Origin of the sequence: Modestobacter sp. VKM Ac-2986, assembly GCF_026967795.1 — a bacterium.
GTDB lineage: Bacteria > Actinomycetota > Actinomycetes > Mycobacteriales > Geodermatophilaceae > Modestobacter.
Genome location: NZ_JAPVBH010000007.1, coordinates 228477 through 285255, shown reverse-complemented (window position 1 = coordinate 285255; position 56779 = coordinate 228477). Strand labels below are relative to the sequence as shown.

Genomic DNA, 56779 nt, shown 5'->3' with positions numbered 1-56779 from the left:
GCCGGCGCCGGCGAGCAGCCAGTTCAGCAGCGTCTCGCCCACGGTGATGTCCGGGACGCCGGCGAACATGGCCGCCGGCAGGAAGAACATGTTGGCCACGACGTGGTCGAACCCCATGGCCACGAACGCCATGATCGGGAAGAAGATCACGATGACCTTCCCGGCCACGTTCTTGGTGGCCACCGACATCCAGACGGCCAGGCAGACCAGCCAGTTGCAGCCCATGCCGCGCAGGAACGTCTGCCACGGCGACTCGTTGAGCGCCTTGCCCTGGGCGATCCCGGCCAGCCGGTCGTAGACCAGCCCGGCGGTGCCCGGGGAGTCCGGGCCGCCGATCACGCCGGTCTGCACGGCGAGGAAGAAGGCGACGAACAGCGCGCCGATGAGGTTGCCGATCAGCACCAGCACGAGGTTGCGGGCGACCGAGCCCAGGCCGATCTTGCGGTTCATCGCCGCCAGCGGCACGAACATCATGTTGCCCGTGGCCAGGTCGGAGCCGGCGATGAGCACCAGCACCAGGCCGAGGGTGAACGCGCCACCGAGGAACAGCGTCGGCAGCGTGCCCCAGGTGGCGGGGTCGAGGCCGGAGGAGACGGTCATGGCCACCAGCCCGCCGAAGGCGATGTAGGCGCCGGCCAGGAACGAGCTGACCAGCACCCGGTCCCAGCTGCGGTGGACCTTCTTGGCCCCCGTCTCGGCGGCGGCCTTCGCCATCTCCTGTGGTTCGCGGTCGGTCATGTGCTGCTCCGGGGTCTGGTCGTCGGCCGCCTCGGTCTCGGCGGCCAGGACCAGCCTCTCTCCCGGCGCGTCGCCGCGCTCGTTGGAGGGTGCAACCAAGTGTCGTGGGGGCTGGCGCGCGAGCCGCCGGGACGAGAGGCTCACCGGCATGGACCTGAGCGGGGGAGTGCAGTGAAGTACCTGGTCGTCCTGGTGCTGGTCGCAGCCGTGCTGTTCGTGGTGGTGCGCCGCGTGGGTGCCCCGGCGAAGCCGGTCACGCCGGCCCGGTCGACGCGGCCGGCCCGCCGGACCTCCGGCGACGGCGGTCCGACGGTCTGGGGCGGCGACGGCGGCGCGTCCTACGACAGCGGACCCGGGCACGGGCACGGCGGCCACGGGGGCTCGGACGGCGGCGCGGGTGGTTCGGACGGCGGGGGCGGGTCCGACGGCGGCGGTGGGGGAGGCGGCGGCAGCGACTGAGCGCCGCCCGGTCAGTCGGCGGCGCGGGCCGCGGGGCGGGCGCGCACGTGCATCCGCTCGCCCTGCGGCCCGAACAGCGCCAGGAGCTCGACCGGCGCCGGGCCGGGGTTGGTCAGCAGGTGCGGCACGTGGGTGTCGAACTCGACCACCTCGCCCGGCGTGAGCACCAGCTCCTGGCTGCCGAGCAGGAGCACGAAGCGGCCGTTGAGCACGTAGAGCCACTCGTAGCCCTCGTGGGTGCGCAGCTCGAGGTCCCCGGTCGGCAGGCCCGGCGGGATGATCATCTTGTAGGCCTGTAGTCCGCCCGGGCGCCGGGTGAGCGGCAGCATGGTCATGCCGTTGCGCTCCACCGGCTTCGGGTGCACCCGTGGGTCGGCCGACGGGGGCTCGTCGAGCAGGGAGTCCAGCGGCACCTGCAGCGCCCGGGTCAGCGGCAGCAGCAGCTCCAGGGTCGCCCGCCGCTGGCCGGACTCCAGCCGGGACAGCGTGCTGATCGAGATGCCGGTGGTCTCCGACAGCTGGGTCAAGGTGGTGTCCCGCTGCAGCCGGGCCACCCGCAGCCGCGGCCCGACCGACTGCAGGACGGCGTCGACGTCGCTCATCCACCCATTTGCCGCCACGGCAAGGGTGTTTGTCAAGCCACCGCGGACTCCATCGCCTCCGACACGGTGATGGCGGCGTTGACCAGCGCCAGGTGGGACAGCGCCTGCGGGAGGTTGCCCAGGAAGTCACCGGTCTGCGGGTCGAGCATCTCGGCCAGCAGCCCGACGTCGTTGGCGCTGCCCATCAGCTCGTCCATCAGCTCCCGCGCCTCGGTGACCCGGCCGCACAGCGTCAGCGCCGACACCATCCAGAACGAGCAGGCCACGAAGGTGCCCTCCTCCTTCTCGGCGCCGCTGAACCGGTAGAGGTGCGGGCCGTCCCCGAGCTCCTCGCGCAGTGCGTCCAGCGTGCGGCTCATCCGCTCACCGCGGTCGAAGCCGCTGATCGCGTGCAGCACGATCGAGGCGTCCAGCTGGTCGCTGCCGGGGTACCAGACGTAGGCACCGCGCTCCTCGGACCAGCAGTTGTCCTCGACCCAGTGGCGGATCCGCTCGGCCTCGCTGCGCCAACGCGAGTCGTCGCCGGGCACGTGCCCGCCCTCGGCGAGCTCGACGGCCTTGGTCAGCGCCATCCAGGCCCCCAGCTTGGAGGTCGTGTAGTGCTGCAGCTCGGGCAGTTCCCACATGCCGGAGTCCTTGCTCTGCCACCGGTCGCAGGCCAGGTCGGCGATCCCGGCCAGCAGCCGACCGGTGTGCGCGTCGAGCACGTTCCCGTTGGCCGTGTAGAGCGCCACGATGGCGAACAGGTCACCGAAGACGCCCAGCTGCAGCTGCGTGGCGGCGTCGTTGCCGATCGCGACGGGGGAGTTGCCCCGCCAGCCCGGCACGTCGCGGAACTCCGCGTCCGGCACCGGCCCGCCGTCGAGGGTGTAGACCACGCGCGGCTCGGGGCCGTGCCGGCGGATCGTGGACAGCAACCAGCTGATCGCCCCGTGCGTCTCCTCGCGCAGCCCGAACCGGAACAGCGCGGTCAGCGCGTAGGCCGAGTCGCGCACCCAGGCGTAGCGGTAGTCCCAGTTCTTCCCGCCCGCCGGGTTCTCCGGCAGCGCCGCGGTGGCCGCGGCCACCATCGACCCGCTGGAGGCGTGGATCAGCAGCTTGAGCACCAGGGTGCTGCGCCGGACCGCGGTCCCCCAGGGGCCGTCCCACTCGAAGGCGCGGCTCCACGCCGCCCAGTTGGCGATGGTGCGGTCGACGCCGGCGTCGACGGCGTCGGCCGGGGGCAGGAACAGCGGCTCGCGCTCGGTGGCGACCAGGGCCAGCAGGTGCCGGGAGTCGGGCGAGGTGGTGAAGGTGACGTCGATCCGGCGGTCGCCGTCGGCCACCTCGGCAGCGTCCAGGGTCCGGACGGCGAGGGTCAGGTCACCGACCCGCAGCACCGATCCCTGCGAGGTCTGGTGCACCCACGGGGAGACCGTGTTCAGCGCGGTGCCCGGCCGGACGGCGCCGCGCATCGTCACCGAGCCCTCCAGGCCCTCGACCCGGCGGGCGAGCTCGGACCAGGGCAGCCGGCCGGCGATGCCGCTGTTGAGCGCGTCGGTGACCCGGACCCGCCCCGAGGCGGTGGTGAACGTCGTGGTCAGCACGTTGGTGTGCGGGACGTACTCCCGTTCGACGGTGAACTGCTCGTCGGGGCACAGCTCGACGCAGCCGCCGTTCTCGGCGTCGAGGAGCGAGGCGAACACCGGCGGGGCGTCCATCTCCGGCAGCGGCAGCCAGTCGATCCGACCGTCGCGGGCGACCAGCGCGATGGTGCGACCGTCGCCGATCGCGGCGTAGGAGCGCAGGTCGGCGTAGCCGTCGGCGTCCCGCTCCTCGACCGGACCGGACCCGGCGCCGTCCGCGCCCCAGTGCAGGGCGGGACGGCGCCGGGTGGAGGGCGCGTCGCTCACGGGGTGGGCATCCCACCGTTGACGTTGAGGGTCTCGCCGGTGACGTAGCTGGACTCCTGCGAGGCGAGGAACACGTACACCGGGCCGAGCTCGGCCGGCTGCCCGGCGCGGCCCATCGGGGTCTCGCTGCCGAACTCCGGCAGCGCGTCGGTGGGCTGGCCGCCACTGGCCTGCAGCGGGGTCCAGAACGGCCCGGGGGCGACCACGTTGACCCGGATGCCCTTGGGTGCCAGCTGCTGGGCCAGCGCCTTGCTCATCGTGTTGATCGCGGCCTTGGTGGTCGCGTAGTCGACCAGCCCGGGGGAGGGCTGGTAGGCCTGGATCGAGCTGGTGTTGATGATCGTGGCGCCGGCCGGCAGGTGCGGCAGCGCCTCCTGGACGATCCAGAACAGCGCGTAGACGTTGACCTTGAACGTCGCGTCGAACTGCTCGGAGGTGACGTCGGCCAGGTCCTCGACGTAGACCTGCTTGCCGGCGACGTTGGCGATGATGTCGATCCCGCCGAGGGCGTCGAGGGCCGTGTGCACCAGCGCGCGGGCGGCGGTCTCGTCGGACAGGTCGGCCGGGGCGAGCACGGCCTTCTGCCCGGCGGCCTCGACCAGCGCGGCGACGTCCTCGGCGTCGGCCTGCTCCTCGGGGAGGTAGTTGAGCACCACGTCGGCCCCCTCGCGGGCGAACGCGATCGCGGCGGCGCGGCCGATGCCGGAGTCCGCGCCGGTGACCAGCGCCTTGCGACCGGTGAGCCGACCGCTGCCGCGGTAGGTCTCCTCGCCGTGGTCGGCGGTGACCTGGAGCTCCTCGTCCAGGCCGGTGCCCTCCTGCTGCTGCTCCGGGAAGCCCGCGGTGCGGTACTGGGTGGTCGGGTCGGTGAACGTGTACTGGTCGGCCATGCACCGGGCGTGCCCCACCCGGCCGCGCGCCACACACTCTGCTGTCCGGTGCGGGGGCGGAGGCGGCGGGCTGCGGCAGGCCCGCCGACCGACTGGTCAGCCGTTGCCGCCCCTGTCCTTGTCGGGCTTGTCGTCCCTGCCCCTGCCGTTGCCCCCGCCGTTCCCGTCCTCGTCGGGCTCGCCCTCGTCCGGCTCGTCCTCCGTCGGGGTCGGCTCGGCGGTCGGGGTCGGCTCGGCCGACGGCGTGGGTGCCGGGGGAGCGGTGGCGTAGCTGACCGTCACCGTCTCGCCTCGCGCGAGCCGCCCGGTGGGCTGCAGGTCGACGACCGTCCCCTCGGCCTCCGCCGGGTTGGGCCGCGGCTCCCGGACGACGGTGTACCCGAGGTCGACCAGTGCGGCGTCGACCTCCTCGACGGGGCGGCCCAGGTAGTCACCTGCGTCGACGGAGGCCGCGGTCGGTGTCGGGGCGGCCGAGCTGGTGCTCGGGCTGAGCCGGGGGCTGGTCGCCGTCGGGCTGGGCGTGGGCGCCGCCGACGTGGTGGTCGGCACGGCGGCCGTCGCGCCGTCGTCGGGCTGGTTGGTCAGCGCGACGGCGCCGAGGACGATCGCGACGACGGCCAGCAGTGCGAGCAGCGGGACGAGCAGCCGGCGGCGGCGTCGTGGCTCCTCCGGTGCGGCGCCCGCGCGCACGGGGGGCATCGCGCGCGTGGCCGTGGGCGGCCTGGTCCCGGCGGCGCCGGCGGCGGCCACCGCGGCGACCGACACGGTCCGGTCCGCGTCCTCGCGGTACGCGGGCAGCACCGCCGTCCGCGGGCCGTCGGTGGCGGCGCGGCCACCGCGGACGGCGTCGACGGCGTCCCGGAACGCGGCGCCGTCGCGGAACCGTCGGGCCGGGTCCTTGGCCATCGCGGTGTCGATGAGCTGCCGCACCGGGGCGGGCACGTCACCGGGCAGCGGCGCCGGGGTGTCGTGGATCTGCGCCATCAGCACCTGCACGGAGCTCTCGCCGTCGAAGGCGCGTTGCCCCGACAGGCACTCGTAGCCGACCAGGCCCAGGGCGTAGACGTCGCTGGCCGGGGTGGCGCGGGCGCCCTCGGCCTGCTCGGGGGAGAGGTAGCTGGCGGTGCCGATGACCTGGCCGACCTGGGTCAGCTGCTGGCTGGCGGCGGTGACGGCCACCCCGAAGTCGGTGACCTTGACGGTGCCGTCGTCGGCGAGCAGCAGGTTGCCCGGCTTGACGTCGCGGTGGACGACGCCGGCGGCGTGCGCGGCGGCCAGTCCGGCGGCGCTCTGCCGCAGCACGTCGAGCGTGCGCTCGGGGGTGAGCCGGCGGTCGCGGTGCAGCACGGTGGACAGCGACTCACCGCGCACCAGCTCCATGACCAGGTAGGCCAGGTGCTCGCTGCGCGGGTCGGCGGCGGGCACCTCGCCGTAGTCGAACAGCGTGGCGATGTTGGGGTGCACGAGACCGGCGGCGAGCTGGGCCTCGGACCGGAAGCGGGCGAGGAAGGTGGGGTCGCCGGTGAACTCGCTGCGCAGCACCTTGACCGCTACGTCGCGGGCCAGCACGTTGTCCCGGCCCTGCCAGACCTGGCCCATGCCACCGGTGGCGATCAGCCCGGTCAGCTCGTAACGGCCCCCGAGGAGCCGGCCGTTCGGTTCCATGCCGTTCCTCTCACCGCACGTGACTCCATGAGACCAGCAGCCCGCGACGGCGTCGACGGCGGGAGGGCGGTCAGCCGCCGGAGACCAGGGTGGCGAAGACGATGACGTTGTCGTCGTAGTCGCCGGTCTCGCTGTCGAAGCTGCCCCCGCAGGTGATCAGCCGGAGGCCGGCCGTGGGGAGGTCGCCGTAGACCTCGTCGCTGGGGAAGGCGTCCTTGTCGTGCTCCTCGACCCGGTCGACCCGGAAGGTGGCCACCGTGCCGTCGGCGCGTTCGACCACGACCTCGTCGCCGGGCAGCAGCTCGCGCAGCCCGTAGAGAGCGCCGGGCTCACCCGCCCAGTCGACGTGCCCGGCCAGGACGGCGGGGCCGAGCTCACCGGGTGTGGGGCTGCGGTCGTACCAGCCCACGGGGTACGCGCCGCGCGGCACCTCCATCGAGCCGTCGTCCTGCAGGCCCAGCTCGATGACCGCTGAGGTGACGCCCAGCGCAGGGATGCGCACGCGCACCGGCGCGCTGGCCGGCAGCTGCAGCGCCGCGGCGTCGGCGGGCTGACCGGCGACCGGCGCGGGGACCGACGCCGCGACCGGGACGTCGAGCCGCACGGGCTGGGGTCCGCCGTGCGGGACCAGGACGACGGCGGCGACGCCGGCTGCGGCGAGCACCACCGATGTGCCCGTCCAGACCCGGGTGGTGCTGGGCCGGGATGGTGCTGCGGGGCGGGAGCGGTCGTAGCGGGTGACCCGCGGGCGGCGCAGCTCGGCGAGGACGTCGTCGGCGAGCTGGAGGCCGGGGGGTACCGGCTGCGGGGGTGCCGGCTGCGGCGACGCCGGACGAGCGGCGCCGGGCAGCGGCGGGGGGTAGACGCCCGCGATGCGCACCGGACCGGCCGGTCGGACCCGAGAGTCCGGCCAGCCGGTCCGGGGTGCGCGGTGCTGCACGCGGCGCCTGTCGCGGGGTGGGAGGGCGGTCAGGCGTTGCTGCGGGAGCGGCGGGCGGCCATCGCCGCACCACCGGCGCCGGCGAACGCCAGGCCACCGAGGACGTAGGGCAGCGTGCTGCTGCTGTCCGACGAGCCGTCGCCGGCGGCGACCGCACCGGCGGGACGCGCGGCGACCTGCGGGGCCGGGGCGGCGGCGGGAGCAGCGGCGGCCGGAGCGGCAGCGGGAGCCGGGGCGGGGGCGGCAGCGGCGTCGTAGTCCTCGGTCTCGCAGGCGATGCCGTCGTTGTCGCGGTCAAGACGCTCGGGGTCGCCGGCGACGGCGTTGTAGGCGGCCTGCGCGTCAGCCTGGCTGGCGAAGTCCGGGCAGTCGCGGTCGGCGGCGGAGGCGGTGCCGGTCAGCGGGGCGGAGATGCCGGCGGCGAGGACGAGGGCGAGGGCGGTGCGGCGGATGCGCATGTCTGCTCCTGGAGGTGGGTCCGGGTGGTTGCGCCCAGCATCAGCCGGTGGTGCTCAGCAGCCGCACAGCGCGGCCGGGCGTGTTCCGATACAGATCCGGCGTCCATCTGGCAGGTGTTGTGGTTGGCCTCACGCCCTCGGTCGCCATCCGTCGGGCAGGTCACCCCGGGCAGCGGCTGACCGTCGGCTGCGCATCGGCTAGACAGTGCACATGACCGAGGTGACGAACTCCGACACTGGCTGGCTCTCCCGGGAGGAGATGGACTCCGCCCGCGAGCGGCTGCCGATCCTCTACGTCGACGCCGTGCCGGTGCGCGTGGACGACCACGGCGTGGTGACCGCGGTCGGTCTGCTGCTGCGGATCGGTGGCGACGGCCAGGTCAAGCGCGCCCTGGTCTCGGGCCGGGTGCTCTACCACGAGCGGGTCCGCTCGGCGCTGCTGCGGAACCTGGAGAAGGACCTCGGCCCGCTGGCCCTGCCGCGGGTGCCGGCCGCCCCGCAGCCGTTCACCATCGCCGAGTACTTCCCGACCCCGGGCGTCACGCCGTTCCACGACCCGCGGCAGCACGCGGTGTCGCTGGCCTACGTCGTCCCGGTCGAGGGCGACTGCGCACCGCAGCAGGACGCGCTGGAGCTCACCTGGTTCTCACCCGAGGACGCGCGCCGTCCCGAGGTGCTCGCCGAGCTCGCCAACGGCCAGGGCACGTTGCTGCTGCAGGCGCTGGCGCACCTCGGCGTCTGACCTCACAGCCGCCGGGGGTACCGACCGGGGAGCGGGCGACCGATAGCGGTTCTGCACAGAACCGAGAGGACGTCGTCTGCATGAAGGTCCGCAATCGCACCACCGGTGACCGGCTGGCCGTGCTCGCCGGGGCCCGGCTCGACGTGCTCGCCGTCGCCCCCGGAGCCCGCGCCAAGTTCGTCGCCCTGGGTGGCGTGCTGATCAGCACCGGTGGCCTGGCGGCGCTGTCCATGGCGTTCGCCCTGCACATGGCCCTGGGTGTCTGGTGGCCGGTGTCCGTCCTGGTCGGCATCGGCTGGGGGATGGTGATCGTCAACCTGGACCGGATGCTGCTGGTCGGGATGGCGCACGACTCCTCCTGGCTGCGCAACACCGCGATGGCCGTGCCCCGGATCGGCCTCGCCGTCCTGCTGGGCACCGTCATCTCCACGCCGCTGACGCTCCAGGTGTTCAGCAAGGAGATCGACACCACGATCGTCACGCTGCAGGCCGAGGCCGCCGAGCAGTTCACCGACGAGCTGGCCGCCGACGCCCGCTATGCGCCGATCCCGGTGCTGGAGCGGCAGATCGCCGAGGAGCAGGCCGTGCTCGCCGGCGGCGGCACGGCCGACCCCAACGCCGACCCCCGGGTGACCGGGGCGCAGACCGAGCGGGACGCCAAGCAGGCCGCCTACGACGCCGAGGCGGCCACCTACGCCGACCTGCAGGCAAAGGCCCAGTGCGAGCTCGACGGCACCTGCGGCTCGGGCGACGAGGGCCAGGGGGCGGCCTACTTCGGTGCCGCCGCCGCGGCCGCCGCGCAGGCCGACGTCCGCGACGCCGCCCGGGCCGAGCTGGACAGCGCCGAGCAGGCGCTGGAGCAGGCCCGCGAGTCCGCCGGGACCGACGCGGTCAGCGCCGGCGCCCGCAGCGTCGCGATCGCCCAGGCCGACCTGGCCACCCACACCGCGGAGCTGCAGCGGCTGACCTCGGCGCGGGTCGCCGAGCAGGCCGCCTTCGACGAGCAGAACGCCCAGAGCGACGGCCTGCTGGCCCGGCTCGAGGCGATGGACCGGCTGGCCGAGGACCGCCCCGCGGCCGGCACCGCCCACCTGATGCTCTTCCTGCTCTTCCTGTCCGTCGAGCTGCTGCCGGTGCTGATGAAGGTGATGCTCAACTTCTCCGAGCCCACCGCCTACGACCGGCTGGAGGAGTCCCGCGACGAGGAGGACGTCGAGGCGGAGGAGATCCGCCGCAACGGCCGCCAGCGCGCGCAGCAGGCCCGGGCCGACCTGATCGTCGCGGCCGAGACCGACCGGATGGCCCGGGAGATCCTCGACCGGGAGATCGCCGCCCGCGAGGAGGCCGAGCGGGCCGCCGAGCGGAAGGCGCGTCGCCGCGAGGCCCGCAGCCTGCGCCGGGTGCTGGGCCGGATGGTCCGCACCCCGGCTCCGGCCGCCGCTCCTGCCGCGAAGCCGGTCACGTCGCTGGAGCCCACCCTGGACACCGGTGAGCTCGAGGCCATGATGACCGCCCCGTCCGCGGTCCGGACGTTCGGGACGACGGCCAGCCGGCCGCCGGTGCCCGCGCCCCGCGTCGCCGACACCGTCGTGCTGGCCGACAACTGAGCCCCACCCCGCGTGAGGACGCCCCGTCACCCGAGAGGGTGACGGGGCGTTTGCGCGACCAGGTTGTGCACCATCTTCCTGAGGTGACGTCACTCGCCGGTCCGGACCAGGGCCGCACCGCAGACGGGCTCCTCGCGGACCTGCTCGACCGCTGGACCGGCCCGGCCCTGGGCCTGGCCCGCCGGATCGTCGCCGACGACCGGATCGCCGAGGACGTCGTCCAGGAGGCGTTCCTGGCCTACTGGCGCGACCCCGCCGCCTTCGCCGACGCCCGCGGGTCGTTCGGCTCCTGGTTCCTGTCGCTGGTGCACCACAAGGCGGTGGACGCCGTCCGGCACGAGGCCTCCCTCCGCCGGCGCACCGACGCCGACGCGGAGGACCGGGCCCGCACCGAGGAGCCCGACCTCGCCGACCGGGTCGTCGACCGGCTGGGCGACGCACGGGTGCGCCGGGCGCTGGACGACCTGCCCGCGGCGCAGCGCGAGGCGCTCGTGCTCGCCTACTGGGGCGGGTACACCCAGCGGGAGATCGCCGCGCGCACCGGCGCTCCGCTGGGCACCGTGAAGACCCGGATGCTGGCCGGCATGCGCCGGCTGCAGCAGGTCCTGGACGGCGGCGTCCTCACCGCGGTCTGAGCGGCACCCGGCATGATCGGGGCATGCCTGCCCCCGGTGTGCCGCTGCAGAAGCTCGGGTTCCTGACCATCGGCGTCTTCGACGAGGCCGACCCACGGGCCGGGCACGAGACGACGCTGCGGGTCATCGAGCTCGGCGAGCAGCTCGGCTTCGACAGTGCGTGGCTGCGGCACCGGCACCTGCAGTTCGGCATCTCCTCGCCGGTCGCCGTCCTGGCCGCGGCCACCCAGCGCACGACGCGGATCGAGCTGGGCACCGCGGTGACGCCGCTGGCGTGGGAGAACCCGCTGCGATTGGCCGAGGACCTCGCCACCGTCGACGTGCTCAGCGGCGGCCGGCTCAACCCCGGCGTCTCCGTCGGCCCGCCGATGCACTGGGACGACGTCAAGGCCGCGCTCTACCCCGACACCGCCGACGTCGAGGACTTCTCCTACGAGCGGGTCGCCCGGTTCGTGCGCTTCGTCGACGGCGCCCCCGCGTCGGGCTTCCGCGGCAAGGAGGGCGTGGTCGAGGAGTGGTCCGACCGCGTGCAGCCGCACTCGGCAGGGCTGCGGTCCCGGCTCTGGTACGGCGGGGCGTCGCTGCGCTCGGCGCAGTGGGCGGGGGAGAACGGGCTGAACTTCCTCACCTCCAGCGTGGTGAAGGCCGAGGTGACCGAGGACTTCGCCACCGAGCAGGCCGGCCAGGTGCAGGCGTTCAAGGCCGTCCACCCGGCCGGGCGGGTGTCGCAGGGGCTGGTCGTCATCCCGACCGACTCCGCGACGCCCGCACAGCGCGCCAAGTACGAGGCCTACGCCGCCGAGCGGACGCCGCGCACCCGCTCGCCGCAGGGCCCGGGCCGGCTGATGTTCGCCGCCGACCTGGTCGGCACCGCCGAGCAGATCGCCGAGCAGCTGTACGCCCACGCCGGCTTCCGCGAGGTCGAGGAGGTCGTCTTCGCGCTGCCGTTCAGCTTCGAGCCCGAGGACTACGTGCAGATCCTCACCGACATCGCCGGCAGCCTCGGCCCCGCGCTCGGCTGGACGCCCACCACCTGACGCCGCCGTCCCTCTGGGGCGAGAGCGGCCACTCCCGCCCGAAAAGGGCGAAAGTGGCCACTTTCGCCCCTCGGGAGATGCGGGTCAGTGCGCCGGGACGGGGACCCGCGGGACGGCGGTCGGACGGCGCACGGCCGCGGTGTGCGCGACCGCGGCGACCACCACGAGGGCGGCGGCGAGCGCGGGGAGCGCCAGCGCCGTGCCTGCGCCGAGGGAGTCGGTGACCAGCCCGGTGACGGCCGAGGCGACCGCCTGGCCGACGACGACCGCCGAGCCCAGCATCGTCATGGTCGTGGCCGAGCGGCCGGCCGGGCTGAGCCGGGTGCCCAGGCCGTAGAGGGTGACCAGGGTCGGCCCGATGCCGCAGCCGAGCACCGCGAGCGCGACGACCAGCGCCGGCACCGAGCGTGCGGTCGCGAACAGGACGGCGGCGGCCAGCAGCACGGCGCCGAAGGTCAGCCAGCGGGCGGGCAGGGTGAACCGGGTCGAGAGCGCCGCGGTGCCCAGGGCGAGCACGGCCGACCCGATGCCCATGACGCCGTAGAGCAGCCCGGCCCGGTCGCCGTCGCCGTCGGCGGCGAGGAAGCCGGTGAGCGAGGTCAGGGTGGCGCCGAAGAACAGCCCGACGCCCAACGTGCCCACGACCACCGTCACCAGCGGGGCCCGGAACAGCTCACCGGCGGGCGCCTGCACCGTGGTCGTGCGGGTCGCGGCGGGCTCGAGCCGCCCGGAGGGGTGCACGGCGAACCAGGTGACGAACACCAGCGTCAGCACCGCGGCGGCGGCGACGGCCAGCCAGGGGGCGAGGGCGGTGGCGAGCAGCCCGACCAGGAACGGCCCGACGACGAACACCGTCTCGTCCGCGGCCGACTCGTAGGCCATCGTGCCGTTGACCACCTTGTCCCGGCGGTCCGGGGCGACCGACCGGCGGATCAGCCCGACCAGCCGGGTGCGCGACATCGGGCTGATCTGGGGCGCGGAGACCCCGATCAGCACCGACAGTGCGAGCAGCACCGGGTCGGCCGCCGTGCTGGTCACCACGAAGGGGAAGGCACCCAGCAGGGCGGCGTTGACCAGCCCCACCGGGAGCAGCACCCGCCGCTGGCCCAGCCGGTCGACGGCCGCGCCGAGCAGCGGCCCGGCCAGCGCGGTGCCGAGGCCCGCGGCGGCGGAGTTGAGCCCGCCCAGGGTGAGCGAGCCGCGCTCGGCGACGACCAGGGTGAGCACCCCGACGGTCATCATCGCGAACGGCAGCCGGGCGATGAAGGCGAGCGGGAAGTAGGAGAGACCGGCGGAACGGACGAGCGCGTTGCCGGGTCGGCGCGTGTGGAACATGACCTCTGCGATGTGGGCTCAGGCGTGCCGCCTTGGTCCACCGGCGGAGCCGGCACAGCAGGTAGATGCACACGTTCTGTTCGGGTGTAACGCGATCGTAACCGGAGACCCTCGGGGCGGCAGGCCGACTCACCCGGCCGGGCGGCTCAGTCGGGGACGACCAGCCGCTCCCGGTGGGCGAAGACGGCGGCCTGCGTGCGGTCGCGCAGCTCCAGCTTGGTCAGCACCCGGCCCACGTGGGTCTTCACCGTCAGCTCCGAGACGGTGAGCTCGGCGGCGATCTCGGCGTTGGAGCGCCCGGTGGCCACCTGCCCGAGGACCTCCCGCTCCCGGTCGGTGAGCCGGGCCAGCCGGGGGTCGGGCCGCCGGTCGGGTGCACCGAGCTGGCCGGCGAAGGTCTCCAGCAGCCGGCGGGTCACCCGGGGCGCGACGACGGCGTCCCCGCTGGCCACCGTGCGGATCGCGGCGACCAGTCCGGCCGGCTCGGTGTTCTTCAGCAGGAACCCGCTGGCGCCGGCCTGCAGCGCGGCGAACGCGTACTCGTCCAGGTCGAAGGTGGTCAGCACGACGACCCGGCTGGGCAGCCCGGCGCCGACGATCTGCCGGGTGGCCTCGACGCCGTCCAGCACGGGCATCCGCACGTCCATCACCACGACGTCCGGGCGCAGCCGGCGGGTCAGCTCGACCGCCTCGGCGCCGTTGCCGGCCTCCCCGACCACGGTCAGGTCGTCGTGCGCGGCCAGCACCATGCCGAACCCGACGCGCAGCAGCGGCTCGTCGTCGACCAGCAGGACGGTGGTCACGGGGCGCCCACCGTGGCCGGCACCGGCAGCAGCGCCTCGACCAGCCAGCCGCCGGTGCCGCGCCCGGCCCGCACCGTGCCGCCGTGCGCGCCGAACCGCTCGCGCATGCCGACCAGCCCCTGGCCGCCGTCCTCACCGGGGGAGGTGGTGGTCGTGCCGTCGTCGCGCACCCGCACGTGCAGCCCCTCGTCGTCCCAGCTCAGGTCTACCTCGGCGTGCCGGGCGTCGGCGGCGTGCTTGCGGGTGTTGGTCAGCGCCTCCTGCACCAGCCGGTAGACGGCCAGCTGCGCGGTGGCGCTCAGCGGCGCCGGCCGGCCGGTGACGGTGAGCGTGGTGGGCAGCCCGGCGGCCCGGACCTGCTCGACGAGTGCGGGCAGCTCGGCCAGCCCGGGCGCCGGTTCCCGGGAGGCGTCGGTGCGGAAGACGCCCAGCAGCCGGTGCATCTCGGCGATCGCGCTGCGTCCGGTGTCGGCGATGGCGGCCACCGCCTCGCGGGCCTGCGGACGGCCAGCGTCGGTGGCCAGGGCGTACCCGGCGCCGTCGGCGAGGGCGGTCATGACCGAGATGTTGTGCGAGACGACGTCGTGCACCTCGCGGGCGATCCGGCTGCGCTCCTCGACGACGGCGATCCGGGCCTGCTGGTCGCGCTCCCGCTCCGCGCGGTCGGCGCGGTCGCGCAGCTGGGTCAGCAGCGCCTGCCGCGTGCGTCGGTTGCGGCCGAACAGCGCTGCGGCCACCGTCACCGCGGTGAACAGCCCGATCGGGTAGCCGCCGTCGGGCGGGCCGTCGACCGGGACGTCGAGCGGGTCGCCGAGCAGGCTGGCCAGCACGAACAGCTCGGTGACCGCCGTGGCCGCCAGCGCGGTGCGCAGGTGGCGGTGCTCGGCGACCGCGACCAGGGCGACCCACAGCGCGACGTCGGCCGGCAGCAGGTCGACGGTGTCCAGCCCGTCGGGCACCCAGTGGGCGGCCACCAGCAGCGCGGTGGCCGCGAACGCCGGCAGCGGCGCCCGGCGGCGGGCCAGCGCCGGCACCCACAGCAGCACGCTGACCACCAGCTCGACCGCGCCAGGTGCGCCGTCGCGCAGGTGGACCAGCATGCCGGTGGTCGCCACCGCGAGCACCAGCGGCAGGCCCACCTCGCCCAGCAGCTGCCCGCGACGTCGGTCCATGACCGGGATGGTGCCGCCTCGCAGCGTCCGCGTCACGCGTCCCGGCGGTGCAGCAGGACCGTCGCGGCGGCGAAGCCGACCACGAGGTACCCGATCAGCACCGCGAGGCCCGACCACGGGCCCAGGGCGTCGGCGACCGGGACGACGGAGAACACCTGGGCACCGGCCTCGCCCGGGAGCAGCCGGACCACGTCGGGACCCCAGCTGGCGGGGAGCAGCTGGCCCAGGATCGGGAGCAGGAAGACCAGCCCGAACAGCGTGGAGATGGCGCCGGCGGTGGAACGCAGCAGCCAGCCGAGCGCCATGCCGAACAGTCCGATCGCGGTGAGGTAGAGGGCCAGGCCCAGCAGCGCGCGCACGACGCCGTCCGCTCCGAGGCCGACGCCCAGGTCACCGAGCGATGCCTGCCCCACGAGGAAGGACGCCCCGCCGGCCACCAGCGAGGCGAGGAAGACGACGGCCGAGAAGACGGCGGCCTTGGCGACGACGACCGGCCAGCGCCGCGGGACGGCGGCGAAGGTGCTGCGGATCGTGCCGGTGGCGTACTCGCCGGTGACCAGCAGGACACCGAGCACGCCGATGGCGAGCTGGGCCAGCCGGTAGCCGGCCAGGCTCAACCCGACCGGGTCGGTGAACGACAGCCCGGGCGGGCCGCCGCCGTCCCCACCGGGTCCGCCCGACTCGGCGGTGCCGGTGAACAGCCAGCCGAGCAGCACCATCAGCACCAGCCCGATGGCCAGGGCGACCCAGGTCGAGCGCAGCGAGCGGAGCTTGACCCACTCACCGCGCAGCAGCCCACCGACCCCGCCGTTGGTCTGCGGGACGGTGCGGGCAGGGGTGTCGAGGACGGCGGTCATCGGTGCATCTCCTCGTCGGTGCGGTACTCCCGCTCGTCGCGGGTGAGGGTCATGAAGGCGTCCTCCAGCGAGGGCCGGACGACGGTGAGCTCGTGCACGGCGATGCCGGCGGCCAGCGCGCGGTCGCCGATCGTGGCGGCGTCCAGACCGCGGACGTCGAGCAGCCCGGTCTCCCCGCTGGTCACGGTGACGCCGTCGGCGGCCAGCAGCCCGGTGAGCTCGGTCGCCCGCGGGCTGCGCACCCGCACCGACTCCCCACCGGCGTGCTCGATGAACGCCGCGGTCGAGGAGTCCGACAGCAGCCGGCCTCGGCCGACGACGATCAGGTGCTCGGCGGTCTGCGCCATCTCGCTCATCAGGTGCGAGGACAGGAACACGGTGCGGCCCTCGGCGGCCAGTCGCCGGGTGAGCGTGCGGATCCACAGCACGCCGTCGGGGTCCAGGCCGTTGACCGGCTCGTCCAGGACGACGGTGGCCGGGTCGCCGATGAGCGCGGTGGCCACCCCGAGGCGCTGGCCCATGCCGAGGGAGAAGCCGCCCACCCGCTGGTCGGCGACCGCGGTGATGCCGGCGAGATCGAGCACCGCCTCGACCCGGCTCGCGGGCAGGCCGGCGGTGGCGGCCAGCGAGGTCAGGTGGGCGCGGGCGGTGCGCCCGGGGTGCAGGGCGCGGGCCTCCAGCAGCGCGCCGACCTCACGGAGCGGGGCCCGGTGCTCGGCGTAGCGCTTCCCGTTGACCAGCGCGGTGCCCGAGGTCGGGCGGTCAAGGCCCATGACCATCCGCATGGTCGTGGACTTCCCGGCACCGTTGGGGCCGAGGAACCCGGTCACGACACCGGGCCGCACGGTGAAGGTCAGGTCGGCGACGGCGGTCTTCTCGCCGTAGCGCTTGGCCAGGTGCTGTACCTCGATCATGCGTCGAGTCTGCTGAGCGCGGGCCCGCCGGTCGTCGTCCGCGCGGCGGCTCTTGCCCGCCCCCGCCTACGCCTCCAGGAGTACGCCGTCACATGGCTGCGCGCGGGGCGTCAGAAGTCGATGCGCATGACGACGCGGCGGGTTGTGGGCCGGCTGACCTCGGTGAAGCCGGCGGCGGTGAAGACGCTGCGGCTGCCCACGAACAGCTCGCCCCAGGTGACCTCGGCCCCGCCCTCGGTGACCATCGGGTAGCCCTCGAGCGCCCGGGCACCGCGGTCCCGGGCGAAGTCGACGGCCGCGGCGGCGAGCGCCCGGCTGACCCCGCGTCGCCGGTACCCGGCGCGGGTGACGAAGCAGGTGACCGCCCAGGCGCCCGCGTCGTCGGGGTCCTCGTCCCGGCCGGGCCAGGCGACCCGCTGGCCACGCAGCCGGGGATAAGCGGTGCGGGGCTCCACGGCGCACCAGCCGGCGGGCTCGCCGTCCAGGGAGGCGACCAGCCCGGTGGTGCTCGGGGCGGTGGGGTCGCCGCAGTGCGTGTCGGCGCGCAGGTCGGCGGCCCGCTGCTCGACCGGCACGGCGTACCAGGCCCGGCCGGGGTGCTTGAACCACTGGCACCGGCAGCGGGCGGCCTCGCCGCGGTCGCCGAAGACGGCCTGCAGGTCCGCCCAGGAGGCCTGGTTCGCCGGGACGACGGTGATCGACGAGCCCGTCAGGTCGGGTCCGGGCACGGCGGCGACCTAGCGCCGGACCCGGCTCCTGGCGGCGGCCACGCGTGCGAGCAGTGGTGACCGCGGTCGGTCGGTCGGGGAGTCGGCCGGCTGAGCGGCCGGTGGGTCGCCCGGCTCGGCGGTCAGGTGGCCGGTGTGCGGGGCGTCGTCGGAGGGCGGGCGCTGGCAGGTGGGGCAGCAGTTGTCGTCGAGGGCGGCCTCGGTGCGCAGCTTCGCCCGCAACCGGCGCATGGAGGACTCGCCGCCGTTCAGCTCGGTGAGCCAGTCGTCCAGGGCGTCGGTCGGGGTGGTGCTCATGCACCTGGTCATCGGCAGTCCGGACGGCGGGTGGGACCGGTCCCGTCGCGGAGGAGATCACCCGGACGGGGCATCCAGCTCCGGCCGCCGTCGGCCGATGCCCCCTCGATCCCTGAGTGGGACCTGAGCGAGACGGGACACAGCTGATGGGCACATCACCGCACCTGCGCGGCGGCACGACGGCCTCGGGCCGGGTGAAGGCGGTCGCCGTGCTGGCGGCCGCGGCCACCGGCTTCGGCGTCGCGGCCGCCGTCGACGCACTGGCGCTGCAGGACCTGCCGACCGCAGTCACCGCCGCGGACTTCGGCCCGGCCGGCGACGGACTGACCCGGCTGGTCGTGAGCGCGGTGTCCGACGAGCAGCTGGCCGCGCTGCAGGCCACCCCGCGGGTCGTGTCGGCGCAGCGGCTGTTCGACGGCTCGGCCCTGGTGGCCACCGAGGGCCTGGTGCCCGGTGACCTGTCCGCCGTCGTCCCGGGCGCGGAGGTGGTCGTGTCCGAGCCGGGCACCGTCGCCGCCGCGACCATCAGCGACCCGTACTGGTCGACGTACGGCTACAACCTGCTCAACACCGGCACGAACTCGCACACCAAGCCGGCGGTGGCCGGAGCCGACGTCGCCGCCCCCACGGGCTGGCAGGCCGGCACCGGCCGCGGCACGGTCGTCGCGGTCGTCGACAGCGGGATGATGGTCAACCACCCGGACCTGGCCGGTTCGCTGTGGACCAACCCGGACGAGGTGTGCGGTTCGGTCGACACCGACCGCAACGGCCTGGCCGGGGACTGCCACGGCTGGAACTTCTACGCCAACACCGCCGACGTCACCAACGGCGGCGGCGACAACAGCCACGGCACCTCGGTCGCCGGGGCCGTGGGCGCCCGGGCCGGCAACGGCACCGGGACCGCCGGCGTGGCCCCCGACGTCACGATCATGCCGCTGGTGGTCGGCTCCGGGCAGAGCGTCGACGTCTACGCCGGTGCCCAGGCGATCCGGTACGCCGCCGACAACGGCGCCGACGTCGTCAACGCCAGCTGGGGCGGCAACGGCGGGGTGCAGATCCTCACCGACGCCATCCGGTACGCCAACAGCAAGGGCGTCGTGGTCGTGGTGGCGGCCGGCAACGACGCGAACAACCGGGACGCCGTCCCGATGTACCCGGCCAGCCTGGACCTGGAGAACATGGTCACGGTGGGCGCCAGCACGCCCGGCGACACGATCGCCGGCTTCTCCGCCTACGGCGCACGCTCCGTGGACCTCTTCGCCCCCGGCGACCTGGTCTTCGCCCCGCTGAACAACGGCGGGTACTTCCTGGTCAGCGGCACCAGCATCGCCTCCCCGCAGGTGGCGGCGGCGTTCGCGCTCTACCGGGCGCAGCACCCCGACGCCACGCCCGCCCAGCTGAAGGCGAAGCTGTTCGCCGACACCCAGCCGGTGCCGGCCTTCGCCGGCCGTTCGGTCACCGGCGGGCGGCTGTCGCTGACCGCGCTGGGCAACGCCGCGGCCGAGGTGCGCTACACGTTCACCCGGATGACCGCCGAGGCCGGCGTCGTCTCCCCGCAGCTGGCCGTCAGCGGCACCGCCCCGGCCGGCGACTACGCGGTGACCCTGGGCCTGGGCCTGGAGCACGCCGGTGAGGTCATGGCGGTCGCCGACCAGGCGCTCACCCTGAACGGGACGACGCTGCGCACCGGCGAGGACGGCCAGGCCACCTTCCCCCTCGGCGGGCGCCCGAGCCTCGGCTCGCTGGTGCTCAGCCCGACCGCGGAGCTGACCGACGGCCGGTACGTGCTGCTGGCGCAGCTGCGCCGGGACGGTGTCCCGGTCGGTCGCCCGTACGCCGCGCCGCTGCTGGTGGGCGCGGCCGCCGCCACCCCGCCGCCGGCGGGCACTGCGCCGTCCACGGCGCCGTCCGCGGCCCCGACCGGCTCCCCGGCCCCGGGCGTCCCGGCGCCCACGACGGCGCCGCGGACCACCACCCCGGCGACGCCGACCACGAGCCCTCGGCCGACCGCGTCCGGCCCCGGCCCGGTCGCACCGACGGCGGGTCCCAGCCCGGTCGTGCCTCCGCCGGCCGTCCCGACCACGGGCACCGCGCCGACGTCGGCCGCGCCTCCCTCGGGCGCCCCGGCCCCGACGGGCACGCGGGCACCGGCCGCCCCGACGACGGCGGCCCCCGCCCCGTCGGTGCCGGCCGGTCCGACCAGCGCGCGGCCGACGTCCCCGACCGGTGCGCCCCAGCCCCCGGCCACGGCGGCGCCGACCCCCGGGCCGTCGGGCACCACGCCGCCCACCGCACCGACCACCGCGCCGCCGGCCGGCGGCACGGCGCCGGACACCGGTGGGGTGAAGACCTATCCGCAGGTCGGGGCGGCGAAGCTGACCTCGATCAGCCCGACCCGCGTCGACGCGGCCGGAGGCACCCGGGTGACGATCAGCGGGGGCGCCGTCCCGGCCGGGGCCCGCGTGCGGGTCGGCCTGACCGCGCCGGCGACGGTGACGAGCGCGTCGTCCAGCCAGGTGGCCTTCACGACGCCGAAGCTGGTCGCCGGCACCTACGACGTGTACGTGTTCGCCCCCGACGGCACCTCCTCGGTGCTCACCGCGGGCCTGACGTACGTGTCGTCGACCCCGGCGCCTCCCACGACGCCGGCTCCCACACCGACACCGACCACCCAGCCCAGCCCGTCGGCGACCCCGCCGGGACCGGTGGTCACGCCGGGTGGGCAGCGACTGGTGCGCTCGCCGCTGTTCGCCTCCCTCGCCCCGGCGGTGTGGAAGGTGAACTGCTCCTCGGCGTGCAGCGGCCTGGCCGTCTGACCTGAGGTCCCCGACTGTCCCCGGTGCGTGCTCGCACCGGGGGCAGTCGGCTGTCGTGGACCCGGTGGGGTGACCCTGCATCGCGACGTCGCCACGGTTGACGAGCAGACCGCCCAGTACGACATGGAGGCCACCGGGGCCTCCACCCAGGACGACATCGCTCCCTGGACCGCTGAGGTCAGGGCGAGGGCCAGGTGCGCCGCGACAGCAGGGGGACGGCGGTGCGACCGTCGCCGACGTGCATGCTGCAGTCGACGCCGTCGCGGCCGCGGAGGATCGACTCGATCGCGGCGCACCAGGCCTCGTCGTCCGGGGTGGGTGTCGGCGGCCCGGGCCGCTCCAGGCAGGTGGCCAGGTGCAGTCCCGCCTCGTCGATCCCCTCGGACTCGGCGACGACCGCGTGCAGGCCGGCGATGTTGCCGAGGGCCACCCGGTCGGGTTCGAGGGGGAGCTCCTCGACCGGGATCAGCACCTCCACCATCGTGCCGTCCGGCCGGAGCCAGGCGAGGAACAGCCTGCGCTCGGACGGCGGACCGTCGAGGTGGAGCAGGTCGCGCCACCGGGCGGTGAGCTCGGCATCGCTGGTGACCGGGACGTCGGGGCGGGGTCGGGTGCGCATGGTCGGGCACTGTGCTGCGCGTCGTCGACCTGCCGTCGGGCGTCGTCCACAGGCACGGTGGCCGTCCACCGAAGTGACGGCCACACCGTCGGCTCAGGTCACGCATTGGGCTCGGCCGGTCACGGACTGTCCGTGAGCGCGCTCTCAGCGGAACCGGTCGGTACCGGGACCTGTCCGTGGCGGTCCGCAGGCCCCACCATCCCTGCATGACGTCAGCGGAGGTGGTCGGCAGCCGGCCGTCCCGGCGCGCGCGGTCCCGGATCGTCGTCGCACTCGACGGCACGGCGGCGACCTCCGTGGAGCTGGTGCGCGCCCTGCGGGACGCCGCGCGTCAGGAGGGCTCGGTGCTCGCCTGCGCGGTGGTGGACCGCCGGGCCGACGACGTGGAGCGCGGGCTGGCCGAGGCCGCGCTGGAGGAGCAGGTGGCGCGGGCGGTCGCCGAGACCGGTGTGCGCGGCCGCATCGAGACGGCGCTGCTGGACCCGGTGGTGTTCGAGGCGCTGTGCGACACCGCCCGCGGCGGCACGCTGGTCGTCGTCCACGAGCACCGCCGCACGGCGCTGCGCCCGGCGCCGCCGCGTCCCGTCGTCCGTCCGCTCACCCGGCACGGCTGACCGCACGCGGGGACGCGGTCAGCCGGCGAGCTCGGCGGCCAGTTCGGTGAAGACCTGGCGGGTCACCTCGAGCTCGCGCCGCAGCGGGCTGAGCAGGGGTGCCAGTGGGGGCAGGTCGCGGGCGCGGCCGGCGTCCTCGAGCGTCTCGCAGAGCCGGGCCAGCGGGCCCGCACCCAGGCTGGCGGCTGCGCCGCGGAGCCGGTGGGCGGTGGCCTCGACCGCGACGGCGTCCCGGTCGCGCATGGCGTCGACGACCACGGCCAGCATCTCGGGGGACTGCTCGACGAAGAGGGTGAGCAGCCGGGCGTAGAGCTCGCGCTCGGCGTCGTCCTCGTCGTTCCACAGGCCGGTGGCGTGTTCACGGACCACCTCGCCGCGGGCGGCGGCCGAGATGTCGAGGGCGGTGTCGATCGCCTGGGTGAGGTCGGTCATCGCCACGGGCTTGGCCAGGTAGGTGGCGTCGAGCGCGGTACCGGCCTCGACGTCGCCGGGCAACGCCCGGGCGCTGAGGAAGATCACCGGCAGGTCGGCGTGCAGCGGGTCACGCCGGACGGCGGAGGCCAGGGCCAGGCCGCTGCCGCCGGGCATGAACATGTCGGTGACCAGGACCTCGGGGCTGAACACGAGCTCCATCAGCTCCTGCGCCTCGTCCATCGAGGCGGCGGCCCGGACGTGGTGCCCGGCGATCGTCAACCGGGACTCGAGCATGAGGCGCGTGACGTCCTCGTCCTCCACCACCAGCACGTTGGCCACGGTCGTCTCCTCGTTGCGCATGTCGGGGACGGCGGTCGCCATCAACTGAGCCCTCTGCACGAGTTGTCGACGTCCAGGTGGGGGAGCCGCAGGTGGTGGCCCCCGTCCTCACCCCGCCGGGTGAGGACGGGCCTCAGACCGGCGCGTGCACCGTGTGCACCAGCGCGGCGATCTGCCGCTTGACCTCGTTGAACGCCGGTGAGGTGACGTCCCGGTCGGCGAGGTCGACCGGGACGACGGCCTGCACGTGCCCGGGCACCCCGTGCGAGGCACCGCCGGTCATCACCACGACCCGGTCGGCGAGGTAGACGGCCTCCTCGATCGAGTGCGTCACGAACACGACCGTCGTCCGGGTCTCGACGTGGATCCGCTTGAGCTCGGCCTGCAGGTCGGTGCGGGTGAGCGCGTCGAGGGCGCCGAACGGCTCGTCCATGAGCAGCAGCGACGGGTCGTTGGCCAGCACCCGGGCGATCGCCACCCGCTGCTGCATGCCCCCCGACAGCTGCGCGGGGTACTTCCCGGCGAACCGGGTGAGCCCGACGGCGGCGATGAACCGGTCGGTGACCGCGGCGACCTCGGCCTTGGGGAGCTTCTTCCGGGACGGCCCGTAGGCGACGTTCTCCCGCACCGACAGCCACGGGAACAGCCCGTAGTCCTGGAAGACGACGCCGCGGTCGGGGCCGGGCCCGGTGACCGGCGTCCCGCCCACCTCGACGCTGCCGGCGGTGGGCCGCTCGAAGCCGGCCAGGATGCGCAGCAGCGTGCTCTTGCCGCAGCCGCTGGCGCCGACCACGGCGACGAACTCACCGGAGGCGATGGTCAGGTCGACATCGGCCATCGCGGCGACGCCGCCGTCGTAGGTCTTGCCCAGGCCGCTGATGCGCACGTCGGCGGTGCGGCCGGCAGTCAGGTGGTCCATCTCGGCTCCTACTTGATCAGCGGACGGTCGCGGAACAGGACGCGGAAGACGCCCATCAGCAACCGGTCGGAGAGGAACCCGGCGACGGCGATGCAGATCATCCCGACGACGATCTGGTCGGTCTGGACGACGTCGCGGGCCAGGAAGATGGTCGAGCCCAGGCCGGTCGAGACGCCGGTGGTCTCGCTGAGCACGAGGATCACCCAGGACAGGCCAAGGCCCACCCGCATGCCGTTGACGATGGCCGGTGCCGCGGCCGGCAGCACCACCCGCAGCAGCGTCCCGGCGCCGGAGGTGCCGAGCATCCGGGCGGCCTCCAGCAGCCGCTCGGGCACCTGGCGGGCGCCGCTGATCGTGCCGAGCACGATCGGGAAGAAGGCCGACAGCGTGATCAGGAAGATCGAGGCCTGGTCGCCGTAGCCGATGAGCAGGGCGACCAGCGGCACCCAGGCGGTCGCCGGGATGGGCCGGAAGAGGTTGATCATCGGGTCGAAGAGCGCGTTGATGGTGGTCGAGCGGCCCATCAGCACGCCGAGCGGGACGGCGATCGCGGTGGCCAGGGCGAAGCCGGAGAACACGCGCAGCGCGCTGGCCGGCAGGTCCTCCCAGAGCAGGCTGGAGAAGGCGTTGTCCCGGGTGCCGGCGACGTAGTTGACCAGCCCGCCGGCGACGTCGGCGGGATAGGGGAGGAAGCCCATCCGGATGCCGAAGGGCAGCTCCCATTTCCCCTCCCGGCCCAGGTGCCAGAGCAGCAGGAACAGCAGCGGTACCGGCAGCCCGAGCAGCACGGTGCGCAGCCGGCCGTTGCGCTTCGGTCTCGGCGCGGCCGGCGCCGTCGGGACGGCGGCCGACACGGGGACGGCGGTGGTGGTCATGGTGCTTCCTCCCGGCTGGGGCGGGACGCCGGCGCGGGCTGCGCCGGCGTCCCGGTGGGTCAGGCCTCGGGTGCGAACGTGGCGTCGACGAGGTCGGCGGCGGGCGGGGCGGTCTCGATGAGGCCGAGCTCGACCATCGCGCCCGCGAGCGCCTCGACCTGGTCCTGGTACTCCGTGCTCAGGTCGGCGCGCAGGAAGAAGTTCTTCAGGGCCGACTCGAGCACCGCCTGGTCACCGCCGAACTCCTTGACCATCTCCGGCAGCCACTCGTCGATGTTGTCGGTCATGTACGCGGTGGTGGCGGCGTGCGTGTCGACGACCTTCTGCACCAGTTCGGGGTCCTCGGTCACCTTCGTGCCGGTGGTGACCAGGCCGATGTTCACCTTGCCGATGGGGGTGGCGTAGGGGTCGGTGATCGAGTGGCCGCCGGCCGCGGTGGCCAGCGAGACGGCGATCTCGGTGCCGAAGAAGGCGTCGACCGAGCCGCTGTTGAAGGCCGAGGCCATCTCCGGCGGCGGGACGGCGATCAGCTCCAAGCTGGCGGGGTCGACGTCGTTCTCGGCCAGGATCAGCCGCATCGCGACCTCGGGGGCGCTGCCCTGGATGTAGCCGACCTTCTTGCCCACCAGGTCGGTCACGCTCTGGATCTCGTCGCCGCCGATGAAGCCGGAACCGCCGTCGGCCGCCGAGGCGACGATCTTGAGGTCCCGGTCCTGGGAGATGCCGGAGATGGTGGCGGTGACGCCGGTGATGGCGAAGTCGACGGTGCCGGAGGAGACCGCGTCGGTGAGCGCCGGGGTGCTGTCCAGGGTGACCACCTCGAACTCGACCCCGTCGACGGCGTGCTCCTCGTAGAGGAACGGTGCGTAGAAGTGCGGCTGGCCGCGGAGGGTGCCGACGGTGACCGTCTGGGTCTCGCCGCTGCCAGATGCGGCCGCCTCTGCATCGGAACCGCCGCAGGCGGCGAGGGAGAGGACGGCGGCGGCGACGGCGGTGCCGGCGATCGCGCGGCGGACGGTGGAGGGGCTCAACGGGACTCCTCGGAGGCGGCGGACGGCGCGCGGTGCGCCGTCGCCGTGGACTCAACGGGCTGGGTGTGCGCAGGCTGTGTCCGCTCGGTAACGAGCCCATGACGTGACCGAGGTGTGACCTGTCCGGGCGGGGCTGACCCCGCCTGCCGGGGGCGCTACGCGGCACTAATGTCCGCACGGTGACGCAGCCCTACCCTGAAGACGCCGCGACGCGGATCGCCGCCGGCTACGAGACGGCCGGTCCGTCGCTGGTGCTCGGTTCGGTGGTCCACGACGGTCAGCCGCACCCCGAGGCCCAGGTGCGCGTGCCGCTGGCGATGCTCAACCGGCACGGCCTGATCGCCGGCGCGACCGGCACGGGCAAGACGAAGACGCTGCAGCTGCTGGCCGAGCAGCTGTCGGCGGCCGGCGTCCCGGTCGTGGTCGCCGACGTGAAGGGCGACCTGAGCGGCCTGTCGGCGCCGGGCGCCGGGGGAGACCGGGTCACCCAGCGCGCGGCGAACACCGCCGACAGCTGGACGGGGTCGGCGTTCCCGACTGAGTTCCTGTCGCTGGGCGGAATCGGCCCCGGGGTGCCGGTGCGGGCGACGATGACGCAGTTCGGCCCGACGCTGCTGGCCAAGGTGCTGGACCTGAACGCGACGCAGGAGAGCTCGCTCGGGCTGGTCTTCCACTACGCCGACGGCGCGGGGCTGCCGTTGCTGGACCTCAAGGACCTCCGCTCGGTGATCAGCTGGCTGGTCAGCGACGAGGGCAAGCCGGAGCTCAAGGCGCTGGGCGGGCTGTCGGCGAGCACCGCCGGCGTGCTGCTGCGCGAGCTGATCGGACTGCAGGAGCTGGGCGGCGACGTCTTCTTCGGCGAGCCCGAGTGGGAGCCGACCGACCTGATGCGGGTCGGCGCGGACGGGCGCGGGGTGATCAGCGCTGTGGAGCTGGCCGCGGTGCAGGACCGGCCGGCGCTGTTCTCGACGTTCCTGATGTGGCTGCTGGCCGAGTTGTTCGAGGAGCTGCCCGAGGTCGGCGACGTCGACAAGCCGAAGCTGGTGTTCTTCTTCGACGAGGCACACCTGCTGTTCTCCGGTGCGAGCAAGGCGTTCCTGGAGTCGGTGACCCAGACCGTGCGGCTGATCCGGTCGAAGGGCGTCGGCATCTTCTTCGTCACGCAGAACCCGACCGACGTGCCCTCGGCGGTGCTGGGTCAGCTGGGCAACCGGGTGCAGCACGCGCTGCGCACCTTCACCCCCGAGGACGCCGACGCGCTGCGTAAGACGGTGAAGACGTTCCCGAAGTCCAAGGACTACGACATCGCCGAGATGCTGACGTCGCTGGGCATCGGCGAGGCCGCGGTGACGGTGCTGTCGGACCGCGGGACGCCGACCCCGGTCGCCTGGACGATGCTGCGCTCGCCCCGGTCGCTGATGGGCCCGGTGGAGCCGGCGGTGCTGCAGCAGGCGGTGGCGAGCTCGCCGCTGCAGGCGAAGTACGGCCAGCCGGTGGACCGGGGGTCGGCGTACGAGCGGCTGGCCGCCCGGCTCGCACCTCCCGCGCCGCCACCGGTCGAGGAGGAGCCGGCCCGGCGGGCTGAGCCGGAGCCCGAGCCGGAGGAGGAGAGCGTCGTCAAGCAGGTCCTCGGCTCGGCGGCGTTCAAGTCGTTCGCACGCTCCGCGGCGTCGTCCCTGGGCCGGGAGATCACCCGGGGCCTCTTCGGCACTCGCCGGCGCCCCCGCTGACGTGCGGGGATCGGGCTTCGGGGCGCTCACCTCGGAGCCCGCCGTCGCCGTCCGGGCCTCCCGGGCGCTTCACTGTCGGCATGGACCCCGTGCGCGACGCCCTGCTCTCGCTGCCCGTGTCGCTGGACGAGGCCCGCACGACCGTGCCCGACGAGCCCGGGCTGTACGCCGTGTGGGCCCGCTTCGGTGCGCTGCCCGGGATCTCCGGGCCGCGGCACCCGACGGCGCCGCTGCAGCTGCTCCACGTCGGCACAGCGCCCAACGGGGTCGAGGCGAGGGCGACGTTGCGCAGCCGGGTGCTGGGGGAGCACCTCCGCGGGACGACGGCGACCTCAGCGTTGCGCCGGACGCTCGCCGCGCTGCTGAGCGAGCGGCAGGGCTGGCAGAGCCGCTGGACGACGAAGCCGGTGCTGGTCAACCGGGACGAACTGGCGCTGTCGGAGTGGATGGCGGAGAAGCTCGACCTGACGTGGGCCGAGCACCCCGAGCCGTGGACGGTCGAGGCCGCGGTCGTCGCCGAGCTGGAGCCGCCGTTCAACCTGGCCGAGGACCCGGCTGACCCGCTGCACCCGGTCGTGCAGGCGGCACGCAAGCGCTGGCGGGCCGCCGCCCGGGCCTGAGCGGCCCCGCTGGGCGGAGTGCCGCCCCAGCCGCATGACCGGGGCGGCACTCGCTCAGGCGCTGACCGGCACCTCGCCGAACTCGGCGATCGGGACGTCGGCCTCGGCGGCGGCGCGGACCTCGGCCGGGGTGGGCGGCAGCCCGATGCTCGGGGCGTGGCCGCGGAAGTTCGACAGCCACCAGCGCCAGTCGGCCGGCACCAGGTCGAAGGGCGCCTCGTGGCCGAGCTCGCGGGCGGCCCAGACCGGCCAGTGCGGGTTGGACAGCGCCGGGCGCCCGATCATGGCGATGTCGATGAGCTCCTGGCGGATGACGGTGTCGGCGGTCTGCGGGACGCCGAGGTTCCAGCTGGTCGCGACCGGGATGCCCACCTCGCGGCGCACCCGGGTGGCGCGGGAGACGAAGCCGGCCGGCTCGTTGAAGAACGCCGGGTTGACCATGTCGTCGGTGTTGCCGCCCATGGACAGGTCGGCGAGGTCCAAGCCGTGTTCCTTCATCCAGCCGATGGCCTCGATGGAGTCCTCGAACTGGGTGCCGGCGGGGTGGAAGTCGTCCGAGCCCAGCCGCATGGTCAGCGGGAGCTGCTCGGGCCAGACCTCCCGGACGGCGTCGAGGGCCTCGAGCAGGAAGCGCGCCCGGTTGCGGTTGCTCCCGCCGTACTCGTCGGTGCGCTGGTTGGCGAGCGGTGAGAAGAAGCTGGCGGCGAGGTAGCCGTGCGCGAAGTGCATCTCCAGCCACTCGTAGCCGGCGTCGGCGGCGCGGCGGGCGGCGTCGGCGTAGCTGCGGTGCAGCGACTTGATCTCGTCCACGGTGAGGGCGTGCACCGGGAAGGTGTGGTCACCGCCAGCGGGGATGCTGGAGGGGCCGACGGTCTGCCAGCCGTCCGGGTGGTCCGGCGGGAGGGCCTTCCAACCGCCCCGCGCGTTGGTCTCCTTGTGCGGCGGGACCTCGCTGCCCTTGCGGCCGGTGTGGCCGAGCTGGATGCCCGCGACCCCGCCGAAGCGCTTGATGATCGAGGTGACGCGCTGGTGGCCCTCGATCTGGTCGTCGTCCCAGATGCCGGCGCAGGAGGTGGTGGTGCGGCCGTCGGGGGTGATGGCGATCTGCTCGGGGAAGACCAGCCCGAAGCCACCGGCGGCGCGGGCCCCGAGGTACATGACGTGGTAGTCGTCCATCTTGCCGTCGACCGAGCCGTACATGGTCATCGGCGACATGGCGATGCGGTTGCGCAGCGTCACGCCCTTGAGCGTTAAAGGGGAGAAGAGGTCGGGCACGGGCGGTCCTCTCGAAGTCGGTGCTCCGAGTCGACCTCCCTCTCGCTCCGCTCCGGTTACGGACGCCGGGGACGTCGGTCAACTTCTCCGCACGGTGCTGCTCGGTGAGTGTGCGAATTGGGTCCGCGGTGTTCCGATCGCACAACCGTCAAGAACAGCCGGGGCGTCGCTGCGGGAGCTGATGGGGATGCAGATGTGTTGCGACTGGTTGTGCGGTGGCGAGGTGGTCTCATCCGGCTCGGACGTCGGAAGGCCGGTCAAGCTGTTCCACCGGGTCATTCTGTAGGCCCTAGCCGCCTGCGAGCGCACCCAGCCCGGACTCACCGCGCCCGCGTATGCGGCCGTTGGCGTGCTAGTCCTGGCTGAACTCCACCCGAGCGTCTTCTCCGGCTGGGCAGGGGACCGGATCGACTGATCGCGCAAGCAGGTGGCCAAGGACCGCGCCCGATACGACGCGCGGACGTCGTGCACCCGGTCGCCGCCCGGCCCGGCGCTCGGCTGGTCGCCGTCTGCCGGACGGACTCGCGCCACGCGCCGTTGCGGCCGGACAGGCTCATGACGGCGTGAAGCACGCTGCGCAGACGCTAACGCGGGAACGGCCAAGGAAGAGAGCCCGTACGGAGGTATCAGCCCGAGCAGTCGAATTCCACGGTTGTGACGCCACTTCCACTTCCAGTCCCGATCAGGCCCTCTGCTGCATAGTGGCGGCCGCCTGGGCGGGTCCGGCCTGCTTGGACAGATTGCAGAAGCGGTGAGTCAGTGCCCCATTCGAGGGATCAGTCTTGCCGCCTTTGCTATACGCGAGCTTATGGTCCATGTGGGCATCGTCGATTGACTGAATCTTTTGCCCGCACTCGGCGCACACTGGATCGGCAGCGAAGGCGAGTTCGCGCTCTACCCTAGAGAAGGTGCGCGGCCCCTGGTCGGACCCAGCGAGGACTGAGTCGAGCATCGACTTCCAAAGGTCGAAACGACGCTCGACTCGCTTGAACTCAGAGATCGTGTGCGAGACAAGGTCAGAGAACTCGGGTTGGGACATCAGCTCAATGGCGGCTTCCCGAACGGCGTCCGCGTTCTTTACGTAAACCCCTTTGGGGTAGCGTCCCAGTCCCCATAGCTGAACGTCCATGAGCGCGCGATTGACCTTGGCATCCCACGAACCGGTCGTCCTCTTATCGGTTCCCGCGACGAATCGCCGGCATGCATGCTCGCCGAAGACCGTGCGAGCCAGCTCCACCGCCTGCTTGAAGTCGCGCTTGGCAGCCCTAAAATCTTTCTCCTTATAGGTCGACCCTAGAGACATTTGCTTGTCTAGGAACTGACCGGTCTTCTTGTCGGGGTGGGCCATGTACTGCTGGTCGCGGAAGGCCATGAACCGGAGCACGAGTTCGACGTCCACCATGCGAGGGTGTCGCCGCTTAAGCCGCAGAAGCGCTCGCCAGGCCGGGTCCTCAGCCAACTCTTTGATGAACTCGTTGTACGGGCCTCTCTGAACACAGTTGCGAAGCTCCTGGTCATTCAGGCTGATTGACCCCTCGTTCAGTCGCTGAAAAAGAGAGAACTTCACATCCGGGTCGGACTCTTTCAGAATCCGGACAACACGCAACTCATAATTGTCGAGCTTGCTCTGCAATTCGTCTGAGAGGTCTGAATACTTTTTACCTTCCAGGGTCTTGGTGACTCCGCGGAGCTGGTACTCATCCTGCATAAAGCGGAAAACCGCCATAAGGCGCTGTTGGCCGTCGATGACAACGAAGGTATTATTTTCTTCCTGCGCTAAAAACACCTGTGGCACTGGGAGATCAAGAAGGATCGACTCGATGAGTGCACTCTTCTTCTGCGACGACCAGACCTCGTAGCGCTGAAAATCCGGTTGAGTATTAAGCCGCTTCTTCGTGAACTCGATATGTAAGCTGCTGAGATTTGGCTCGCTGGCCTTTATATACATGAGTCGCGGACCACTCGGGTCCACCGTCTTGAGCGGGTCGGCATCCCCATCGCTAGCTTCGACCACGTCGTTCGAGGGTGGCATAAAGAGATGAAAGTGGTCGACGCTTGCCTGGCAAACCGGGCACTCGAAATGAACCTGATCGTCTAATGCTGTCCCGCCGAAGTCGGCCGGGGCGTAGCGGTATCCGCAGGAGTCGCAGTCGTACAAGTTGCTGATGCCTTCTTCGCTCACTTAATCCTCCGCACTAGGGTTCCTGAGCGAGACTATCGGCAGTGTGCCGAGCCAACCACCCGTCTGCGCCTGCCCTAACCCCTGATGGGGTTGACCAACGCGGTGTACCGCCAGCTTGTCGCAACGATGACCGCTACAGTGTGCCCAGCGAGCGGTAGGTGTCCTTCGCCGAGCCGGATTTGGAGCCGCGGCACCTGCTGCGGATTCGTCCTGACCGGGTCGGCGTGCTTAGTGGATTAGAGCGGACGGGACCGCCGGACCTACGGCGCTCAACAGGCAATAGGGGCGTCGCTGACGACGCAGTACTCGCTGCGGGTGGACGGGGAGTCTGCGCGCTAGCGGTTGGTGCCGCTGCCGGCTGCATTGACTCCTGCTTAGCGGTCGACGCCGCAATCCTGAGCCGAGCCGGACGCCAGGGAGCGGTGCCGGCGTGCTCGGCTCGGCGGCGTTCAGGTGAGTCGTGTGGTCGGCGCCGTCGGCGCTGGGCCGGTCCCGCAAACAGGCGAGCGGGCCATGCAGGTGGCCAAGTCGTTGGGCCCAAGCACCTCCACCTCAGGTTGCACTCCCTCGTCGCCCAAATAGCTGAGAAAAGTTACAACCGGTTGGATACAGCAGCTCGAACGCATCGAGTGCGGGGCGAAAAAGCTGCGAAAGCTTGAGCCGAAGTTTTGCTCATCCTGTTCACGACGTCATCAATGACATAGTCGAGTGTCCGACGGGCACAGAGGACCGTCGACATGGCCGGGAAGAGGTCCCGGGCCCAGGTGTGACCAACATCCACGCCTGGGCTCGGAGTCGGCTCGCAGTCTTCTCCGGCCGCCACGTGCGGAGACGGTCGCGAGCCGAGCCGGCTAGCCGCGGAGGACCGAACCGTGACGGACTCCGCGCATCAATGATCGACGGCACTTTCTCTCACAACCCGCTCGATGCGGTCCGCGACGGCCGCCGGGTCCTCGTGTTCCCAAAAGCGCAGCACCCGCCAGTCGGCCTCGGTCAGGCGTTGATCGGTCTCGCGGTCGCGTTCGACATTTCGAGCGATCTTGGGCTCCCAGTAGGCGCGGTTTGTCGCAGGCATGTGGAAGTGCTCGGGACACTGGTGCCAAAAGCAGCCGTCGAGAAAGACCGCGACTCGCCGACCGGGGAACACCATGTCCGCCGTCCGCCGCAGGCCCTTTAGCGGCCGCCGGCTCACGAAGTAGCGCAGCCCCCGGGCATGCACCAGCGAGCGGATAGCCAGCTCGAGCGCGGTGTCGCGCCCGCGGTTGGCGACCATCGTGCGCCGCGCAGACTCCGACGATGCCCACGACGGCGAAACGGGCTTGGCAGACACCTACTTATCCTCCCGCCACCGCCCCGATCAGGCCAACGCCAAGGCCTCCGTGACGGACTTAGCGACAGCCCAACCCAGGGGCGGCGGCACCGCGTTGCCGATTTGCCCGACGGCCTGATAGACGGCGGTCGGCCAGATCCAGGTGGGCGGAAAGCCCTGAATCAATGCGACGTCAGCCACGCTGAGCCGGAAGGCGCCGCTGTCGGTGGGAAAGGCACTGGCCGCCTCACGAGTGGCGGCAACACCGTTAGGCCAAAGCCCGAGGGTCGCCCACGACTTGGCGGCACTGGTCGAGTTGCAGATGCTTGTTGTGTACCGCGGTCCGGTCAGCCCGCTGCGGACCGTAGGAGCGAGGCCATCGGGGTACTCGTCCACCTGAGGCAGCCCGAGCGCCTCGCGCACGCCCATAGTCGGCGGCAGGTCGCTCTCGGGATTGTTCCACGCGTGTGTGGGGGCAGGTGCGCAGAAGGCGTCGTACGCCTTTTTGGAGCGGAAGCCGATGAAGACGACCCGCTTGCGCACCTGTGGCACGCCAAAGCTTCTCGCCTCGAGCACGACGCGGTGCACATAGTAGCGCGGCCGGGATCGCTCGAGCGGCTCGGTGATCACCTCGCGCACGTACTGAGCGAACTTCGTGCTGGCTAGCGCAGGTACGTTCTCGGCGACGAAAGCCACAGGCTGGATAGCTCGGATCGCCTTGACCGTTGCGGGCCAGCAGTCGCGGGGGTCGAGGTGGCCCTGCTGGCGCCCGGCATTACTGAACGGCTGACACGGGGGCCCTCCATGGAGGACGTCGACCTTCCCACGCCAGTCCCTCCATTGCACCCCGTGAACGTCGCCGTCGGCGCCGCCGTGGACCTCCCACTCGGGACGATTGCGCGCAAGCGTCGAAGCCGCGTGGTCGAGTATCTCGTAGCTGGCGACGTGCTCCAGCCCCGCCCGCTCGAAAGCCACGTCCAGGCCGCCGCCGCCCGAGTAGAGGCTTAGGGCGCGAAGGCCGCTCGGCTCAAGCCGGGGCATCAGGTCGCGGGTGTCCAGCGTCGGGACGTTGACCTCGTGTAGAGAGTCCAGTTCCCCGGCGGCCGCCCGCCGGGACTGCTCACGGCTGCGCTGGGCCATGCGGCGGTACCGCTCGCGCTCCCGAGCGGTCAGCGACCGCGGCTGGTGCAACGGGTGAGTCGAGGGGATGCGGCTGGGCACCAACCCCTCGACGGCTAGGTCGGTCTGCTCATCTTCCCAGGCCAGCGGCTCGTTGCTCGACACGCGCTGATGGTATGTGCCAGGTATGACAGAACGCGGGTGGTGGGGCGGTGGCGTCGCTCGCTTCGCATGGGCGGCCGGCACGCCTCGCGCAGCTAGGCGCCTACGGCTTGCAAGACGGCCTGCTCAAAGTTGTACGACCACCGGGGTCCCGTGATCTCCTGGCAGTGGTCCATCACATACCGGCGGCTAATCTTGCGGTTGTTCACGGTGCTGCCGCGAGCCAGCAGGTAGTGAGCGCGCTCGCGGACCGCCTCCAGAGCCGTCTGGCGGCTGTAGAGGCAGTCAACGGCTCGGGGGGCGCGAAGCACGTCGGCGTTTTCCAAGTAGCGATTTGGCCGGCCATTTGCGGCACTCGCGTTCCATTGGTCTTTGAGAAGGCGGCGAAGCTCATCATAGGTGTAGATGTCGTTTGGCCCCAGCAGGCGGTCCAGCATCTCTTCCCCCACCATCTCGGGAAGTCGCCGGGTCAATACAAGATCAGGCGCGAGATAGTCCTGCTCTGCCCTGTTCCAGTCGCGCATCATCACTGGAGAGCCGTACCAAAGCCGCTGCGGCACATTGTCGCGCGGGAGGAACCAGGCGAATACAAAGTGCATGAGCGACCAACGTCGAAGCTGTGCTATGCCGGTGTCGCGGCCGGTGCCGAAGTCGCCGTTGACGGGCGCGGACTTGAGCTCGAACTGCAGACGAACGGCCTCGCCGTCCACCGCGAGGTCCATGTGCGCATCCTCATCCGACCGACCGCGGTCCGGCCGCTGGTCGAGGTTAAGCACCGCGACCATCGCCCGCTCGCGCTGGTCGTCCTGATTGAAGGGGGATGTCACCCCTTGAAAGTGACAGAAAAAATCGGCGCGATGCTGCGTGACACGCGGGGAGTCGCTGGAAGGGGCCGCCTCGGCGACGTGCCTTCGCACGCCGTCGACGGTAACGACCCCCTCAGCCGCGTAGCTGACCCGTCGCTGGCCTTCTGGGGCCCAGGAGCGGGAGAGGTAGCTCAGGCGTCAGATTTCCGGATGCCTCATCTGACGGCATCTGCCGCTGGGGCTTCATAGGGCAGAGATGAGACGTTCCGGGGCTGGCCGAGTGCCGCGGCCGGCAGGCGCGTGCGGACGAACTGATGCAATGAGCTACCGACGACCGAGGTGCGCTTCCTTGCGCACGGGCAGCTGGCAGACGCCGCAGCTACCGTTCCCCACGTCCACGCTGGGCTGACTCATACCACGCGAGCTGCGTGCCAACCACACAGTTTGCCCGTCGACAGTCAGCTCCTGAGGTTGAGGTGTTCGACCCTCCGCCATGTGTGGCGTTTTCGCGGAACCGCCGGAACGTCGTTTGATCGTCTCGCCGCGAACGCGATGCGGCTGATTGAGGCGGGCTGGCAGGTGCTGCGCATCTGGGAGCACGAAGCGCCCGACCAGGCCGCCGACCGGGTGGTCGCCGCCCTGCAGGCGCCCGCGGGGCGGTGACATAAGCCGGAGCGTTCCAGGGGTTGTGCTCCCGGTCGCCAGACGCTACGGTCTGCCTCCTCTGATCGGCCACGCTCCAACTGGGGAGCCGACCCGCACGAGATTGAGGAGCACTATCATGTCTTGGCGCGACAACGAGATCGCACGCGACGCCCTGGCAGTCCAGGGCTACCTGGACGAGGAGACCGGCAACCTCCGGCAGGACCTCCTGGCCGCTCAGCTGCAGACCATCTTCACGCAGCATCCGGTTCGCGCGTCGAAGCGAGACATCCTCGACCGCAAGGCCGACTTCATCGCCAAGGGCCTGTCCAAGACCGAGGTCGTCGAGGCGGTGCTGCCTGGTTTCCTGGGCGCCACTGAGCTCAAAGACGACGAGCAGGAACTGCTTAAGAAGGACCCGAAGGAGCATCCCGACCTCGAGGAGCGGGTCCAGGCCGTCACCGACCTCGGGACTCTGCTCTGGGGCTCACTGAGCCGCACGAGTCGCGCAGGGGCGGCGCAAAAGCTCATCGTGACCAAGGGGCTGCTGCTGGTCGAAGCCAAGGTGTCCCGAGAGGGTGTTCCGGTGACCCTCAAGGCCGCGACCGACGACCACGACCTGATCATCGAGTGGTACGTGCGACCGCGCGGCGACCAGCTCGTTAAGGTCAGCGGAGGCGTCCGGGACGACTGCATGATGGTGGCACTTGCATTTGACGGCATCAGCGACCGGCTCAAGAAGGAGCTGGGCAGCAGCGTCACGACCGCGGTGAGCAACCTGATGCAGGTGGCCACGCCGGACTTCGCCGGACTGCAGGCCGGTGGCCCCGCGACTGCCAAGGCCCTCGGGCCGGGTGCCGTCAAGCGCTGACGATGACCTCCCCGAACTGGGAGGCCCTGGTGGAGGAGGGGATCCGCCTGGCCCAGGCGGATTCCCCTCCCGACCGCTGGGTCGTTGGCGACCTGTGCATCGCGGCTGTACCGCCTGGAAGCGATCGAGCCACCCGCAGCGCAGCGCAGCGACTCCTGGAGGACTTCGCCGGCCGGACCGGCCTGACGTTGGGCCTCATCAAGGACTGTCACCGGACGTCGGCCGCCTGGCCGCCAGGCAGCCGATTCCTCGACATCAGCCACGCCAAGCACTCGAAGTACGCCGCCCGACCGAACCGTGTCGACCTTCTCCTGAACGACGAGATGGACGACAACCTCTCGGGTCGGGTCCGAGACCAGGTTGCCCGCGTCGAGGAGCTGCTGACCAACAAGGACGTGCAGCAGGCGGTACTTACGCGCTCCAGGGAGCGATCCCGGCGGGTGGTCGCCGCAGCACGTGCCATCGAATCAGAGCAGCTAACCAAGGCGCGAGCGGAACTCCGGCTTCAAGAGCAACAGGCGCGCGCGGATGCGCTCGCTCCCGAACTCAACGTCCGGCTGGCCGAACGGGCCATCAAGGGCAACGTGGCGCTGTCGAGGATGGTGGTCGACCTGCTCGAGCTGAGCGGTGTGATCGATCAGCTCCCACGCACGTACCGTGACCGATTCGCGGAAAATCTCGAACAGATCCAGCGGGCGGCCCAACGGGTCCTCGATGAGCTCCACCCCGAGACCCGGTCACCTCAACCCGGATACGTCATCGACCTTGACGTCGACTGACTACTCCGGCACAGAGCACCAGCAACGGGTTGGACGACCCAGGTCTGGGCGCTGGACTACCAGCGCCCAGACCTGCGGTCACCGGCACAGCTTGACCGTGAGATGCCTCCAGTCCTTGCTGTTGAGGCGGCGCCTACGGGGAGTGGCCCGACCGCGCTTCAGGTAGCTGCTCGGGCAGCCCGGTACCCCCGGCCCGAAGTTGCTAGAGCATGACGAGTGCCCGCACCGCCACCCGGTGTGAAGACGACATCCGGATTGTCGGAACGCCAGGTGACACTCATCTCCCAACTATCCCCAGCTCCACCAGGTACTGACCAGAAGCTAGGTGAGACCACTCGTCCGGCAGGCACTCTCGGTAAGTTTGGGGACTTCGTCGTCGCCCCATCGTCGGCCAAGATCGCCGTTTTACGGCAGGCGATCGCCCTCTACAACCGCGACTATGGCCCCGGCCACGACGTCTACAAGGGTTGGCGGGACGCCTTCGTTGAGGCAGTCCCCACTCAAAACGATCAGCTACACCTGCACCGAGCCGCCGCCTTGGCGACCAAGCCCAGGCTTCAACACTATGCACACCTCATTGACGGGCTGATGCGGTGGACGGCGCGAAAAAACCTTGCGCCGCGCTATCGGGAGTCGGCCGTCTGGGGGCATCCGAGGGCCGACGTCCGCGCGCGCATCGCCGCCCTGCTCAAGGACGGATCGGACAATCGGGAGATGGCCACATACCTGAAGGAAGCCCCGCTCACCACGGACGCCGCCGAGGCCATGTTGCGCATCCTCGAGCGCACCAACCCCTCACTCGACCACGGCGTACTCGACGTCCGCCGAGCCAAGCTTCACCGACCACAACCCATCCGCAGTCAGCACTTCGACGCCTGGCTGACCGGTGAAGTCGCCATGTTCGCCACGATGCGGTCCAGGCTCGCCGCAGCGGCCTGACCCGCCTGCCGCCTTTCAAGGTACTCGCCTTGCCCTGCACCAGCAGGACGTCCGGGCTACATAGGGCAGCTAAGGGGACGCCTCGATGGCGGTTCAACCTCTTGTCGCAGGCGCGCTTATGAGGGGTGTCCGGGAGAGCGGATCCTCTGGCAGTCCCGTGGGCTTATGCCGTAGGCCCGGCGAAACCGGCGGGTGAAGTGGCTGGCGTCGAGGAAGCCGCACGCCCGCGCAGTGGCGGCGATCGACCGCCGGCGGCCGACGGGGGAGACTAGCTGTGCTCGGGCCAGCTCCAACCGCTGTCCGATCACCTCCTGTTCCAGGCTCACCCCCGCATCGCTGAAGAGCCGGTACAGCTGCCGCAGCGACACGTTGTGCGCCGCGGCGATGGTCGCGGGCGTCAGCGCCGGGTCGGTGAGGTGCTGGCCGACGTAGGTCCGCACCCGGGTCAGCAGCGTCTCCTCCCGCACCGCCCCGCGGTCCCGCACCCCACCGGCGGCCGACACGATCAGCGCCCGCACCAACTCCGCCGTCGCCGTCCCGAGGGCGAGAGCGCCGGCGTCGTCCGCGAGCTCCTCGGCCCGGCCGCACACCTCCGCCAGGTGCGTGCGCACCAGGTCGTGCAGCGGGCTGGCGCGCAGCCGCGGGACGGCACGCCGGATGACGTCCACCAGCAACGCCAGCTGCTCGTGCGGCACCATCACCGACCGCGACCCACCGCCCACCGCGCAGCCGAACGCGTACGGCGCCGTCAGGTCGACCAGCATGAGGTCCCGGCCCTGCACCAGCTGCTCGTGGCCCAGCTGCGCGTACTCGCCGCACCCGGCCGCCTGGTAGGCGATCGCGACGACGTCCGGCCCCTCCTGCTGCACGTGCCGCGGCGTGCGCACCAGCCCGAACGGCGTCGCGTCGGTGGTGAACACTGCCGTCCGGCCCAGCGGCACGAGGTGCATCCGGGCGTGCATGCGCTCGGGCGGGGTGCGCTGCTCGACGCGGCAGGGGAGGGAAGCCTCCAGCATGGCGGCGCGGAAGGCCTCGGCCCGCTCGGCGCGGGGCACGGTGCGCGTGTCCAGCAACAGCATCGGCGACTCCCGGTGGTGTCGCCGTCGAGCGTGGCAGAAGCGCAAACACCGGGGAAGCGCTTCCGGCACGCACAGACCACAGGCGTGCACGCACAGCCGATCCGGGCCCGGCGCCCGCTGCCAGGGTCCCTGCCATCCGCAGCCCCGGCAGTGAGGAGACCGCCATGACCGCCCCCGACACCATCGTCCTCATCCACGGCTTCTGGGTGACCCCGCGCAGCTGGGAGCACTGGAAGAGCCACTACGAGGCCCGCGGCTTCCGCGTGCTCACCCCCGCCTACCCGGGCTTCGAGGTGGAGGTCGAGGCGCTCAACGCCGACCCGACGCCGGTCGCCGAGGTGACGCTGCCGCAGATCGTCGACCACTACGCCGCCGTCATCAGCGAGCTCGACAGCTCGCCGATCCTCATAGGGCACTCGGCCGGCGGCGCGATCACCCAGCTGCTGCTCGACCGCGGATACGGCGCCGTCGGCGTCGCGCTCAACTCCGCGCCCACCGAGGGCGTCCGCGTTCTGCCGCTGTCGCAGCTGCGCTCGACGTGGACGGCGTTCAAGAACCCGGCCAACCGGCACCGCGCCGTCCCGCTCAGCGAGGAGCAGTGGCACTACGCGTTCACCAACACCTTCGACGACGACGAGTCGCGGCGGCTGTACCAGCGCTACGCCATCCCGGCGCCGGGCAACATCATCTGGAGCGGCGTGCTGGCCAACCTGATGCCCGGCCCGCAGGACGCCCACGTCGACTACAAGAACCCGAACCGCCCGCCGCTGCTGTTCGTCTCCGGCAGTGAGGACCACATCATGCCGCCGTCCGTGCAGTGCTCGAACGCCGCGCACTCAAGGGCGACACGGTCACCGAGGTCCGCGAGGAGGCCGGCTACCCGCACCTGCTGCCGGCCTCGCCGGGCTGGGAGCGGATCGCCGACGAAGTGTTCGACTGGGCGCTCGCCCACACGACGGGGGTGCGGCCGGTCACCGGTGCGCAGTGAGGCTCACCCACGTCGGCGGGCCCACCCTGCTCGTCGAGGTCGCCGGCTGGCGGATCCTCACCGACCCGACCTTCGACCCGCCCGGACGGCGCTACCGGTTCGGCTGGGGCACCGGCTCGCGCAAGGTCGCCGGCCCCGCGCTGCAGCCGGCCGAACTGCTCCCGGTCGACGCCGTCCTGCTCACCCACGACCACCACGCCGACAACCTGGACGACGCCGGGCGCGCGCTCCTCCCCTCGGTGCCGGTGGTCGTGACGACGGCGTCCGGCGGACGGCGGCTGGGCGCCCGCGGGCTGCGACCGGGGGAGTCGACGGTGCTCACCGCCCCGGGCGCCCGGACGTCGAGGTGACTGCCACCCCCGCGCGGCACGGTCCGCCGTTGAGCCGTCCGGTCGCCGGGGACGTCGTCGGCTTCGCGCTGCGCTGGGACGGCGGCTCGCTGTGGATCTCCGGCGACACCGTGCTGTTCCGCGGGTTGCGCGAGGTCGCCGAGCGGCTGCACGTCGACGTCGCCGTCCTGCACCTGGGCGGGGTGCGGTTCCCGGTCACCGGGCCGCTGCGGTACTCGATGACCGGCCGGCAGGCGGCCCGGCTGGCCGCGCGGCTCGACGCCCCGATCGTCGTCCCGGTGCACTTCGAGGGCTGGAGCCACTTCGTGCAGGGCCGCGCCGCGGTCGAGCGTGAGCTGGCGCGAGCACCGGACGACGTCCGGCGTCGGTTCCGCTGGCTGCCGATGGGGGAGCCGGTCGAGGTCGGGACGGCGTAGCGGTCTACGGGTGTGGCAGCCGCGGACCCGCCGGCTCGTTTGGCAGGCTGGGCCGGATCGCCCGAACCGGCGACGCCGAGGGAGGGAAGCGCGCGTGGAGCCTGTGCCACCGTCACTCTTCGACGACGACGTCGAGGCTGAACCGGACCACGTCCGGCGCATCGCCGACACCGAGCGGCCGCCGGTCCCGACGCCGGTCGAGCGGTGGACCAGCCTGTCCGCCTGCGTCCTCGACGCCGTGTGGAGCGTGGGCGCCGACCACGACAGGGTCGTCGTACCGCTGGTGCACCGGGTCCTGACGTCGGCTGCGACGGGGCCGCTGCTCGCGGACTCCCGGCCTGAGGCCGACAGCCACCCGCTGCCGCGCCTGCTCACCCGCTTCCCGGACGAGCAGGCGCTGGAAGCTGCTGCGCAGAACAGGCAGCGGACGTCGACCCGCGGCGGCGTGACCAAGGCGGACGCCGCACTGCGCTTCGCGCGGACCCTCGTCACGCACGGCGTCCTGGGGGTCGAGGACCTGCCGCGGCTGCTGGCGGACCCGGCACTGTGGTCCCGCCTCGACCGCGCGCTCAGCCGGGTCCCGGGTGAGGGGCAGCACGGAGCGCGGCGGAGCCACTTCTGGGCGCTCTGCGGTGTCGACGACCGGGATCGGACACCTCGTCCCTGAGGCTGCCCAACTCATGACGAGGGCACGATCCGGCGGCAGGGTCTGGACAGCACAGCGGCCCGTGTCCCAGGGGGACACGGGCCGCTGGATGAGCGGGACCTACTGGATAGCCCAGACCAGGGCGGTGTCGTCGAAGGAGAAGCTCTCCGATACCTCGACCTGGCCACCGGCGATCGCGGCCGGCGGCAGGTCCATGCAGACCTGGTAGGACGCCGTGCCGCCGGCGAGCAGGGTCGGGACGCTGGACGCCTCGTTCGGGACCACCGCCATGCAGCTGGTGGTGTCGTACTTGCGCGCGTCGGTCCCGACGAAGTTGGTCGAGAGGTCGAGCCACGGGTCGCCCTCATCGGTCCCGTTGTAGGTGACGGTGAGGTCGACGAGGACGTACTGGCCGGTCGGCGGCTCGTTGAACGAGTTCTCGCCAGCGATGACGTCGTTCGCGTCCTGCGTGACCGAGTCCACGGTCACCGTGTACTCGCCCAGCTCACCGGTCTGCCCGAGGGGCAGGACCGCGTCGGTGGCCGCAGGCGCGTCCGCCTCCTCGGCGACCGGCGCCTCGACCGGCGCGACCTCCGGGGCGAGGGCGTTCGGGGTCGACCCCATGGACGAGTTGAGCTCGTCGGTGACCTCGTCGATCACGGAGCTGTACAGGGCCTGCGTGACCAGGACCCCGACGATCGCGACGACCGAGAGGATGACGCCGGACAGCGCGAGGCCGAAGCCGGTCCGCTTGCCCCGGCGGGCGGAGATCAGCGCAGGGATGCCCAGGCCGAGCCCGACGACGGCGAGGACCGCGGCGACGTTGTTGATGATGGGCACCCAGCACAGGACCAGCGCGAGGATGCCGAGCACCAGCGACGCGACGGCGAGCCCGGAGCCCTTGCGCGGCGCGGGCGGCTGGGCCCCGTACTGCGGGTAGCCCGCGGGCGGCATCTCGTTCGAGTACTGACCGGGGGGAGGGCCGTAGGCGGGCTGGCCGCCGGGGATCGGCGGGGTCGTCTGGGGCTGGTACGGGTGGGACATCGTGCTCCTACGGTCACGGGCCGAGCTGACGCCGGCATCCCGGTAGGTATCGAACCTCGATCGTCCGTCTTGAGCCGAATCGGCGTGATGTATCCGATCGAGGGAGGTGGGGCACCAGTGGGATCCAGGTGTTCGGCCGATCCGCGGGTGGTCACCCGAGGCCGGTGACGTGGCAGGGTGCGGCGGGTGGACATGAGGCTCGAGCTCGTGCCGATCCCCGTGGCGGACGTCGACCGGGCCAAGGCCTTCTACGCCGACGGGCTCGGCTTCACCGTCGACCTCGACCTGCGTCCGGGCGACGGGTTCAGGTTCGTGCAGCTGACACCGCCCGGCTCGGCCTGCTCGGTCGGCTTCGGCACCGGGCTGCCGGTCTACGTGGTCCCGCCCGGTCCGGTCCGTGGGCTGCACCTCGTCGTCGCAGACATCGAGCAGGCCCGCGCCGAGCTCGTCGGCCGGGGCGTCGAGGTCAGCGAGGTCGTCGACGTCGGCGGCGGGGTGCTCTACGCCTCGCTGTCGGACCCCGACGGCAACGGCTGGGCGCACCAGCAGATCCCTGCTGACCGATCGGCGGCCCAGGGCCAGGTGTGGCGGAGGTCCGGTGCCGGAGCCGAGGACGTGACGGCATGAGCCTGCAGATGCGTGCGCTCGAGGTCGCCATGCGGCTGGCCTTCAAGCCGCGGATGGCCACCGTCGTCCGGGCCCGCAAGCGGCTCGCCGCCCCGAAGGGCAGCACCGAGCCGCCGGCCCGGCTGGCGGAACGGCACGACGTCCGCACCCGCGACGTCGACGGCTTCGAGGTGCACACAGTCCTGCCGCGCGGGCGGACGCCGCAGCGCGCCGTCCTCTACGTGCACGGCGGCTCCTACGTCAGCGCCATCGCCCCGCAGCACTGGTCGCTCATCGGCGCGCTCGCCGACGCCGGCGTCCGCGTCGAGGTGCCGCACTACGGGCTCGCCCCGCAGCACACCCACCGGGACGCGTATCCGTTCGTCACCGAGGTCCACCGCCAACTGCTAGACGACGCGGACGACGTGACGATCGCCGGTGACTCCGCCGGTGGTGGGCTCGCGCTCGGCCTGGCGCAGACGCTGCCCGACGCCCGCCTGCCGCAACCCACGCGCATCGTGCTGCTGTCCCCGTGGTTGGACCTGACGCTCGGCCACCCCGACCTCCCGGCCGTCGAGGCCCACGACCCGTGGCTGTCCAGCGTGGGGCTGCGGGTCGCGGGGGAGGCCTGGGCCGGTGGTGGCGACCCGACGCAGCCGCGGCTCAGCCCGGGCAACGGGGAGCTGGCCGGGCTCGCGCCGATCGACGTGTACGTCGGCACGCACGAGATCGGCCTGCCCGACGGTCAGCTGCTCATCGAGCGGGCCAGGGCGGCCGGCGTCCTCGGGCACGCGGAGGTCTGCGAGGGCGCCGTCCACGTCTACCCGCTGACGCCGACACCGGAGGGGCGGGCGACGACCCGGCGCATCGTGCAGCGCATCGCCGGCTGAGCCGCGGGCGCGCCGGACGGGACGGCGTGGCCGGTACGACCACAGTCCGACCGGCGTCGCCGCGTGGCCGGGACTGTCGGACCCCCGTGGCAGCGTCGCGGCGCACGGTCACGGGGGCGGTCTCAGCAGGAGGTACGGGTGGGCGAGATCGGGGTGGTCCGCGGACAGGTGTGTCCGGCGTGTGGGGTGGAGGACGCCGTCCGCTTCGTCCCTGGCATGCCGGACCCCGAGCTGGTCCGGGCCGCTGAGCGCGGACTGGTCGTGCTCAGTGGGTGCGTGGTGGTGGAAGGCCAGGCGGAGTTCCGTTGCCGGGCCTGTGCGCACGAGTGGGGGTCTCCCGACGACCCGACCACCGACGAGCAGGAGCTCGCCGACCTCGTCGGTGTCCAGTACGAGGACGTCGTCCGAGCGGTGGGCACGGGCTGGCGGCGAGCGGACGAGGCGCACAGCGGGCTGACCTGGTTCGTCAGCGGACGCCCCGCTCAGGTCGCGCTCGGGGTCGGGGGCGGGATGGTCGTGCTCGGCGCGGTCCCCGCAGGTGGGCTCCTCGACGCCGAGGACGCGGGCCGCGTGTTCAGCCGGGACGACCTGCTGTGTGCCCCGGAGTGGCTGGCGCAGGCAGCCGACGAGATCGCCCGTGCTCGCCGGCGCTCCTTCCGCTGGTGCCCCGTCTGCCGGGAGCCGCACCCGCCCGAGGAGTTCGCCGGGTACCGCGGGGTGTGCGTCGACTGCGCGGAGCGGCATCACGGTCTCGGTCGATGAGCGGGGGACGGCGGCGGGTGGACGCGCACACCGCATCGGTGGGCGGGCACCACAACCAGGCACGACGGCTGAGCTGATCTACCGCGTCGCCCTCATCCGCCCTGACGTCGCGCGGTTGGTCGGGTACGAGCGCCGTGATCCTCAGGGAGCCAGGAGGAGCCGTCCACGCGCCCTCGACGCCGGAGGATCGCGCCGCAACCCGGCGGATCGTGGCGTGCATCGCCCGACACGGAGACGTTCCACCGGCGTCGCACAGCTGACACCCGAGCAGGACGGCGCATCCCTAGCGTCCGCGGCCACGAGTCGCTGACCAGGGAGAGCGCCATGACCAGTGCCAGGAGCGGCGTCACCTACGCCGCTGCCGACGACGGCTACTTCGAGAAGCGGGGCCTCAGCCGCACCGCCGGGTTCTGGGGACTGTGGGGGATGGGCGTCGCCGCCGTCATCTCCGGTGACTTCTCCGGCTGGAACTACGGCATCGCCGGTGCGGGGTGGGGCGGGTTCGCGGTCGCCTGCGTCATCGTCACCGCGATGTACCTGGCGATGATCGCCAGCATCAGCGAGATGTCGGCCGCGATGCCGCACACCGGCGGTGCCTACTCCTTCGCCCGCGCCGCGATGGGGCCGTGGGGCGGCTTCATCACCGGCCTGGCCGAGACCATCGAGTACGTCGCCACCACCGGCGTCGTCGTCTACTTCTCCGCCACTTACGCCGACGCCATCACCGACGAGCTGTTCGGGCTGTCGATGCCCGCCTGGATCTGGTGGGTCATCCTCTACGCCGTCTTCCTGGCGGTGAACGTCTCCGGCGCCGAGCTGTCGTTCAAGGTCGCCACCGTCGTCGCCGTCCTGTCCCTCGGCGTGATCGCCGTCTTCGGCGTCATGGCGCTGTTCTCCGGGGCGCTGGACTTCGGCAGCCTCTTCGACATCGAGCCCGAGCCGGGCAACTCGACGTTCCTGCCGTTCGGCTGGTGGCAGGTCGTGCTGGCCCTGCCGTTCGCGATGTGGCTGTTCCTCGGCATCGAGGAGCTGCCGCTCACCGCCGAGGAGGCGCACACCCCGGCCCGCGACATCCCCAAGGCCGGCATGCGCGGGATGCTCACGCTCATCGCGTCCGGCGCGGTCGTCGTCGTCCTCAACCCCGCCGTCACCGGGTCCGCCGCGATCGGGGAGTCGGGGGAGCCGCTGCTCGACGGGTTCCGCGCGATCCTGCCCAACAGCGACGTCGCGGCCGTCCTGTCCGCGTTTGCGCTGATCGGGCTGCTCGCGTCGCTGCAGGGAATCATGTACGCCTACGGCCGCAATATCTACTCGCTCTCCCGCGCCGGCTACTACCCGAAGGCGCTGTCGGTCACCGGCACCCGCAAGACCCCGTGGGCGGCCCTGCTCGTCGGCGCGGTCATCGGCTTCGTCGCCCTGCTCGCCGTCCAGTTCGGCGGGGACGCCGCGGGGAGCATCGTGCTCAACATCGCCGTCTGGGGCGCGGTCATCGCCTACGTGCTGCAGATGGTCAGCTACGTCCTCCTGCGCCGGAAGTTCCCCGCCGCCGACCGCCCGTACAAGAGCCCGGTCGGCGTCCCGGGTGCGGTGTTCGCCGGGGTCATCGCGACGCTGATCTTCATCGGGGTCATGACCAACGAGGACTACCGCCCGGCGATCGTCGCGATCCTCGTCGTCTTCGTGCTCGGGCTGATCGGCTTCGCGCTCTTCGGCCGGCACCGGCTCGTGCTCAGCCCGGAGGAGGAGTACGCGATGACCGGCGGCCTGCACAGCACGACGGACGACGAGGCCGCCGAGCCGGCGCGGACGCCGATGGTCTGACGCGAGCGCCGCCGGGCGAGGGCTTGTGGTCGTCGCCCGGTGGTGCCGCGGGGGCGCGTGGGGCGGATGACTTCACGGTGCAGCCCGCCCCGCATGTCCTCGCAGGTCGACGACGTGGACCGGCACACGATGGGCCGGTTCGCAGCTCGACCAACGGGGGCCCGGCATGTCGTCACCACGTCCATCAGCCGTCGAGGAGCGCCTGGCGCTCTGGGCGGAGAAGAACCCGGCCAGCCCGGTCCGGTCGGTGGTCGACCACGCCAGGACCCTCGGCTACACGGTGGTCGCACCGGACGGGGACGCGAAGTACCTCCGCCTGGTGCTCGACACCTCCGCCGGTCGGGGGACCACCCTGTACGTCGACAACTTCGGTCTCACCGCCGCGGGTGCGTCGACGAAGGCCTCAGCGGCCGCCATGCCGGGCGCCGTCGTGCGGGCGAAGGACGTCCGGCTGCCGTTCAGCGCCACCGACCCGATGGCCGTGCTCGACTCGTTCCGCCGCGAGGCGACCGGCGTCCCGGCCGGGCCCGGGCACCAGCCGACGGTGCAGTACCCGCTGCCGCCGGTCGGCGCCAGTGCCCACACGGCGCCTGCGACCCGGCGCCCGCCGGTCGTGCTGGCCGTCATCGCCGCCGTCGTCCTGCTCCTCGTCGTCGCCGGCGCTGCCGACAGCGGGTCCTCCGGCGCCCTCATGATGCTGGGCTTCGCGGTCCTCGTGGTCGGGGTCGTCGCGGCCGTGCGCGGGGGCGCCCGCTGGGCGCACATCGCCTCCCGTCGCGCCGGCGGGGTGGTCGCCGCCGTGGGCGTCGCCGCGCTGATGGCCAGCTTGGCCACGGCTCCGGCTCCGAGTCCCGCGGTGGCCGCCGCGACGCCCAGCGCAGAGGTGACCGCGCCCGGTCTCGACACCGAGGCCGCCACGATGGCCGCCGAGGCGCGGCTGCTGCTCACGGAGACCGAGGAGGCGGCCACCGCGGCCTCCGTCGACGTCACGACCGGGCTGCTCGGCGACGCCGCGGCCCAGACCGCCGTCACGAGCGCCCAGCCGACCACGGCGCTGGCCGCGCTGGCCGCCGTCCCGGTCAAGGGCCGTGCGCCGAAGACCGGCTACGACCGCGACCAGTTCGGTGCCGCGTGGGCCGACGTCGACCGCAACGGCTGCGACACCCGCAACGACGTCCTGGCCCGCGACCTGACCGCGGAGACCTTCAAGCCGGGCACCCGCGACTGCGTCGTGCTCACCGGCCAGCTCGCCGACCCGTACTCCGGGAAGGGCATCAGCTTCGTCCGCGGCCAGGACACCAGCGCCGCCGTGCAGATCGACCACGTCGTCGCGCTGTCCAACGCCTGGCAGACCGGCGCGCAGGGCCTCGACGCCGCCCGGCGCACCGCCTTCGCCAACGACCCGCTCAACCTGCTGGCCGTCGACGGTCCGCTGAACATGCAAAAGGGCGACGGTGACGCCGCCACCTGGCTGCCGCCGGACAAGGGCTACCGCTGCGCCTACGTCGCCCGGCAGGTCGCGGTCAAGGTCAGCTATGGGCTCTGGACGACGCAGGCTGAGCACAACGCCATCGCCACCGTGCTCAGCGCCTGCCCGGACGAGCCGCTGCCCGGCGGCGTCGTCGCGGACGTGCCGGTACGGACGACGGCTGCGCCCGCCACGACCGCTGCACCGGAGCCCGTCCCGGCTGCACCCAGGTCGAGCACCCAGCCGGCGCCCGCTCCCAAGCCCGTCCCGGCCCCCGTCCCCGTTCCCGTCCCTGCGCCTGCGCCGGCCCCCGCACCCGCGCCCGCGCCTGCGCCGGCCCCCGCTCCCGCTCCCGCTCCCGAGCCCGAGCCCGAGCCCGAGCCCGAGCCCGAGCCGGCCGACGTCCAGTACGCGAACTGCGACGCCGTCCGGGCGGCCGGGGCGGCGCCCATCCGTGACGGAGACCCGGGCTGGCAAAAGAAGTTCGACGGAGACGGTGACGGGGTCGGCTGCGAGCCCAGGCGCTGACGGCCGAGCGTCCCGGGCGGAGCCGCCCGGGACGCGGAGGCGTGGTGCTGTGCGCCACATCCGGATGGGCCTCGTCCAGCGAGGTCAGCGGTCGGCGCCGCCCACGGTCGGTGACCGGTCCCTCAGAAGAGTGGCGCTGGTGCGACTGTCGGGTCTCGGATCTGTGGCAGCCGGGCCCGCGGGCCGATGATCGTCCCGTGGACAAGACGGTGGCGCCTGCGGTCGCGTCCCCGCGCGTCATGGCGAACGTCCTCAGCGTCTTCTACCTGGCCGGCGGGGTCGCCGGTCTGCTCGGCGCCTCGGGCGCGGCGGACGGCGCCGGGCGAGCCGTCCTCTTCGCACTGGCCATCACCGCGCTCCTCGCCGCTGCTGTCGTCGGCTGGTTCGGACCACGCTGGCCCCGCGACCTCTTCCACCTGCCCGTCGCGCTGGCGGCCGGGCTCATCAGCATCGCCGTGCTCGCGGCACCGGACGGCCCGACCGCCATCCTCGCCGCCGCGCTGATCACCCTCGTCTCGGTCGATGCGTGCTACTTCTTCCAGCTCCCGCTGGCCGTCACGCACCTGGCCGTGGCCCTCACCCTGGTGACCGCGGCACTGTTCGCCCGCGACGACGTCGACCCGCGCACCGCCCTGGGCGTGGACGTCATCGTCTTCGCCCTGGCCTACGTGGCCCGTGCGCTGGTCCTCCGCGCCTCCGGCGCCAGCCGTGACCCGCTGACCGGGCTGCACAACCGGCTCGGCTTCGACGAGGCGCTCGACGAGCTGATGACCGGCGTGGCCCGCACCGGCGGCCAGCTGTCCGCCGCGCTGCTGGACCTGGACCACTTCAAGCAGATCAACGACACCGCCGGGCACCAGGCCGGGGACCGCATGCTCTGCACGGTCGCCGACGTCTGGCGCGCCGAGCTGCCCGCCGACGCCGTCCTCGCCCGGCACGGTGGCGACGAGTTCTCGCTGCTGCTGCCCGGTGTGGGCGGCGACGAGGCCCTGGTTCTGGTGCGCCGGGTCAGCGCGCTGCACCCCGGTGTCGGGCTGTCCTGCGGCGTGGCCGAGCACCGGGCGGGGGAGACCGGGTCGCAGCTCATGCGTCGGGCCGACCGCGCCCTCTACGCGGCCAAGGACGGCGGCCGTGGCCGCGCTGCTCTCGACGAGGAGCACGAGCCCGGCCGCACCACGTCCCAGCAGCCGGCCGGCTCGTGAACACCTCGTGACGCCGCGTCACCTCGTCGGTGGTCTTCGTTACCGTGGCTCAGCAACCGCACAGTCGGCCCACCGGGGGTCGGCTGAGGAGCTGGGGGACACATGCACACGAGGACGACCGGCGTCATCGGCGTCGCGGCACTGGCACTGATCGTCGGCTCGGCGGCACCGGCCGCGGCCGCGCCGGGCGGGAAGCCGGTGCAGCTGACGATGTTGGCCACCACCGACCTGCACGGCCGCGTCCAGGACTGGGACTACTTCCGCAACGCCCCGTACACCGAGCGCTCGGGCGACACCACCGGTCTGGCCCGGGTCTCCTCGGCCATCGACTCGGTGCGCGCAGCGAAGGGCGAGGACAGCGTCTTCGTCGTCGACAACGGGGACTTCCTGCAGGGCACGCCGCTGACCTACCTCGCCGCCCAGCAGTCCGGCGAGGGCGAGCACCCGATGGCCGCGGCCTACGACGCGATCGGCTACGACGCCCAGGTCGTCGGCAACCACGAGTTCAACTACGGGCTGGACACCCTGGCCGACTACGTCGGCGACGTCGACCACCCGGTCCTCGGCGCCAACGTCGTCGACGCGGCGACGGGTGAGCCGTACCTGCGGCCCTACACCCTCCAGCAGATGCACGTGCCCGGCAGCAAGCCGGTCACCGTCGGCATCCTCGGCCTCACCACCCCGGGCTCCGCGATCTGGGACAAGGGCAACGTCGAGGGCCGGGTCGAGTTCCGCGACATGGTCGAGACCGCGGCGAGGTGGGTGCCGATCGTCGACGCGCAGGCCGACGTCGTCGTCGTCCTCTCCCACGCCGGCGTCGGCGGGACGTCGTCCTACGCGTCCGACACCGTCCCGACCGAGAACCCCACCGACGTCATCGCCCGCACCGTGCCCGGCATCGACGCGATGGTCGTCGGCCACACGCACCTCGACCGACCCTCGCAGGTCGTCACCAACGAGGTCACCGGTGAGGACGTGCTGCTCACCCAGCCGTACCGCTGGGGTGCCACCGTCAGCCAGGTCGACTTCTCGCTGACCAAGACCCGCGGTCAGTGGGACGTCACCTCGGCCACCGCGACCGCGCTGCGCACGAAGGACTTCCCGGAGGACCCGGAGGTCCTCGAGGTCGTCGCCGACGCGCACCAGGAGACCGTCGACTACGTCAACCAGGTCGTCGCGACCTCCACCGAGCAGCTGACCACGCTGACCAGCCGATACGAGGACACCCCGATCCTCGACTTCATCCAGCAGGTGCAGACCGAGACCGTCGACGCCGCGCTCGCCGGCACCGACCGGGCCGACCTGCCGGTGCTGTCCATCGCCGCACCGTTCAGCCGCGAGGCGGTCTTCCCGCAGGGGGACGTCACCATCCGCGACATCGCCGGGCTGTACGTCTTCGACAACACCCTCGAGGCCGTCGAGCTCAGTGGCGCGCAGGTGCGCGCCTACCTGGAGAGGTCAGCGGGCTACTTCACCCAGGTGCCGGCCACCGGCGCCGTCGACCCCGGGACGATCACCAACGCCAACGGGACCCCGGACTACAACTACGACGTGCTCTCCGGCGTCGACTACGACCTGGACGTGTCCCGGCCCGTGGGCTCCCGGGTCACCCGGCTCGAGATCGCCGGCGTGCCCGTGGCCGACGACGACCGGTTCGTCGTCGCGGTGAACAACTACCGGCGCTCGGGCGGCGGGGGCTTCCCCGCCATCTCCACCGCGCCGGTCGTCTACAACGAGCAGTTGGAGATCCGCCAGCTGCTCATCGAGTGGGCGCAGGAGCGCGGCGTCATCGACCCGGCCGACTTCTACACCGAGAACTGGCAGCTCGTCCGCAACGGTGTGCCGCTGCTCGACTGACCCGACCCGGTCCACCTCGCACCCGCGGCGCCGTCGAGCTCGTCTCGGCGGCGCTGCGGGTGCAGTACGTCAGCGGACCGTCATCGGCGGGTCCAGCGCTCGCGCCGCTGGTCCACCCACGGGTCCTGCGGCTCACCCCAGCGGGGTGGGTGAGCTCGCGGCCACGTCAGGACGGTCAAGCAGGACGGCGCCGGTGTCGACCACGGACAGGTGAACCTGCTGCGTGCACCCGAGGTCGCCACGCCCCGCGCGATGGCCGCGATGGTCGCCGCCTTCTACCTGGTCGGCGGTGTCGCGGGGCTGCTCCTCACCTGGGGCGGGCACGGGCAGGGGACGGCGCGGACGGTCATGGTCGGCATGTCGCTCAGCGCGCTGCTGTCCGCACTCGTCGTCGCACGCTGGGGCAGCCGCTGGGACCGCAACGTCTTCCACCTGCCGATCGGCTCAGCCGCCCTGCTCGTCGACATCGCCGTCCTGCTGGCCCCGGACGCCGGTACCGCGGTCGCCGCGGCCGCGCTCGTCGCCTTCACCGTCATGGACGCCGTCCTGCTGTTCACGCTCTACGTCGCCGCGGCGCACGTGCTCGTCGGGCTGGCCGGGGTCACGATCGCGCTGACCGTGCAGGGCGACGTCAGCCTGGCCACCGCGCTGGCCCTGGACTCGGTGATCGTCGCGCTGGCCGTCGCCACCCGGGTGCTCGTGCTGCGCGCCGCCGACGCCGGCCGCGACCCCCTCACCGGGCTGGCCAACCGGCGCGGGTTCGACGAGGCCCTGCAGCACCTGCTGGCCGACCTGTCTCGCAGCAGGGAGCCGCTGTCCGCGGCGCTGCTGGACCTCGACCACTTCAAGGCGATCAACGACACCCGCGGTCATGAGGCTGGTGACCAGGTGCTCCGCCGGGTCGCCGACGAGTGGACCCGTGCGCTGCCGCCCCGCGCCGTGCTGGCCCGGCACGGCGGCGACGAGTTCGCCCTGCTGCTGCCCGGGTTCGCCGGTCCGGCCGCGCTGGAGCTGCTGCGCCGGCTGTGCGCCGACCACTCCGCCGTCCGGCTGTCGGTCGGCGTCGCCGAGCGCCGCGTCGGGGACGGCGCCGCCCAGCTCATGCGCCGCGCCGACCAGGCGCTCTACGCCGCCAAGGCCGCCGGCCGTGGCCGGTGCGAGCTCGACAGCGAGGGCGTCGCGGACCCGGACCAGGAGCTGGCCCGCGACCTGGCGTCGGCGCTGGCCTTCGGCGAGCTCGCGGTGCACCTCCAGCCGATCGTCGAGCTGTGCTCCGGCACGGTCGTCGGCGTCGAGGCCCTGGCCCGCTGGACCCACTCCCGGCGCGGACCGGTCGCACCCGACGTCTTCATCGCCGTCGCCGAGCGGCACGGGCTGATCGGCGCACTCGGCGAGCAGGTGCTCACCGCCGCCTGCACCCAGCTGGCCGCCCTGCACCGCGACACCGGACGGCGGCTGCGCCTCGGCGTGAACGTCTCCGGCCTGCAACTGTCCGACCCCGGTTACCCCGCGCGGGTGGCCGCCGTCCTGGCCGAGACCGGCTGGCCGGCCGGGGAGGTCGTGCTCGAGGTGACCGAGAGCCTGCTGGAGGCCGACTCCGCGGTCGCGGTCGCCGCGTTGCACACGCTGCGCGCGCTGGGCATCCGGGTTGCCCTCGACGACTTCGGCACCGGCTACTCCTCCTTCAGCCGGCTCGACACGCTGCCGGTCGACGTCCTGAAGGTCGACTCCTCCTTCATCGCCACGACCACCAGCTCGGTGCGCCGAGCGCAGATGCTGCGCAGCATCGTCGACCTCGCCCAGGCGCTCGGGATGGACGTGGTCGCCGAGGGCGTCGAGACCGCCGAGCACGACGCACTGCTGCGCGGCATCGGCTGCACCTTCGGGCAGGGCTGGCTGTACGGCCGTCCGATGCCGCTGGCCCAGCTGGCGTCGACCCTCGCGGCGCGCCCGCTCGTCAAGGCCGGCTGAGCCGTCCGGACGACGTCGGTCGCAGACGGCGACCCGTTCGAGAACGGCTGAGTGGCCAGGCAGCCGCCGTGTTGATGCGGACGGAGCTCGTCACCAGCGCCTGCTGAGCGGGTGCAGGTGGCGCCGCCTCCGCCTACAGCGCGCCGCCGCTGACCCGGTGGCCGCAACACGGCTCTGAGCTGGTCTTTCAGCTTGTCTGCGCCCCGTCTAGGCGATAGGATCGAACACACGTTCGAACGAGGCGGGAGGGTCATGGGCGAGCTGCAGTCGGCTCTCGAGGCGCTGGCTGCCGACGACCTCACCCCGGTGTTCGGGCCGCAACTGCTCGAACGGCTGGCCCCTCTGTTGCAGGCGCACAGTGCTCTCCTCGCAGAGATCACCCGCACGGTGCGCGAGTGCGACAAGACCGGCGCCGCCGAGCACGACGGGCTCAAGACCATGCAGTCGTGGCTGCGCGGGCACGGTCGGCTGTCGCCCGCGTCGGCGTCCCGGCTGGTGGCCCACGGTCGGGCGCTTGAGCACCTGCCGGCCGTCGCAGCCGGATTCGCCACCGGCGCCCTCACCCCTGACCAGGTCGCCGTCGCGGCCCAGGTGGCCACGCCCGAGCGGCTGGCCCAGGCCGCGGCGCAGGACGTCGACGTGCGCGGGTTCGACGAGGCGCTGGCGGAGGCCGCCATCAACTCACCGGCCCGACTGCCGGAGGTCGTCGCGATCTACCTGGCAGCCCTCGACCCGGACGGCCCCGAGCCCGACCCGACCGAGGGGCGGCGGCTGTTGATCGCCAAACACGCCGACGGGAGCGTGTCCGGCCGCTTCGACCTCGATGCGGTCGGCGGCGAGAAGGTGCAGGCAGCGCTCGAGTCGATCGTGCAGGCCGCCCGGCCGAAGGGTGACACCCGCACCCGCGCCCAGCAGAACGCCGACGCGCTGGTGCAGCTGTGCGACAACCAGTTGGCCAGCGGTGACCTGCCGTTCCTGCGGTCGGAGAAGCCGCACCTCGTCGTCACCATCGGCATCGAGGACCTGCTCGACCCCAGTGCCGGGCCGCACGCCGCCGAGACCGGCTTCGGCGCCACGATCTCCGCGGCGCAGGCCCGCTGGGCGGCCTGCGACGCCAAGGTGTCGCGGATGGTGCTGGACGCCGACGGGCTGCCGCTGGACGTCGGACGGTCCAAGCGGCTGGTCCCGGCGCACATCCGTCGGGCGGTGGAACGTCGCGACCGGCACTGCGTCTTCGCCGGGTGCTCCGCGCCTACCCACTGGTGCGACGTCCACCACCAACTGGAGTGGCTGCGCGACCACGGCGACACCAGCCTGGACAACTCGGCGCTGCTCTGCGAACGCCACCACACCAAGGTCCACCACGGGTTCCGGGTCGAACGACCACCGGACGGCCGATGGCGCACCTACCGCCCCGACGGCACGGAGATCGTGATCGGTCCAGTAGTGCTGGTCTGATGCTCGCGTGCGCACTGCTCGGCTGTGGCCGGCAGTTCCTCGGTCAGCCGTCGTACGCGGGTGTCACGCTGACCGCCACCGCGCGCGGTCGTCGCCAGCCTTGGTGCTGCAGACCATCGGCGTGCCCTTGACCGTCTGACCCCGTGCGCCCTCGGTCGCGCAGAAGGCTCCTGGAGTCACCGCGCCGGCTGCGGGTGCAGGTGCGGGTGCAGGTGCGGGTGCGGGTGCCGGTGCCGGTGCCGGTGCTGACGTCGTGATGGGAGCCGGAGCCGGCGCGGGCGACGGACTCGCCTTGAGTGCTGGTGCTGGTGCTGGTGCTGGTGCGGGTGCCGGTGCCGGTGCCGGTGCCGGTGCCGGTGCGAGCTTGGGCGACGGACTCACCTTGGGTGCCGGGGCGGGAGCAGGCTTGGCTGACGAACTCGCCCTGGGTGCCGGCGTCGGCTTCGGTGCGGCCTTGGACGTGCTTGGCGCCGCCTTCGTGGTGGTGGGCGTGGCGGCAGGGGCGGTCGTCGCAGGACTGGCCTTGGCCTGCGGCGCCGGACTGGATGCAGCGGTCGGCGTCGGAGCGGGTGAGGGCGCCGGTGCCGGTGCCGGCGACGGGGTCGTCCTGGGGAGGTGCTGACTCGCCCTGGCGTCGCTCAACGGCCTCGCGGCGGTGGGCGTCGCGACGCTCGGGGAGACCAGGGCACCGACGACGAGCGCGGCCAACCCGGTCGCTGCCACTGCGCCGGCGACCTTCCGCGAGCCGATGAACGCCCACCGCGCGCGGCCGCGGATCAGTGCAGCGACGCCGATGAGCACCGCGAAGACGCCGAGGAAGGCGAGTCCGCCACCAGGTCCGCTGGTGACCGCACCGAGGACGACGAAGAGCAGTACGAAGGCGCCGACCACCCCGAAGGCCACCCACTGCCCGTCGCTCCGGCTCGGTCGAGCGCTCTCCGTGGTGGGGAGACTGCGGGTGTCATCGCTGAACTCGTGCACAGGGCCCTCCAAGGCTCGCAACGGCCGGAACGTAACCGTCCGCGGCGGTCAGGCCCAGCGTCGATGGACGGCGAGCGGCGCGTCCGCCTCACTGATCCCACGCGTCGTCCCGGGCACCACTCCCGTGCACGAGATCAGCCAGCGGGAGTGGGTCGCCCGATGCGCGCAACGCCATGCCCGGACGCCTCATGATCGGGTGCCGGCGCGGGTCGCCGAACGGAGCCAACGCGCGGCGAACAGCTCGTCGCGGGTGAGGCCAGCGGTGAGCGGAACGCTCACGCCGGAGCATGGGCGTGCGCTGAGCTGACCCCGTCCGACGGCCCGTTCCTGACTGGAGGAACGGGCCATCGTTGTCTTGACTGCCTCAGTCAGAGGTAGCCGCCGATGTCGGGGGCGCGGTCGGTGAGGTCGGCGCGCTCCTCGCGCAGCGCGTACAGCTCCGCCAGCGTCGAGGCACCGGTCGGGGCGGTCGCCGCGGCACCCAGCCACGCCTGCGCCTCCGGGTGGGTGAGCCGGGCGAACTCCACCTTGCTCAGGCAGCGGCCCGGGCGGGTGATCGCCGGGTGCAGGCTGCCGACGTCCTCGTTGGTGGTCAGCAGCACGACCACCCGCAGGCCGTGGCCGAGGATGCCGTCGCACAGGTTGAGCAGCCGGCCCAGTGACGCACCGGCGCGCAGCTTCGCGTCGGTGCGCAGGTACTCGTCGCAGTCCTCAGCCACCACCAGCCGCCACTGCTTGTCGTCGTCGTCCCCACGGTCGCCGTCGACGCCGGCGACCTCCAGCAGGTAGCCCGGGTCCTCGAACAGCCGCTCCGGGTCGGTCACGTAGTGCGTCTGGCACCAGGCCGACCACTCCCGGCTCAGCGCCCGCGCCGCCGTCG

Annotated in this window: 53 protein-coding genes and 1 pseudogene (2 of these 54 only partly in view); 27 read left to right on the top strand and 27 right to left on the bottom strand. The window is 72.6% G+C overall.

All coding sequences use genetic code 11. The features are described 5' to 3' along the window. Positions 1 to 837, bottom strand: partial view of a formate/nitrite transporter family protein gene (locus tag O2W14_RS18345; protein ID WP_269177565.1) — the 5' portion only. 108 nt of this gene lie to the left of the window's left edge; 837 of the gene's 945 nt are visible here — the first part of the coding sequence; the start codon lies at positions 835 to 837; its stop codon lies beyond the left edge, outside the window. A gap of 72 nt (positions 838 to 909) precedes the next feature. On the opposite strand from O2W14_RS18345, the gene O2W14_RS18340 reads away from it, so the two are divergent. Beyond that, entirely contained in the window at positions 910 to 1197 is a 288-nt protein-coding gene (locus O2W14_RS18340) for a hypothetical protein (RefSeq protein WP_269177564.1), read from the top strand. Positions 1198 to 1208: 11 nt separating this feature from the next. Here O2W14_RS18340 and O2W14_RS18335 read toward each other — a convergent pair whose 3' ends face one another. The 6 genes from O2W14_RS18335 to O2W14_RS18310 form a co-directional block, all read right to left on the bottom strand. Beyond that, complete coding sequence (locus tag O2W14_RS18335; protein WP_269177563.1) at positions 1209 to 1799, bottom strand: helix-turn-helix domain-containing protein; 591 nt, start codon at positions 1797 to 1799, stop codon at positions 1209 to 1211. Between the two features lie 32 nt (positions 1800 to 1831). Beyond that, entirely contained in the window at positions 1832 to 3691 is a 1860-nt protein-coding gene (locus O2W14_RS18330) for a glycoside hydrolase family 15 protein (RefSeq protein WP_269177562.1), read from the bottom strand. Continuing rightward, positions 3688 to 4581: a glucose 1-dehydrogenase gene (locus tag O2W14_RS18325; protein ID WP_269177561.1), complete on the bottom strand. Its 894-nt coding sequence runs from the start codon at positions 4579 to 4581 to the stop codon at positions 3688 to 3690. The genes O2W14_RS18330 and O2W14_RS18325 overlap by 4 nt, the downstream gene beginning before the upstream one ends. A gap of 96 nt (positions 4582 to 4677) precedes the next feature. Next, the gene (locus O2W14_RS18320) at positions 4678 to 6246 is read right to left on the bottom strand and encodes a serine/threonine protein kinase (RefSeq protein ID WP_269177560.1); all 1569 of its coding nucleotides are present in this window, start codon (positions 6244 to 6246) and stop codon (positions 4678 to 4680) included. Between the two features lie 70 nt (positions 6247 to 6316). After that, the gene (locus O2W14_RS18315) at positions 6317 to 7126 is read right to left on the bottom strand and encodes a class F sortase (RefSeq protein ID WP_269177559.1); all 810 of its coding nucleotides are present in this window, start codon (positions 7124 to 7126) and stop codon (positions 6317 to 6319) included. A gap of 89 nt (positions 7127 to 7215) precedes the next feature. Beyond that, a complete protein-coding gene (locus O2W14_RS18310) occupies positions 7216 to 7644 on the bottom strand; it encodes an excalibur calcium-binding domain-containing protein (protein WP_269177558.1) in 429 nt (142 codons plus the stop codon). A 211-nt stretch (positions 7645 to 7855) separates the two neighbouring features. On the opposite strand from O2W14_RS18310, the gene O2W14_RS18305 reads away from it, so the two are divergent. From O2W14_RS18305 to O2W14_RS18290, 4 genes are all read left to right on the top strand, one after another. After that, positions 7856 to 8386, top strand: coding sequence for an NUDIX hydrolase family protein (locus tag O2W14_RS18305; protein WP_269177557.1), 531 nt, complete (start codon positions 7856 to 7858; stop codon positions 8384 to 8386). Between the two features lie 80 nt (positions 8387 to 8466). Next, positions 8467 to 9993: a DUF4407 domain-containing protein gene (locus O2W14_RS18300; RefSeq protein WP_269177556.1), complete on the top strand. Its 1527-nt coding sequence runs from the start codon at positions 8467 to 8469 to the stop codon at positions 9991 to 9993. 83 nt (positions 9994 to 10076) lie between these two features. After that, positions 10077 to 10628 (top strand): sigma-70 family RNA polymerase sigma factor, encoded by a 552-nt coding sequence (locus O2W14_RS18295; RefSeq protein ID WP_269177555.1) that lies wholly within the window; start codon positions 10077 to 10079, stop codon positions 10626 to 10628. A gap of 23 nt (positions 10629 to 10651) precedes the next feature. Then, positions 10652 to 11665, top strand: coding sequence for an LLM class flavin-dependent oxidoreductase (locus O2W14_RS18290; protein WP_269177554.1), 1014 nt, complete (start codon positions 10652 to 10654; stop codon positions 11663 to 11665). A gap of 84 nt (positions 11666 to 11749) precedes the next feature. Here the strand turns inward: O2W14_RS18290 and O2W14_RS18285 are convergent, their stop codons facing one another. The 7 genes from O2W14_RS18285 to O2W14_RS18255 all read right to left on the bottom strand — a co-directional run bounded on the left by O2W14_RS18285 (position 11750) and on the right by O2W14_RS18255 (position 17771). Continuing rightward, entirely contained in the window at positions 11750 to 13000 is a 1251-nt protein-coding gene (locus tag O2W14_RS18285; protein ID WP_269177553.1) for an MFS transporter, read from the bottom strand. Between the two features lie 146 nt (positions 13001 to 13146). Next, the gene (locus tag O2W14_RS18280; RefSeq protein WP_269177552.1) at positions 13147 to 13803 is read right to left on the bottom strand and encodes a response regulator; all 657 of its coding nucleotides are present in this window, start codon (positions 13801 to 13803) and stop codon (positions 13147 to 13149) included. Next, on the bottom strand, positions 13800 to 14975 hold the full coding sequence (locus O2W14_RS18275) for a sensor histidine kinase (RefSeq protein WP_269177551.1): 1176 nt from the start codon (positions 14973 to 14975) through the stop codon (positions 13800 to 13802). Before O2W14_RS18275 ends, O2W14_RS18280 begins: the two co-directional genes overlap by 4 nt. A gap of 32 nt (positions 14976 to 15007) precedes the next feature. After that, positions 15008 to 15832: an ABC transporter permease subunit gene (locus O2W14_RS18270; RefSeq protein ID WP_269177550.1), complete on the bottom strand. Its 825-nt coding sequence runs from the start codon at positions 15830 to 15832 to the stop codon at positions 15008 to 15010. Next, positions 15829 to 16746, bottom strand: coding sequence for an ATP-binding cassette domain-containing protein (locus tag O2W14_RS18265; RefSeq protein WP_269177549.1), 918 nt, complete (start codon positions 16744 to 16746; stop codon positions 15829 to 15831). Before O2W14_RS18265 ends, O2W14_RS18270 begins: the two co-directional genes overlap by 4 nt. A 110-nt stretch (positions 16747 to 16856) precedes the next feature. Continuing rightward, entirely contained in the window at positions 16857 to 17474 is a 618-nt protein-coding gene (locus tag O2W14_RS18260; RefSeq protein ID WP_269177548.1) for a GNAT family N-acetyltransferase, read from the bottom strand. A 9-nt stretch (positions 17475 to 17483) separates the two neighbouring features. After that, on the bottom strand, positions 17484 to 17771 hold the full coding sequence (locus tag O2W14_RS18255) for a hypothetical protein (RefSeq protein ID WP_269177547.1): 288 nt from the start codon (positions 17769 to 17771) through the stop codon (positions 17484 to 17486). Positions 17772 to 17917: 146 nt separating this feature from the next. Between O2W14_RS18255 and O2W14_RS18250 the strand changes: the two genes are divergently transcribed. Beyond that, the gene (locus O2W14_RS18250) at positions 17918 to 20587 is read left to right on the top strand and encodes a S8 family serine peptidase (protein WP_269177546.1); all 2670 of its coding nucleotides are present in this window, start codon (positions 17918 to 17920) and stop codon (positions 20585 to 20587) included. A gap of 178 nt (positions 20588 to 20765) precedes the next feature. Here O2W14_RS18250 and O2W14_RS18245 read toward each other — a convergent pair whose 3' ends face one another. Beyond that, positions 20766 to 21206, bottom strand: a complete 441-nt coding sequence (locus O2W14_RS18245; protein ID WP_269177545.1) for a hypothetical protein — start codon at positions 21204 to 21206, stop codon at positions 20766 to 20768. 206 nt (positions 21207 to 21412) lie between these two features. Between O2W14_RS18245 and O2W14_RS18240 the strand changes: the two genes are divergently transcribed. Beyond that, positions 21413 to 21820 carry a hypothetical protein gene (locus O2W14_RS18240; protein ID WP_269177544.1) on the top strand — a complete coding sequence of 136 codons (408 nt, stop codon included), beginning with the start codon at positions 21413 to 21415 and terminating at the stop codon, positions 21818 to 21820. Positions 21821 to 21838: 18 nt separating this feature from the next. Here O2W14_RS18240 and O2W14_RS18235 read toward each other — a convergent pair whose 3' ends face one another. From O2W14_RS18235 to O2W14_RS18220, 4 genes are all read right to left on the bottom strand, one after another. After that, complete coding sequence (locus O2W14_RS18235; protein WP_269177543.1) at positions 21839 to 22615, bottom strand: Hpt domain-containing response regulator; 777 nt, start codon at positions 22613 to 22615, stop codon at positions 21839 to 21841. 91 nt (positions 22616 to 22706) lie between these two features. Beyond that, the gene (locus O2W14_RS18230; protein ID WP_269177542.1) at positions 22707 to 23492 is read right to left on the bottom strand and encodes an ABC transporter ATP-binding protein; all 786 of its coding nucleotides are present in this window, start codon (positions 23490 to 23492) and stop codon (positions 22707 to 22709) included. An 8-nt stretch (positions 23493 to 23500) separates the two neighbouring features. Beyond that, positions 23501 to 24367: an ABC transporter permease gene (locus O2W14_RS18225; RefSeq protein ID WP_269177541.1), complete on the bottom strand. Its 867-nt coding sequence runs from the start codon at positions 24365 to 24367 to the stop codon at positions 23501 to 23503. A 59-nt stretch (positions 24368 to 24426) separates the two neighbouring features. Beyond that, positions 24427 to 25398 (bottom strand): ABC transporter substrate-binding protein, encoded by a 972-nt coding sequence (locus O2W14_RS18220; protein ID WP_269177540.1) that lies wholly within the window; start codon positions 25396 to 25398, stop codon positions 24427 to 24429. Between the two features lie 179 nt (positions 25399 to 25577). Between O2W14_RS18220 and O2W14_RS18215 the strand changes: the two genes are divergently transcribed. Together O2W14_RS18215 and O2W14_RS18210 are read left to right on the top strand one after the other, a co-directional pair. Then, a complete protein-coding gene (locus O2W14_RS18215) occupies positions 25578 to 27128 on the top strand; it encodes a helicase HerA-like domain-containing protein (RefSeq protein ID WP_269177539.1) in 1551 nt (516 codons plus the stop codon). An 80-nt stretch (positions 27129 to 27208) separates the two neighbouring features. After that, positions 27209 to 27748, top strand: coding sequence for a GIY-YIG nuclease family protein (locus O2W14_RS18210; protein WP_269177538.1), 540 nt, complete (start codon positions 27209 to 27211; stop codon positions 27746 to 27748). Between the two features lie 54 nt (positions 27749 to 27802). Here O2W14_RS18210 and O2W14_RS18205 read toward each other — a convergent pair whose 3' ends face one another. The 5 genes from O2W14_RS18205 to O2W14_RS18185 form a co-directional block, all read right to left on the bottom strand. After that, on the bottom strand, positions 27803 to 29023 hold the full coding sequence (locus tag O2W14_RS18205; RefSeq protein WP_269177537.1) for an oxidoreductase: 1221 nt from the start codon (positions 29021 to 29023) through the stop codon (positions 27803 to 27805). 682 nt (positions 29024 to 29705) lie between these two features. Further along, positions 29706 to 31205, bottom strand: coding sequence for a GmrSD restriction endonuclease domain-containing protein (locus O2W14_RS18200; RefSeq protein WP_269177536.1), 1500 nt, complete (start codon positions 31203 to 31205; stop codon positions 29706 to 29708). A gap of 889 nt (positions 31206 to 32094) precedes the next feature. After that, positions 32095 to 32535, bottom strand: coding sequence for a very short patch repair endonuclease (locus O2W14_RS18195; protein ID WP_269177535.1), 441 nt, complete (start codon positions 32533 to 32535; stop codon positions 32095 to 32097). A 27-nt stretch (positions 32536 to 32562) separates the two neighbouring features. Next, positions 32563 to 33798 (bottom strand): DNA cytosine methyltransferase, encoded by a 1236-nt coding sequence (locus tag O2W14_RS18190; protein ID WP_269177534.1) that lies wholly within the window; start codon positions 33796 to 33798, stop codon positions 32563 to 32565. Between the two features lie 92 nt (positions 33799 to 33890). After that, positions 33891 to 34712, bottom strand: coding sequence for a hypothetical protein (locus O2W14_RS18185; RefSeq protein ID WP_269177533.1), 822 nt, complete (start codon positions 34710 to 34712; stop codon positions 33891 to 33893). 670 nt (positions 34713 to 35382) lie between these two features. Between O2W14_RS18185 and O2W14_RS18180 the strand changes: the two genes are divergently transcribed. The 3 genes from O2W14_RS18180 (at position 35383) to O2W14_RS18170 (ending at position 37832) form a co-directional block, all read left to right on the top strand. After that, entirely contained in the window at positions 35383 to 36114 is a 732-nt protein-coding gene (locus O2W14_RS18180; RefSeq protein WP_269177532.1) for a hypothetical protein, read from the top strand. Between the two features lie 2 nt (positions 36115 to 36116). Continuing rightward, entirely contained in the window at positions 36117 to 36893 is a 777-nt protein-coding gene (locus tag O2W14_RS18175) for a hypothetical protein (protein WP_269177531.1), read from the top strand. A 270-nt stretch (positions 36894 to 37163) separates the two neighbouring features. Then, positions 37164 to 37832: a hypothetical protein gene (locus tag O2W14_RS18170; protein ID WP_269177530.1), complete on the top strand. Its 669-nt coding sequence runs from the start codon at positions 37164 to 37166 to the stop codon at positions 37830 to 37832. A gap of 116 nt (positions 37833 to 37948) precedes the next feature. Here the strand turns inward: O2W14_RS18170 and O2W14_RS18165 are convergent, their stop codons facing one another. Continuing rightward, a complete protein-coding gene (locus O2W14_RS18165) occupies positions 37949 to 38911 on the bottom strand; it encodes a helix-turn-helix domain-containing protein (protein WP_269177529.1) in 963 nt (320 codons plus the stop codon). Positions 38912 to 39075: 164 nt separating this feature from the next. On the opposite strand from O2W14_RS18165, the pseudogene O2W14_RS20020 reads away from it, so the two are divergent. The 5 genes and pseudogenes from O2W14_RS20020 to O2W14_RS18145 form a co-directional block, all read left to right on the top strand. Beyond that, positions 39076 to 39684, top strand: a pseudogene (locus O2W14_RS20020) (alpha/beta hydrolase); the annotation flags it as partial. A gap of 44 nt (positions 39685 to 39728) precedes the next feature. Beyond that, the gene (locus O2W14_RS18160; protein WP_269177528.1) at positions 39729 to 39899 is read left to right on the top strand and encodes a hypothetical protein; all 171 of its coding nucleotides are present in this window, start codon (positions 39729 to 39731) and stop codon (positions 39897 to 39899) included. Next, entirely contained in the window at positions 39896 to 40249 is a 354-nt protein-coding gene (locus O2W14_RS18155; protein ID WP_269177527.1) for an MBL fold metallo-hydrolase, read from the top strand. The genes O2W14_RS18160 and O2W14_RS18155 overlap by 4 nt, the downstream gene beginning before the upstream one ends. Continuing rightward, positions 40246 to 40665 (top strand): MBL fold metallo-hydrolase, encoded by a 420-nt coding sequence (locus O2W14_RS18150; RefSeq protein WP_269177526.1) that lies wholly within the window; start codon positions 40246 to 40248, stop codon positions 40663 to 40665. The genes O2W14_RS18155 and O2W14_RS18150 overlap by 4 nt, the downstream gene beginning before the upstream one ends. Before the next feature lie 94 nt (positions 40666 to 40759). After that, positions 40760 to 41332, top strand: coding sequence for a hypothetical protein (locus O2W14_RS18145; RefSeq protein WP_269177525.1), 573 nt, complete (start codon positions 40760 to 40762; stop codon positions 41330 to 41332). A gap of 99 nt (positions 41333 to 41431) precedes the next feature. Here O2W14_RS18145 and O2W14_RS18140 read toward each other — a convergent pair whose 3' ends face one another. Then, positions 41432 to 42355, bottom strand: coding sequence for a DUF4190 domain-containing protein (locus O2W14_RS18140; RefSeq protein ID WP_269177524.1), 924 nt, complete (start codon positions 42353 to 42355; stop codon positions 41432 to 41434). Between the two features lie 207 nt (positions 42356 to 42562). On the opposite strand from O2W14_RS18140, the gene O2W14_RS18135 reads away from it, so the two are divergent. From O2W14_RS18135 to O2W14_RS18090, 10 genes are all read left to right on the top strand, one after another. Further along, positions 42563 to 42982: a VOC family protein gene (locus tag O2W14_RS18135; RefSeq protein WP_269177523.1), complete on the top strand. Its 420-nt coding sequence runs from the start codon at positions 42563 to 42565 to the stop codon at positions 42980 to 42982. Beyond that, positions 42979 to 43851, top strand: a complete 873-nt coding sequence (locus O2W14_RS18130) for an alpha/beta hydrolase fold domain-containing protein (RefSeq protein WP_269177522.1) — start codon at positions 42979 to 42981, stop codon at positions 43849 to 43851. The genes O2W14_RS18135 and O2W14_RS18130 overlap by 4 nt, the downstream gene beginning before the upstream one ends. A 216-nt stretch (positions 43852 to 44067) precedes the next feature. Continuing rightward, positions 44068 to 44613, top strand: coding sequence for a hypothetical protein (locus O2W14_RS18125; RefSeq protein ID WP_269177521.1), 546 nt, complete (start codon positions 44068 to 44070; stop codon positions 44611 to 44613). Positions 44614 to 44937: 324 nt separating this feature from the next. Next, positions 44938 to 46434, top strand: coding sequence for an amino acid permease (locus tag O2W14_RS18120; RefSeq protein ID WP_269177520.1), 1497 nt, complete (start codon positions 44938 to 44940; stop codon positions 46432 to 46434). A 166-nt stretch (positions 46435 to 46600) separates the two neighbouring features. Continuing rightward, entirely contained in the window at positions 46601 to 48430 is a 1830-nt protein-coding gene (locus O2W14_RS18115; RefSeq protein ID WP_269177519.1) for a GmrSD restriction endonuclease domain-containing protein, read from the top strand. A 197-nt stretch (positions 48431 to 48627) separates the two neighbouring features. After that, positions 48628 to 49632: a GGDEF domain-containing protein gene (locus O2W14_RS18110; protein WP_269177518.1), complete on the top strand. Its 1005-nt coding sequence runs from the start codon at positions 48628 to 48630 to the stop codon at positions 49630 to 49632. A gap of 102 nt (positions 49633 to 49734) precedes the next feature. Further along, positions 49735 to 51489, top strand: a complete 1755-nt coding sequence (locus O2W14_RS18105; protein WP_269177517.1) for a bifunctional metallophosphatase/5'-nucleotidase — start codon at positions 49735 to 49737, stop codon at positions 51487 to 51489. A 210-nt stretch (positions 51490 to 51699) separates the two neighbouring features. Further along, positions 51700 to 53460, top strand: a complete 1761-nt coding sequence (locus tag O2W14_RS18100; RefSeq protein WP_269177516.1) for a putative bifunctional diguanylate cyclase/phosphodiesterase — start codon at positions 51700 to 51702, stop codon at positions 53458 to 53460. A gap of 252 nt (positions 53461 to 53712) precedes the next feature. Continuing rightward, positions 53713 to 54918 (top strand): HNH endonuclease signature motif containing protein, encoded by a 1206-nt coding sequence (locus tag O2W14_RS18095; protein ID WP_269177515.1) that lies wholly within the window; start codon positions 53713 to 53715, stop codon positions 54916 to 54918. 406 nt (positions 54919 to 55324) lie between these two features. Then, complete coding sequence (locus tag O2W14_RS18090) at positions 55325 to 55540, top strand: hypothetical protein (protein WP_269177514.1); 216 nt, start codon at positions 55325 to 55327, stop codon at positions 55538 to 55540. 727 nt (positions 55541 to 56267) lie between these two features. On the opposite strand, the gene O2W14_RS18085 is transcribed toward O2W14_RS18090, so the two are convergent. Beyond that, positions 56268 to 56779, bottom strand: the 3' end of a protein-coding gene (locus O2W14_RS18085) for a DUF5925 domain-containing protein (RefSeq protein ID WP_269177513.1). The gene runs 562 nt beyond the window's last position; 512 of the gene's 1074 nt are visible here — the last part of the coding sequence; its start codon lies beyond the right edge, outside the window; the stop codon is at positions 56268 to 56270.

What these genes read in the sequence shown, in the direction of transcription:
- O2W14_RS18335 (WP_269177563.1), bottom strand. Translation starts at nt 1,799, where the DNA reads ATGAGCGACGTCGACGCCGTCCTGCAGTCGGTCGGGCCGCGGCTGCGG.
- O2W14_RS18325 (WP_269177561.1), bottom strand. Translation starts at nt 4,581, where the DNA reads ATGGCCGACCAGTACACGTTCACCGACCCGACCACCCAGTACCGCACC.
- O2W14_RS18320 (WP_269177560.1), bottom strand. Translation starts at nt 6,246, where the DNA reads ATGGAACCGAACGGCCGGCTCCTCGGGGGCCGTTACGAGCTGACCGGG.
- O2W14_RS18310 (WP_269177558.1), bottom strand. Translation starts at nt 7,644, where the DNA reads ATGCGCATCCGCCGCACCGCCCTCGCCCTCGTCCTCGCCGCCGGCATC.
- O2W14_RS18305 (WP_269177557.1), top strand. Translation starts at nt 7,856, where the DNA reads ATGACCGAGGTGACGAACTCCGACACTGGCTGGCTCTCCCGGGAGGAG.
- O2W14_RS18300 (WP_269177556.1), top strand. Translation starts at nt 8,467, where the DNA reads ATGAAGGTCCGCAATCGCACCACCGGTGACCGGCTGGCCGTGCTCGCC.
- O2W14_RS18290 (WP_269177554.1), top strand. Translation starts at nt 10,652, where the DNA reads ATGCCTGCCCCCGGTGTGCCGCTGCAGAAGCTCGGGTTCCTGACCATC.
- O2W14_RS18285 (WP_269177553.1), bottom strand. Translation starts at nt 13,000, where the DNA reads ATGTTCCACACGCGCCGACCCGGCAACGCGCTCGTCCGTTCCGCCGGT.
- O2W14_RS18275 (WP_269177551.1), bottom strand. Translation starts at nt 14,975, where the DNA reads ATGGACCGACGTCGCGGGCAGCTGCTGGGCGAGGTGGGCCTGCCGCTG.
- O2W14_RS18270 (WP_269177550.1), bottom strand. Translation starts at nt 15,832, where the DNA reads ATGACCGCCGTCCTCGACACCCCTGCCCGCACCGTCCCGCAGACCAAC.
- O2W14_RS18265 (WP_269177549.1), bottom strand. Translation starts at nt 16,746, where the DNA reads ATGATCGAGGTACAGCACCTGGCCAAGCGCTACGGCGAGAAGACCGCC.
- O2W14_RS18255 (WP_269177547.1), bottom strand. Translation starts at nt 17,771, where the DNA reads ATGAGCACCACCCCGACCGACGCCCTGGACGACTGGCTCACCGAGCTG.
- O2W14_RS18250 (WP_269177546.1), top strand. Translation starts at nt 17,918, where the DNA reads ATGGGCACATCACCGCACCTGCGCGGCGGCACGACGGCCTCGGGCCGG.
- O2W14_RS18245 (WP_269177545.1), bottom strand. Translation starts at nt 21,206, where the DNA reads ATGCGCACCCGACCCCGCCCCGACGTCCCGGTCACCAGCGATGCCGAG.
- O2W14_RS18240 (WP_269177544.1), top strand. Translation starts at nt 21,413, where the DNA reads ATGACGTCAGCGGAGGTGGTCGGCAGCCGGCCGTCCCGGCGCGCGCGG.
- O2W14_RS18235 (WP_269177543.1), bottom strand. Translation starts at nt 22,615, where the DNA reads ATGGCGACCGCCGTCCCCGACATGCGCAACGAGGAGACGACCGTGGCC.
- O2W14_RS18230 (WP_269177542.1), bottom strand. Translation starts at nt 23,492, where the DNA reads ATGGACCACCTGACTGCCGGCCGCACCGCCGACGTGCGCATCAGCGGC.
- O2W14_RS18225 (WP_269177541.1), bottom strand. Translation starts at nt 24,367, where the DNA reads ATGACCACCACCGCCGTCCCCGTGTCGGCCGCCGTCCCGACGGCGCCG.
- O2W14_RS18210 (WP_269177538.1), top strand. Translation starts at nt 27,209, where the DNA reads ATGGACCCCGTGCGCGACGCCCTGCTCTCGCTGCCCGTGTCGCTGGAC.
- O2W14_RS18180 (WP_269177532.1), top strand. Translation starts at nt 35,383, where the DNA reads ATGTCTTGGCGCGACAACGAGATCGCACGCGACGCCCTGGCAGTCCAG.
- O2W14_RS18175 (WP_269177531.1), top strand. Translation starts at nt 36,117, where the DNA reads ATGACCTCCCCGAACTGGGAGGCCCTGGTGGAGGAGGGGATCCGCCTG.
- O2W14_RS18165 (WP_269177529.1), bottom strand. Translation starts at nt 38,911, where the DNA reads ATGCTGTTGCTGGACACGCGCACCGTGCCCCGCGCCGAGCGGGCCGAG.
- O2W14_RS18140 (WP_269177524.1), bottom strand. Translation starts at nt 42,355, where the DNA reads ATGTCCCACCCGTACCAGCCCCAGACGACCCCGCCGATCCCCGGCGGC.
- O2W14_RS18130 (WP_269177522.1), top strand. Translation starts at nt 42,979, where the DNA reads ATGAGCCTGCAGATGCGTGCGCTCGAGGTCGCCATGCGGCTGGCCTTC.
- O2W14_RS18125 (WP_269177521.1), top strand. Translation starts at nt 44,068, where the DNA reads ATGCCGGACCCCGAGCTGGTCCGGGCCGCTGAGCGCGGACTGGTCGTG.
- O2W14_RS18120 (WP_269177520.1), top strand. Translation starts at nt 44,938, where the DNA reads ATGACCAGTGCCAGGAGCGGCGTCACCTACGCCGCTGCCGACGACGGC.
- O2W14_RS18115 (WP_269177519.1), top strand. Translation starts at nt 46,601, where the DNA reads ATGTCGTCACCACGTCCATCAGCCGTCGAGGAGCGCCTGGCGCTCTGG.
- O2W14_RS18105 (WP_269177517.1), top strand. Translation starts at nt 49,735, where the DNA reads ATGCACACGAGGACGACCGGCGTCATCGGCGTCGCGGCACTGGCACTG.
- O2W14_RS18095 (WP_269177515.1), top strand. Translation starts at nt 53,713, where the DNA reads ATGGGCGAGCTGCAGTCGGCTCTCGAGGCGCTGGCTGCCGACGACCTC.